Consider the following 56055-nt stretch of genomic DNA (forward strand, 5'->3'; position numbering starts at 1 on the left):
ACTATTTCGTCATCACGCTGGGCGAACGCATCGTCTCCGACCTGCGCCGCGAGGTCTTCGACCATGTGACCCGTCTATCCCCATCCTTCTTCGATATAAACCAGTCCGGCGAGATCATGTCGCGGCTGACCGCCGACACCACGCAGATCAAGTCGGCCGTCGGCGCTACCGCGTCTGTCGCCCTGCGCAACATCATCCTCTGTTTCGGCGCCATAGGCATGATGATCTTCACCAGCCCGAAACTGTCAAGCATCGTGCTGATCGCCATTCCGCTGGTGGTGTTCCCACTGGTCGCGTTCGGCCGCAACGTCCGCAAGCGCTCGCGCGCCGCCCAGGACATGCTGGCGGACGCCTCTGCCTATGCCAACGAGACAATCGGCGCTACCCGCACCATCCAGGCCTTTAACGGCGAGAACGCCGCTGCTGCCCGCTATGGCAGCGCCGTCGAGAACGCCTACGAGGCCGCTCGCTCGGCCGTCAAATCCCGCGCCCTGCTGACGGGCTTTGCCATCACCATGATTTTCGGCAGCGTGGTTGCCGTCCTCTGGGTCGGTGCCCAGAATGTTCTGTCAGGAACCATGTCGCCGGGAACGCTGAGCCAGTTCCTGCTTTACTCCGTCATATCGGCTGGATCGCTTGGCGCACTTTCGGAAGTCTGGGGCGAGCTTTCCCAGGCCGCCGGCGCCGCAGACCGCATCGGAGAACTGCTGGCGGAACGGTCGGCCATCGCAGAGCCGGAATATCCCCTCCCCCTGCCGACGCCCCACATTGGCCGCGTCGAGTTCTCGGATGTGCATTTCGCCTATCCGTCGCGCCCCGGCAAGGCAGCCCTTCACGGCCTGTCACTCGGCGTCCGGCCGGGCGAGACGGTCGCTATCGTCGGACCGTCCGGTGCCGGCAAGAGCACCATATTCTCGCTGATCCTGCGTTTCTACGACCCGCAGAGCGGCACCGTCTCTGTCGACGGTATCGATACCCGCCAGTTATCTCTCGATGCCCTGCGCTCGCAGATCGCCATCGTGCCCCAGGATGTAACGATCTTTGCGGCCTCTATCCATGACAACATCGCCTTCAGCCGCCCTGGAGCGACGCGCGAAGAGGTCCGTGCGGCCGCCATTGCGGCCCAGGCGGATGAATTCATCAGCCGTCTCGACGAAGGCTACGATACGCCCACCGGCGAACGCGGCATCACGCTCTCCGGCGGCCAGCGCCAGCGCATTGCGATTGCCCGCGCCGTGCTCAAGAACGCCCCGATCCTGCTGCTCGACGAAGCAACGTCGGCGCTCGATGCCGAGAGCGAGATGCTCGTGCAGAAAGCACTCGACGACCTCATGGAAACCCGCACCACCATCGTCATCGCCCACCGGCTGGCGACCGTGCTGAAAGCAGACCGCATCCTCGTGCTCGATCATGGCCGCATCGTCGAGGAAGGCACCCACCAGAGCCTCGTGCAGCACGGCGGGATCTACGCCAAGCTTGCCCGGCTGCAATTCGACACCGGCATCGAGCAGCGCCTGACGATGGTGAACTGACACCCCGGGCGACTGCACGGAGGCTGAACCCTCCGCCCAAGGCAGCTCTCGCCCTGCAGCTTGCATTTTGCCGCCCGCTCCATCTTGACAGACCTCCATCTTTCAGGCGGCATTGCCAAGCGCTGCAAGCAGCCGAAAGACGAACGTCCAGACAGGGAGACGAGCACCATGTACAAATTTGAAGTCTACAAGGACAAAGCCGGCGAATTTCGTTTCCGGTTCAAGGCATCGAACGGCGAAACGATGTTCTCGTCGGAAGGCTACAAGGCAAAGGCCTCGGCCATGCATGCTATCGAATCGATCAAGAAGAACACACCCGGCGCCGACATAGACGACCAGACGAGCGCCACGGTCTGAGGCCGGACTGTAGCCTTCCCAAATCAGCAAAGCCGACGCCCGCGCGCCGGCTTTGCTTGATCATCGGGTTGGTCAGGGAACCAGATCGTGCCGATTACTTCTCGGTCAACTTGAGCTCGATGCGCCGGTTGGTGGCGCGAGCCTCCGGCGTATCCCCCGGCGCAATGGGCTGGAATTCGCCAAAACCTGCCGCTACCAGCCGGTCCGCAGGAACACCTTGCGAGATCAGGTATTTGACGACCGCGATGGCGCGGGCGGACGACAGGGCCCAGTTGTCGGCATACTTGCCGGTCCCGGACAGCGGCACATTGTCGGTATGACCGTCGACACGCAGCACCCAGTTGATCTCCGGCGGGATTTCCTTGGCGACGTCGATCAGCGCCTTTGCGAGCTTGGTCATTTCGGTCAAGCCCTGCGGGTTGAGATCTGCCCCGCCTGACGGAAACAGGACTTCCGACTGGAATACGAAGCGGTCGCCGACGATGCGGATATTGTCGCGGTCGGACAGGATTTCGCGCAGGCGCCCGAAAAAGTCCGAACGGTAGCGGTTGAGCTCCTGAACCTTCTGGGCGAGAGCGACATTCAGCCGCCGGCCGAGATCGGCAATCTTTACCTGTGAAGAATCGTCTTTGGCTTCCGATGCCTGCAGGGCCGCCTCGACCGCCGCGATCTGGTTGCGCAGCGCGGCAATCTGCTGGTTCAGCAAGTCGACCTGGCTGAGGGCACGGCTGCTCGCCTGCTTCTGGTCGTCGAGCTGCTGCGTCAGGCTGCCAATCCTCGCCTGCGAGGCCTCAGTGCTGCCGGAGCCAGCAGCCAGCAACGTCTGCAGCCGGGACTTCTCGCTTTGCGCCGAGGCCAGCGACGCCTGCAGGTTGGCAACGGAATCCTCGAGATCCTGCTTGCCGCTCTTTTCCAGCGCCAGCAGTTGCGTCAGTTCGTTGATCTGGCCGTTCAGCCGGGCAAGCACCTCGTCGCGACCGCTGAGCTGCCGGCTGAGGATGAACTGGCCGATGACGAATACCGTCAGCAAGAACATGATCGCCATCAGCAGAGTCGACAGCGCGTCGACGAAGCCGGGCCAATAGTCGATCGTCCGCTGGGTCCGGCGGTTGCGCGAGAGCGCCATGGCTACTTGCTCCCGGTCTTTTCGATACTTCCGATACGATCCGACAGCCGGTCCAGCGTCCGGCGCATCGACTTCGCTTCTTCCTGCTGCGCTTCGATCCAGTCCCGCAGCATCTGCTGCTCGTTGCGCATGTTCTTGACCAGTCCCTGGATGCCGTCGGCAAGGTTGGCCATGGCCGCGACCGATCGCTGGCCGCTGCCGCCTTCTTCAGCGATCTGGCGCATCTGTTCAGACAAGGCGCGGACATCATCCGCAGAGGCTCCATTAGTAGCGTCGGGCACGGACGACATGTCGGAACCGACATCGGTGACCGATGACAGCCAGTTTTCCAGTTCCGTGTAGAAACGGCTCTGCGCCCGCCCGGCCTGCAGGTCGAGGAAACCGAGGATCAGTGAACCGGAAAGACCGAGCAGTGAAGACGAAAACGCCGTACCCATGCCGACCAGCGGCGCGGCGAGACTTTCCTTCAGCGTGCCCAGGATGTCGCCACCCTCGGCCACATCGAGCGACTGGATGACCTTGTTGATCGATCCGATCGTGCCGATCAGGCCCCAGAAGGTGCCGAGCAGGCCGAGGAAGACCAACAGTCCGATCAGATAGCGCGATATATCCCGGGATTCGTCGAGCCGCGAGGCAATCGAATCGAGGATGGAGCGCAGTGTTGCAGTCGAAAGCGACATCGACTTGCGGCTGCCGAGAAGAGCGCGCATCGGCGCCAGCAGTTTTGGATTGAGGTCGACCTTGTCGGCATCGCCAACAACGCGGAAGGAGTTGAACCAGCGGACTTCCGGCCTGAGGGAAAGCACATGGTTGAAAACAAGGATGATGCCGACGACGAGAACGCCGAGGATCAGGCCGTTCAGGCCCGGATTGTGCATGAAGGCTTCCTGCCCCTGGCGGAACAGGATGGCGGCGATAAAGCCGACAATGATGAGAAACAGGATCATCGTCCAGAAAAAGGCCATCGGGCTCGATAGCCTGTACGCGCGGCTCTGCATCGGATCGTCAGTCGACCCAAGATCCGACAATTTCACATTTTTCATGAATACCTCAGCCACCGCAGATTTTCCGCCTGCGAAGACTAGAGCATCATTGCGCCGAATTGAAGAGTATCGGCCCACAAAACATGTGCGTTGCGGTAGGCTATCCGACTGGCCTAAGCTGCGTGTTTGCTTGGCTTAACGGGTCGGGATCGGACGCTTGACGACTTCCAACAGCGCCTTCTGGATGTACTCGTTGCCGCAGATGATCGAGCCTTTCGCAAGCATCTCGGTGCCACCGTCGAAATCGGACAGGAAGCCGCCGGCTTCGCGGATCAGCAGCACGCCGGCAGCGATATCCCAAGCGTTAAGCCCGGTTTCCCACATGCCGTCGAAGCGACCGGCAGCCACATAGGCCAGATCGAGCGCCGCAGAGCCCAGCCGGCGAACACCGGAGACTTCGCCCATGACATGGCGCAACTCGACAAGGAACTTGCCGTGGCTGCCGCGACCCAGATGCGGGACGCCGCAGGTGATGACGCAATCCGACAGCACACGGCGGCCGGCAACACGCAGGCGACGATCGTTGAGGAAGGCACCGCCGCCACGCTCGGAGGTGTAGAGTTCGTCCGTCGCCGGATTGAAGATGACGCCGGCGACGATCTCGCCGTTGCGTTCCAGGCCGATCGAAACCGCAAACAGCGGAATGCCGTGCAGGAAGTTCGTCGTACCATCGAGCGGATCGACGATCCAGCGATGGGCACCGTCGGTGCCGATGATTTCCTGGCTTTCCTCGCCGAGGAAGCCGTAGGTCGGCCGCGCCTTCATCAGCTCTTCGCGGATGATTTTTTCAGCCTTGAAATCCGCCTGCGAGACGAAATCGCCGGGGCCCTTGACGGAGACCTGCAGGTTCTGCACCTCGCCGAAATCGCGGCTCAGGGACTTGCCAGCCTTGAGGGCGGCCTGGACCATGACATTGAGAAGAGCAGAGCGAGCCATATGGCAATTCCTTGAAACACGAAAGACGCCATCCGGACCCGGATCAGGGTCCCGGCGGAGCGGGATCGGCGGCGCGATAAAGATTGGCGGCCTCAAGACCACAAAATCGTGCGCATTTCAAGGGCACAGCCGCATAGCTGCGTTGCGCCGCTCAAGGATCGTTAATTTAACGAGCCCGATCCCACCGCTTGAGACGATAGCCAAATGCGGATGTCGCCGCCGCTGGAAGCAGCGCAAGGCGGCAACCAAGAGCCTGAGCCTAGAACTTCTGCTGCGCAATCAGGATTTCGCGGGCCAGCTGGTCGAGCGGCAGGATACGGTCGACGCCGCCATGGGCGATGGCTTCCTTCGGCATGCCGAAGACCACGCAACTTGCCTCGTCCTGGGCAACCGTATAGGCGCCGGCCTGCTTCATCTCCAGCATGCCGCGCGCACCGTCGTCGCCCATGCCGGTCATGATGACCCCCATGGCATTCGAGCCGGCAGCCCGTGCGGCCGACCGAAACAGCACGTCGACCGATGGACGGTGGCGGGAGACGAGCGGCCCCGGCTTTACAGACACCGAGTAGCGGGCACCGTGGCGTTCCAGAAGCATATGCCGGTCGCCGGGCGCAATCAGCACGTGGCCGCGCAGGACCGGATCGCCGTCGACAGCTTCCTTGACCTCGACCTCGCAGAGGCCATTCAGCCGCTTTGCGAAGGCTGCCGTGAATTTCTCCGGCATGTGCTGGACGATGACCATGCCCGGCGCGTTCGCAGGCAATGCCTCGAGCAGCGCACGCAGCGCCTCCGTCCCGCCCGTCGAAGCTCCGACGCAAACGACCATCTCAGTGGTCTTTGCCATCGCCCTGCCGGTTGGCGGTGGCAGCATGACGTCGGCCGTCAGCTTTGCGGCGGGAGCGCCAGCCCGTGCGGCAACTCCCTCGGCCGCCCGCTTGCTGCCCGGAATTCGAGCATGCGACGCGGCCTTGACGACCTCGCGGATCCGCATCGCTTCTTCGGCCAGATAGTCTGCAGCGCCGATCCGGGGCTTGAGGATGATATCGACGGCGCCCGCCTCAAGCGCCTGCAGCAAGGTCTCTGAGCCCGCCTCCGTCAGCGACGAGCACATGACGACCGGGATCGGCCGCTGCAGCATCAGCTTGCGCAGAAAGGTAATGCCATCCATCCGCGGCATCTCGACATCCAGGGTGATGACATCCGGGATTTCCTCCTGGATCTTCCGTGCCGCCGCAAATGGGTCCGCAGCCACTCCCATGACTTCGATTTCGGGATCGTCGGACAGGATCGCGGTCAAGGTTTGCCGGACACTGGCGGAGTCATCGATAATCAGAACTCGAATTTTCTTTGGCATACCTTTTCCATGCATTTAGAGGCGCTGAAAGACAGTGTTTGACACCTGCTTCAAGGGCAGGTCGATGCCGGCAAGCGATTCCGAGTGGCCGATAAACAGATAGCCGCCCGGAAGCAGGCAGTCGCACAGGCGGCCGATGACATCTGCCTGGGTGGGTTTGTCGAAGTAGATGAGAACGTTGCGGCAGAAGATAATGTGCATGGGACCGCCGACACCGTAGGACTTGTCCATCAGGTTCATCCGGCCAAAACCGACATGCGACCGCAAACGCGGCGCGATGCGCACCTCCCGCCGTTGCTGCTGCTTCGAGCTCATCACATATTTCCGGCGAAGATTGGCAGGCACCGGCTCAACGAGGCTGTCGGCGTAAATCCCGATACGGGCCGCCTCCAGCACGTCGGTGCTGAGATCTGTTGCAAGCACCGAATAGTCGATACCGGGCACGCGTTCGGCAAACTCTGACAGCACCATCGCCATCGTGTAGGGCTCGGCGCCTGTCGAGCAGGCAGAACTCCACGCCCGCAGCCGCCGTTCCCCGCGTTTGACGAGATCGGGCAAGGCCACAGCTTCCATGTATTCGAAGTGCTTCGGCTCACGAAAGAAATCAGTCTTGTTGGTCGTGACCGCATCGATCAGGTGCACCGTCTCGGTTTCGAGCCCGTCGCCGTTGAACAGGAAATCGCAATAGTCGTCGAAGGAAGTGATCCCCGTTGCCCGGAGGCGCCGGCGCAGGCGGCCCTCGAGCATCGTCAGTTTCGTCGTCGGCATCTTGATGCCGCTATACTCGTAGATGAACTGGGCAAGCTTTTCGAAATTGCGCTTGCTGATGTGATCGCCGAAAGCCTGGCTTTCCTGTTGGGCCACTCTCATCCGCTGCCCACTCACGCTGCTTGGCCGGTGCGCGGGGAGAGCATCGCGGTGTCCTCGCGCGACAGCAATTGCGCTAGGTCGACGATGACGACGAAGCCGTTCTCGCGGCGGACGACGCCGGCGATGTAGTCGGAACGCCAGCGAATGCCGATATCCGGAGCCGCTTCGATCTGGTCACGCAAGAACGGCGTCACCTCGAAAACCCTGTCTGCAACGAGGCCAAGCGTCAGAGTTTTCGGACCGATTGGAATGTCGAGAACCAGCACGCGGGTATGCGGTGTCGGGATGGTCTTCGATAGACCGAGCTTCAGCCTGAGATCGATGGTGGGTACCCCCTGCCCGCGCACATCGCGCAGGCCGAGCAGGTAATCCGGACCGTTGGGGATCTTGAAAGCCTCGGCATAATCGAGAATTTCGCGAACCACTTCGACCGGCACGGCGAAGACTTCCTCGCCGAGGCTGAAGGTGACGAATTGCGATTCGAGAGGTGCTGTGGCCATGATTATGCGCTTTCCTTGAAGTCCATGTCGCCATCGTCCGGGCCGCCCATGGAGAGATCGAGTGCGTAGCCCTTCAGCCGTGCCTGCTGGCCTGCGACCGTATTGCTTGCCTTCGAGCCCGGAGCTTTGCGGGCGGAAGTGACCGGTGTCCGGGCGGTGGTCCGCACGGCAGGGGCACGGGTAGTTTTCTTGGAACCCTGGTCGACCTTGAAGAAGGCGATCGACGTCTGCAGCTCTTCGGCCTGGGCAGCCAGTTCTTCCGATGTTGCCGACATCTGCTCCGAGGCACCAGCGTTCTGCTGGGTGACCTTGTCGAGCTGCTGGATCGCTTCGTTGATCTGCGAGGCACCGATATCCTGCTCGCGGCAGGCGGCACTGATTTCCGAGATCAGCTCGGCAGTCTTGCGGATATCCGGCACCAAGCGACCGAGCATCTCACCGGCTTCAGCGGCTGCCTTCACCGTATCGCTCGACATCGAGCCGATCTCGGCAGCCGCCGACTGGCTGCGTTCGGCAAGCTTGCGGACTTCGGAGGCGACGACGGCAAAGCCCTTGCCATGTTCGCCGGCACGTGCGGCTTCGACGGCTGCATTCAGGGCCAGCAAATCGGTCTGACGAGCGATTTCCTGGACGATGCCGATCTTCTCGGCGATGGTCCGCATGGCGCTGACGGCGCGGGTAACGGCTTCGCCAGAGGCTTCCGCATCCTTGGCAGACTGACGGGCGATCTTTTCCGTCTGGGCGGCGTTGTCGGCGTTCTGCTTGATGTTCGAGGCCATTTCCTCCATCGCCGCAGAGGCTTCCTCGGCGGAGGCCGCCTGCTCTGTTGCGCCCTGGGAGACCTGCTCGGAGCTGGCCGAGAGTTCCTGGCTACCGGAAGAAACGTTATCGGAAGCGGACAGGGCATCGGCAACGACGCCACGAAGGCGGTCGACCATCTGCTCCAGTGCCATGCCGAGCGTATCCTTGTCCGACAGCGGCTTCGGCGCAACCGTAAGGTCGCCGTCCGAGATCTGCGATGCGATCGTCGCTGTGTTGCGAAGGTTCGCCGTCATCCGGCTCATCGAGGTCACCAGATCGCGGATTTCGTCGTTGCTTTTGTGTTCGATCTCCTGATCGAGATCGCCAATGCTGACGGCATCGGCAAGGCTCACCGCGCGCTTCAGGCCGCGAGAGATATTGAGCAGTATCCAGAGCGCGGAAATGGACGCCACGATGATCAGTCCGATGGTCATCGAGACCAGAAGATTGCGCGAGGTGGCATACTGGTCGTTGGTGGCCGAATCCGTTTCGGCGACGTTGCCGGTGACGGTGCTGCTCAGCTTGGACAGGACCTGCAAGAGCTGGACGGTAATCTGCTGACCTTCGCCCATCGAGATGTTACCGGCCTGGCTGTTGGATTCGGTAGTATTTTCCTTTGCGAGGACGATGACGCGATCCTGCAACGGTAGCCATTTGCCATAGAGATCAGCAAACTGGGTTATGCCATTGCGGACATCAGGGTCGGGCGATGTCGAAAGACGTTGCACCAGAGTTTTGACCAGTTCGCGCTGCTGCGTGACTTCGTCGACGTAACCATTGATCTTGGATGGATCGGTGTTGATGATAGCGTCCTTCTCCGAGCGGATAGAACGCAGGACGGCATCCGAAAGCTCTCCGGAATCTCGCAGGTTGGCAACGGGGCCTGCAACCATTTCAGAAATGTCGTTGTTGAGCGAGGACAGGTTGTAGATCGACAACCCGGCCATGGCGCAGGTGAGGAGGACAATGAAACCGAACACTAGGCTCAGTTTTAATTTGATCGTGAAACGCATGTGGAGGCTCCAAGCGGGTGGTGTTGTTCGGGACAAGCCTATGACCGGCGGCCACCAAGGCACGCCGGAGGTTGATGATTGAGTGAAGAGCTTGACATCTACTCCCGCGTCGATCGGCTCGGAGCCTTTCACGCATCCAACGGCCACATCCGTTGGCTCAGGCACGTTCGGGGCCGCGTGGACCCCGTATCGGGATAGCCTCTCGGCTTAGGCGCTTTCGCGGAAGTCTTCGTCTTCTGCGTCAGGTCCGCCCATGGACATATCCAGTGCAAAACCCTTGGCACGAGCCTGCTGCGCGGCAATGCTCTGCGAGGACTTGCCGTAGGTCGGTGCGATGGACTTTCGTGCCTGAAGAGGGGCGGAGACGATTTTCGTCGAAGCCCTCACCGGTGTCTTCTTCGAGGCCGAAGCCCGCGAGTTCGACGTCTCGACCTTGAAGAAGGCGATCGACGTCTGCAGCTCTTCGGCCTGGGCCGCGAGTTCTTCTGACGTTGCCGACATCTGCTCGGAAGCACCGGCATTCTGCTGGGTCACCTTGTCGAGTTGCTGGATCGCTTCGTTGATCTGCGAGGCACCGATATCCTGCTCGCGGCAGGCGGCACTGATTTCCGAGATCAGCTCGGCGGTCTTGCGGATATCCGGAACCAGGCGGCTCAGCATGTCGCCGGCTTCAGCGGCTGCCTTCACCGTATCGCTGGACATCGAGCCGATTTCGGCGGCAGCCGACTGGCTGCGTTCGGCAAGCTTGCGGACTTCGGAGGCGACGACTGCAAAGCCCTTGCCATGTTCGCCGGCACGGGCCGCTTCGACGGCTGCGTTCAGGGCCAGCAAATCGGTCTGACGAGCGATTTCCTGGACGATGCCGATCTTCTCGGCGATGGTCCGCATGGCGCTGACGGCGCGGGTAACGGCTTCGCCGGAGGCTTCCGCATCCTTGGCCGATTGGCGGGCGATCTTTTCGGTCTGGGCGGCGTTGTCGGCGTTCTGCTTGATGTTCGAGGCCATCTCTTCCATCGCCGCAGAGGCTTCTTCGGCAGAGGCTGCCTGTTCGGTTGCGCCCTGGGAGACCTGCTCGGAGCTGGCGGACAGTTCCTGGCTACCGGCAGACACGTTGTCTGCTGCAGAGATCGCGTCGGCAACGACGCCGCGCAGGCGTTCCACCATCTGCTGCAGCGCGATACCGAGCGTATCTCTCTCCGACAGCGGCTTTGGCGAAACAGTCAGGTCGCCTTCCGCAATCTGGCCGGCGACATCAGACGTCGTCCGCAGGTTGGTGATCATGCTCTGCATGGCAAAGCCCAGAACGTCCTTGTCGGACAACGGCTGCGCCATGACCGATAGGTCACCTTCGGCAATCTTGCTTGCCATAGCCGCTGTGCCGCGCAGGTTGACAGCCATCCGGCTCATCGAATCGACGAGATCGCGGATTTCGTCGTTGCTCTTGTGCTGGATCTCCTGGTTAAGGTCGCCAAGGCTGACGGCATCGGCAAGGTTCACCGCGCGCTTCAGGCCACGGGAGATGTTGAGCAGTATCCAGAGCGCCGAAGCCAACGCGATGACGATCAATCCGGCGGTCATCGCCACGAGCAGATTGCGCGAGCTGGCATACTGTTCGTTCGTCGCTGTATCCGTTTCAGTCACGTTGCCCGTGACGGTGTCGCTGAGCTTTGCCAGCACCTGCAGAAGCTGCACGGTGATCTGCTGGCCCTCGCCCATGGAGATGGACCCGGCCTGGCTGTTGGATTCCGTGGTATTCTGCTTGGCAAGTCCGGTGACACGATCCTGCAACTGCACCCATTTGCCATAAAGATCGGTGAACTGGGTCATGCCGTTGCGGATATCCGGATCCGGCGAGGCGGAAAGACGTTGTACCAGCGACTTGATCTGATCGCGCTGCTGCGCGATCTCGTCGATGTAGCCGCCAATCCTCGTCGGATCTGTGTTGATGATGGCATCTTTTTCCGACCGGATGGAGTGCATGACCGCATCCGAGAGTTCACCCGATTCCCGCAGGTTGGCGACGGGGCCGGCCACCATTTCAGAGATATCGCCGTTGAGCGAAGACAGATTGTAAATCGATAGGCCGGCCATCGCGCAGGTGAGCAGGACGATGAAACCGAATACGAGGCTCAGCTTTAACTTGATCGTGAAACGCATGAGGAGACTCCAAGCGGGTGGCATTGATCGGGACAAGCCTGTGACCAAAAGCCACTCAGGATCGCCAATTTTAGATCGGAGGTAAGAGCTTGACATCTACTCTCGCGTCGAACGGCTCTCGGCCCTTCGCGCATCCAACGGCCACATCCGTTGGCTAAGACATTTCAGGACAAGGTAATTTCCTGAATAAAAACGAGCGCATAAATACGTTGGCTCAGTGCGCCGGCGGCCTTAGTGGCCGCCGGTAACATTCGGTCAGATCAAGCGCTTTCGCGAAAATCGTCGTCGTGTGCATCCGGTCCGCCCATCGACAGGTCGAGTGCAAAACCCTTGGCACGGGCCTGCTGGGCGGCAACGCTGTTCGGCTTGTTGGCGACAGCAGGCCGGCGGGCATTTGCTGCGGCCATTGGCGCCTTGGCGAACGCCCGTACGGCGATCTTCTTGGCGGCCGGCTTGTGAGCGATGCTGTCGACCTTGAAGAAGGCGATGGATGCCTGCAGCTCTTCGGCCTGGGCGGCGAGTTCTTCTGACGTCGCAGACATCTGTTCCGAGGCGCCGGCATTCTGCTGGGTCACCTTGTCGAGCTGCTGGATCGCTTCGTTGATCTGCGAAGCGCCGATGTCCTGCTCGCGGCAGGCGGCACTGATTTCCGAGACCAGTTCCGCAGTCTTGCGGATATCCGGCACCAGGCGACCGAGCATTTCACCGGCTTCGGCCGCTGCCTTGACGGTATCGCTCGACATTGCGCCGATCTCGGCAGCCGCCGACTGGCTGCGTTCGGCAAGCTTGCGGACTTCGGAGGCGACGACTGCAAAACCTTTGCCATGTTCACCGGCACGTGCCGCTTCGACGGCTGCGTTCAGGGCCAGCAGGTCAGTCTGGCGGGCGATTTCCTGGACGATACCGATCTTCTCGGCAATAGTCCGCATGGCGCTGACGGCGCGGGTAACGGCTTCGCCAGAGGCTTCCGCATCCTTGGCCGACTGACGGGCGATCTTTTCAGTCTGGGCAGCATTGTCGGCGTTCTGCTTGATATTGGAAGCCATTTCTTCCATCGAAGCCGAAGCCTCTTCGGCGGAGGCAGCCTGTTCGGTGGCACCCTGCGATACCTGCTCGGAACTGGCTGAAAGTTCCTGGCTACCGGAAGAGACGTTGTCGGAAGCGGACAGCGCATCGCCGACCACGCCGCGCAGGCGTTCGATCATGACGTTGACGTTTCCGAGCATCTCGCCGATTTCGTCGCGGTTGGTGATTTCAGCGGTCTTTGTGAGGTCGCCTTCTGCAACATCGCGGACCACGGCGTTGGCACGGGCAAGACCCTTGCCGATCGTGCTTGCGATCCAGTAGGCGGTGATGGCAGCAATCAGCAGCGCCGCGCCGGCGACTGCCAGCATCATCATACGGATATGGGCATACTGAACGTCCGCATCGTCGTCCGCAAACTTCATCTTGACCTTTTCGTCCTCGAGCTTGTCGTTGAGGCTGGCTCCGATGGAGTTGGCGGCCTTGCGAGCTTCGCCGACAGAAACGGCATAGGCGCCTTCCTTGTCGCCGGCATTCAGCAGGTCGCGGATCTGGTCATCGGCGCGAACGAACATTTGCGCCATCTTCTCGGTTTCGCCCCACGCTGCGCGGCTATCCGGCGACAGGATCTTGTTGAGCGACGCAAAATCGTCTGTCAGGGCCTTGCGGGCTACATCACCGGCAGCAATCGCCGCCTTGCTGTCTTCTGCTGTACGCGCTGCCAGCAGGTTCTTCTGCTGACGGATGATCTGCAGCTGATCGATATTGATCTGCTGTGTCAGCTCAAGCCGTGCGGCCGGTCCCTCGAGGACGTCGCTGATGGTGTCGTTGAAATTGCTTAGGCTCATGATGGCGTAACCGGAGGTGCCGATCAGCATGAGTATGATAAAGGCGAAGGCCCCCACCAGTTTGGCCTTGATCGTAAATCGCATAATATTGTCCCCTATATTTCGTCTCATAGCTGCCTTGGTCAGGCAGCCAGCGCGTGATCCCGTCGCGTCGCGAAAATGGCCTGCAGGTTTGGAAGGATGATGAATTCGCCGCCTCGCTTGACGAGGCAGCTGATGTAGTCCGGCCGCCAGCGCATGCCGACGCTCGGAGGCGCTTCGCTGGAGGCTTTCGCCAGCGTGGTGACTTCATTCACCTTGTCCGTTCGCAACCCGACCAGTGTCGGTTCGTCCTGGATCGTCAGGGAGATGACGACGATGCGGCTGTCGATGGTCGCTGCTGCCGCTTCCATGCCGAAGGCAAGGCGCAGATCGGCGAGCGGAATGACTTTGCCGCGAAAGTTGATGACGCTGGCAACGAAAGGCTGGCTTCCCGGCACCGCAGTTTCCGGCAAGAGATCGAGGATTTCCTGAACCATTGCCGCCTCGAGCGCAAATGTCTCGCCGTTCAGATCGAACGTCAGGACCTCGAGTTCATCGGTGTCGTTCCAGTGATTATCGTTCTGAAGGGACTGGTTCATCCTGCTGCACGCAACTGCGCCTCCTGTTGCTGACCGGCGGCGACCAGGTGGACGACGTCGAGAATAAGCGCGACATTGCCGTCGCCGAGAATGGTGGCACCAGAGAATGTCGAGACATCCTGATGCAGCTTGGACATCGACTTGATGACCGTCTGGTGGTCGCCGATGATCTGGTCGACGACGAGACCAACCCGTTCCGTGCCGGTCGAGATGACCACCACCTTCTGATGCACATCCGGCTTGGTGCCGGTGCGGAACAGCTCGCGCAACCTGAGGAAAGGCACGAGGCTGTCTCGCAGCGAGATGAAGCTACGACCGCGCGAGCGCAGATCCTCCTCCAGCGACAGTTCGAGGCATTCCTCGACTGCTGAAAGCGGAATGACATAGCGACCGGTGCCGACCCGCACGAGCAGGCCATCGATGATCGCCAGCGTCAGCGGAATGCGCAAGGACACTTCCGAGCCCTGCCCGTCATGGCTGGTAACGTCGATGGCGCCGCGCAATGCCTCGACTGTCTTCTTGACTACATCCATCCCGACGCCACGGCCGGAAAGATTGGTGATCTGCGCCGCAGTGGAAAATCCCGGCGCGAAAATAAGCTGCAGCAGGTCGCTGTCGGACAGCACCTGGCCCGGCTGGATAAGCCCCGAGCTTTCAGCCTTGGCACGGACTCGCTGGCGATTGATGCCACGGCCGTCATCCTTGATCGAGATGATAACCTCGCCACCCGATTGCCGCGCCGACAGCGTGACTGTGCCGCCCTCGGATTTGCCGGCGGACAGGCGCTCGGCCGGCGGCTCGAGGCCGTGGTCGATCGAATTGCGCACCAGATGCACCAGCGGATCGGCGAGGCGTTCGATGACCGTCTTGTCGACTTCCGTGGTTTCGCCTTCCGTGATCAGCTCGATGACCTTGCCGGTCTCGCGGGCGAGATCATGCGTCAGGCGGCGGAAGCGGCTGAACAACGTTGCGACCGGCACCATGCGCAGTACCATCATCGTGTCGCGCAACTCGCCGGACAACCGTTCGATTTCTTCCGATACGGAGCGCAGTGCGAGATCGGAGCTGGAATTGGCCAACTGGCGCAGGCGTGACTGGGCGATCACGAGTTCACCGACGCGATCCATCAGCTCGTCGAGCCGTTCGGCCGGGACACGGACGCTTTCGGATGCCTTGGCCTGACGGGCATCGGTCGGAGCCGCGGCCGATGGCGTCTCGGCCTTGGCAGGAACGGTCTCGGCAGCGGCCGGTGCAGGTGTCGCGACAGGCAACGACACCACCACGGCAGGCTCTCCGACAACCGCGACGACCGGAGCCGGCGCTGGCGCCTCGCTGAGGGTCTCGACCTCGAGCTGCATGTCGTCCATAACGAAAATAAACACGTCGTCAATGGCGGAGCGCGGCTGGTCGGAGGTCAAGAGCACCTCCCAGGAGAGGTGCAGTTCCGTCGGCACCAGCACGTCGAGTGGTGGAATTCCAGACGTATCGGCAACGATCCGGCATTCGCCGAGATCGCGCAATTCGTCCAGCAGACCGAGCGGGTTGGTGCCGTTGATCATCGCGTTATGCGGCAGGCTGAAGCGGATGCGCCAACGGTTCAATGGGTCCTTTGCAGCAGCTACGACCGGCTCTGCGGATTTGCCATCGACGGCAGCACGCAGCAGTTCCAGCAGGCGATCGCCCGCCGCCTGATGATCGCCGTTCGGCGTCTCGACCAGGGCACGCATGTGATCCTGCGCCGCCAACACCGCAGCAACCAGTTCGGCAGTTGCCGGCACTTCACCCTTGCGGACACGGTCGAAGGCCGTTTCGCAATGATGGGTGAACGCGGCCAGCGCGTCGAAGCCGAACATCGACCCGGAGCCCTTCAGCGTATGTAGTCCGCGGAACACCGCGTCGATCTGCGCCTTGTCGTCGAGCCTGTGGGTAAGGTCGAGGAGGCCGCTTTCGATCTGTTCGAAAACCTCGGCAGCTTCAATGCGGAAGACGGCAACCGGATCGAGCATGTTCATCGGCCGAGTACCTTGCGGGTTATCTTGATCAGGTTTTCAGGATCGAAAGGCTTCGTCAGCCAGCCGGTGGCACCGGCAGCCTTGGCGCGGGCCTTCAGGTCGGCATCTGATTCCGTCGTCAGGAAGATGATCGGCACGCCCATGTGCTCGGGCAGCTTGCGCAGCTCCTCGATCATCGTCAGGCCGTCCATGACAGGCATGTTGAGATCGGTAATGATGAGATCGAATGCCCCACCCTTGGCCTTTGCCAGTCCGTCCGAACCATCCACCGCTTCGGTCACGGTATAGCCGGCGTTGGAAAGGGAGATCTTGGTCGTCATTCGAATGCTGGCGGAATCGTCGACCGTTAAAATGTTCGCAGTCATACTCGTACCTCTTGATGTAACCAGAATTGCGCGTCTTCCGCCGACTGGGCGTCGGTGAAACCACCGCGCTTCAATACCTTAAGCACCGACCCTGTCGCAGGAGCGGCCAGCCGCATCGTCTTGCCGGCGGCACGGGCATCCATGCGGGCAGATTCAACCAGCTGGACAAAGCTCAGATCAGCCTCGGCATCCTCGGGGATCTCAAGCGTAATTTCCGGGCTTTCCGTCAGGCGCATATGAATAATGCCATGCACTTCCGCGATATTCTTTATAACCAAAGAATTTGGAAGCTGCACAACGTCCTTATACTTACGATCCGCTGTCAAAATTGCCTCCTGAGTGGACAGATGCATAACCTCTGATAGAGGAATCTCATGACAGCCTTAACAGGCAGTAAACCCGGGTTGCACCGAAGCACAATTACAGCGAGTCCCCATGGTGCGATTTATTACCTGAAATAAATTGGGATTTAGTTTAAGGATTTCAGTAAAATTGAACAATTTCCGTTACTTATGGGATATTGCAATAAAGCTTAGTATAACTGATGAGTGATTGTTAACGATGCTTCGAGATCGATGCCGATACAACGTCTGCGAGTCACCGCAATTTACCGGAACTTTCCATCCTTGAGTCTAGTATTGAGCCAGAGAAGACGAGATTCAAGTAAAGGAAGAACAATGACAAGTGGAACAGCTCTGGCGCATCGCCCTTTACAGATGCCGGTCGCCGACGTCCGCGACACATTGGAGTCGGCCCGCAATCAGGTCGAGAAGCGCTTCCTGGACGGCGGCGCAGTGCTGGTTTCGGTGATGGAGGTCATCAACGAGCTGCTTGCATCCCTGGATCGTCTGACGAAATCACTGGACAGCGATGGCACGAGCGACACGGCGGCGGATCTGCTGCAGACCGTGACGACGCTGGTCGACCTGCCCGACCTCGAAGCCAGGCGCCAGGAGAATTTTGCAGTCCTGTCGGCGGCCGGCGCCGTGCTGAGCACCCATGTCATGGATATGCAGGAAACGATGCGCTACCTGCGGACCTTTGCCATTACCGTGAAGATTACCGGCGCCGGTATTGCCGAATTCGGCGGCTTCGCGCAGGAGATACTCGAGCGGATCCAGTCCGGCACCAACGAGGTCAACAGTTTCGCCGACCAGCTGACCACGCTGGAGCGGGACCTCAAGGTTGCGATGAATGTCGGGGCAACAACGACCAAGGACTATGGCCACACCATTCCGAAAGTCGTCGATGCTCTTGAGAAAGACGTAAAAACCATCGCCAGCCACCGCAAGGATCTTGCAGCGATTGCCGGCCAGGTCGGCGCCATCGCTCGCGGGGTCCAGGGCAAGGTCGCCTCCACCCTGTCTGCGCTGCAGATCGGCGACATCACCCGCCAGCGTATCGAACACGTACAGAGCGCCTTCACCTTTCTCGAGGAATTCCTCGAAACCGAGGAAGGCCGCGCACTCGACAACGATGCACGCTACCGCCTCGAAAATCTCATTCACCACCTGACGGCGGCGCAAATGCGCGACATGGTTGAAGACTTCCAGCGAGAATCCCGCAATGTCGTCCAGACGATCACCAGCTTCAGCCACGATACCCAGGAAATCCTGAAACTGCGCGATGACATGAAGGGCAGCGGCGAGGAAACCGGCGGCAATTTCATGCGCACGCTGGAAGACAGCGTCTCCACCGCCCTTGGCATCGTCAAGCAAGTGGAGACGGCGCGCACCCAGACAAACCGGATCAGCCAGTCCACCCTCGACACGACATCCAACCTTTTGAAAAGCATCGCCAATATCCGCGCGGTCAAGACCGACATCCATTATATGGCGTTGAATACCAACCTGCGCTGCAGCCGCATGGGCGAAGAAGGCCGCTCGATCAACGTCATCACTGCCGAACTGCGCATCTTTGCAGCCAAGCTCGATGATTCAGCAGACTCGCTCGTTACCGGCCTTTGCGATCTCGAGACTGCCGGCAATGGCGTCGCCTCGACCCATGAGGCCAACGCCCGCCGCCTCGACGAACGGCTTGGCGGCGCTGTCGGCAATATCCGCGCCGGCGCAGACGTCATGGAAAAGGAACTGGCGATCCTGTCCGAGCGTGGGCGCGAAGTGGCCACCAAGATCAGCCTGTCGCTCAGCAAGCTCGATTTTCAGAACGATCTCGGCGAGATCCTCGCCACTTGCGCCGATACGTTGAGCGATATGGCGGGCCCGCAGCAGCCCGACGTCAGCGACCTTGCCGACAGCCTCGGGCCGCTCGCAGCCCGGATCCTGAAGGTCTACACCATGGCGCAGGAACGCAATGTCCACCACGACATCGTCCCTGCTCAAAGCGGCGCCATCCTGCATGTCGTCGAAACTGCGGCCGCCGCGAACGACGAGGACTTGTTCGAAGACGCGCTTTTCTAGAGCAAGGCCCAGCTGCAAATGACGACGACGTGGGGTATCAAACGCGCGTCTCACACTGCGAGACGCCTTGAGCGCACTTAGCGCGCGCTGCGGAATTTGTTGGCCGCGTTGATCGCGGCCTTTTGCTGGTCGTCCTCGATACCGAGATAGAAATCCTCGAGTTCGGGATCCTTCAGTCCGGCACGGCGCGAAATGACGTACCATTTTGCTGCCTCGACCGCATCCTGCGGCGTTCCGAGGCCATTGATATAGAGGTGCGCCAGCTTGTTCTGCGCCACCACATTGCCGCGATAAGCCGCGACCTTCATCCACTTGAAGCCTTCTTCGAGCTCGGTCTTGCCACCGACGCCGTTGATCAGCCAGACCCCCATGTCCAGCTGCGCCGTGTCGAAGCCGGCATTCGCCGCCCGCGCCAGCCACATGCGCGCCTGTGCCTTCTTCTCCGGCGGCACGCTTTCAAGCGACATATAGAGTTGCGAAACGGCGTATTGTGCATCCGCGATGCCTTGGGCGGCAGACTTTTCGTAATAGGGCAATGCCAGCTCGAGGCCCTTTATACCAGCGTTGTCGGCAGTCAGGCTCTGTGCCCAGTTGAACTGCGCCGTCGGCTCTCCGGCATCGGCTGCTTTCTTCATCCATTGATCGGCCGACTTGCGGTCACGCGGGACATCGCGGCCTTCCATCTGCGCCAGGGCAAATTTGAACATCGCGGTAGGATTTCCGCCTTCCGCTGCCTTGCCATACCAGAAGGCGGCGTTCTTGCTGTCGCGCCGGACGCCCAGTCCCTGCGACAGCAGTTCGGCGATCAGCGTCTGTGCCGCCGGATCACCGAGTTGGGCGCGCGGCAGGGCTTTCTGGAATGCCGTGAGATAGTAGCCACGCTGAAAGGCACCATAGGCCTCGTCGACCACGCCCGTATAAGGCTTTTCCGGCGGAAGCGCCGGCAGGCCTACGCCCATGCGATCGAGAACGCCGATGCCACCCGAAGGCTTGGTTGCCTTGGGATCGGTAGGCACAGGTGCTGCCTCGCCGCCTTTCTTGAAAGGCTGCGGCTTCGGCTCGTTCGATGGTAAAATGTGCTCGGTCGGAAAAGCCCCGACATTAGGGGAATTCGAGACCCCGTCCGCAGCAGACTGCGCTCTTGCCATAGGGGGAAGAACAGCAAACCCGGTGAGGAGCGCCAGAAACAGCAAGGGCGGATGATAGCGGTGCGAGATCGACATGAACTGCTATCAATCTTCAAACCGTGGCGCTTTTTCGTCCAGCAAGGCATTCACGGCAGAAACAACAGACGATGCCTGTGCGGCGTCGGCAAACACAGCGGATCTCAACGCCACGAACTCCACTCCGGCGAGCGCCACATCGAGCGCGGAGTTCGGGTCGGTGCCGCCCATGACGATGCAGGGGATCTCGATCATCGATGCCCACCATTCGCCGAGATCGACGTTTTTCGGATGTGCCTCGGGCTTGAAGTCGCCGTCGAACTTGCCGAAGAAGATATAGTCCGGCCTCAGTTCACCGATTTCCAGCGCGGTATGCCGATCCTTGGCCGTTCCGCCGCCGACCATGAAGCTTGCCGTCTGCTTTTCCATCGCCTCGGTGAACTCGGCAATATCGGCAGCGATATGCAGCCCATCCGCCTTGGCGCGCGCCGCGACGCGGCTGTCGCCGGCAATGAGGGCTGCGGCACCGGCGGCCTGAACGATCGGAACCAGCTTTTCCGCCGATTTCTGGAAATCGAATTCGTTAAGCCCGTATTGCGGAATGATGACAGAGGCGACGTCGCCGCCCTCCAGCGCCTTTGCCACGAGTGCATGCTGTTCTGCGATGTCGGTCATCTCGGGCACGATGAGAACCAGACGGCAGCGGCTTGGGGGCAAGGTCATGCAGGCTTCCTATTCGGCGCATCCGGCCGGAACACGAAGTCCGGCATTCCGGTCTGTGAGTAAATCCGTTGGGACCTGCTGACAAGGGGAGCGTCGCGGAAAACCGCAAGGTCCCTATTGCCCGGGAACGCGGGCGAAGCTGCGAGGAGCCCCGTGCCCGCCGCTCTGTCCGTACCGCTGGCCGCAAGGCACGGAAGCTTTCAGCAACCTCACACAAACAGTTGCGCCAACCCCTGCGTTAAAGGAAGTTGGCGCAAAATTTCGTCAATTCAGTGCAAAGTCCGCATTTCAGCCGCGACGGAGCAGACTGCCCGATCCGGCCGCAACGCGGCTACGGCATCAGTGTACCGATGTGGCAATACGCTGGATCTGGTCTTTGATTTTCAGCTTCATTCGCTTGATGTCCGCGATTTCACGGTCATCCACTGAGGGGGAGGTCATCGCGGAGTGCAATTTCTCTTCGAGGGCGACATGCTTTTTCTGGAGCGATTCAAGATGAGCCTGAACTGTCATTTGACCTTCCTTCTGCTTGCCTTCCCCAGCCATCCATCGCTGGAGTTCTAGGCTTTAACGACAATAGTGTGACATACTAATTCTTCAATGTCGAAGGCCAAAAAGTGACTTGAACAGGGCAAATTCATGATCACGGATAACTTCCCGTTACCGTTATTTGGTGATAGGAGCTTGCGAAATTAAACCGCTGGATCCAAAGGGTTCCGCGTGACGACGACTGGGGACGAACACCATGCCCGATCAGGATCAAGCCGACGTGAGACTCATCATGGCGCGCCTGCGCCAGGAACATGAGGATTTCGACGTCGCTATCAATGCGATGATCGAAACCGGCTGCGATCAACTCCGTGTTCAGCGCATGAAAAAGAAGAAGCTGGTCATCAAGGACAAGCTGACCAAGCTCGAAGACCAGATCATTCCGGACATCACCGCTTGAGGGGACGCGTCGCCATGACCGAAAGACCGCCTGTCGCCATTATCATGGGCAGTCAGTCCGACTGGGAAACCATGAAGAATGCGGCCGATACCTTGGAAGCCCTTGATATCACGTATGACGCCCGCATTATCTCGGCACACCGCACGCCCGATCGGCTGGTACGCTTTGCCAAGGGCGCGCGCGACGAGGGCTTCAAGATCATCATCGCCGGCGCCGGCGGCGCAGCCCACCTCCCCGGCATGGCTGCATCGATGACATCGCTGCCGGTGTTCGGCGTGCCAGTGCAGTCGAAAGCCATGTCAGGCCAGGACAGCCTTCTCTCCATCGTCCAGATGCCGGCCGGCATTCCTGTCGGCACGCTTGCCATCGGCCGGGCCGGCGCTATCAATGCCGCGCTGCTCGCTGCCGCCGTCCTCGCGCTCAACGACGAGGATATCGCCGACCGGCTGGATGCATGGCGGGCTGCCCAGAGTGCTGCAGTCGCTGAATACCCGATGGATGACCTATGACGACACAGACGATCGGCATCATCGGCGGCGGCCAGCTTGGCCGCATGCTAGCCATGGCCGCAGCCCGACTGAACTTCCGCACCATCATCCTCGAGCCGCAGGCCGATTGTCCGGCGGCCCAGGTCGCCAACCGCCAGATCGTCGCTGCCTATGACGACCCCGCAGCACTGGCGGAACTCGCAGCGGTCTCGGACGTGGTGACCTATGAATTTGAAAACGTGCCCGTCTCTGCCGCACAATCTCTATCCCTGAGCGTGCCCGTCTATCCCCCGCCGAAGGCACTGGCCATGGCGCAGGACCGTCTGACGGAAAAGCAGTTCCTCAATGGTTGCGGCGTCGCAACGGCGCGCTTTCATGCCGTCGACAGCCAGTCTGACCTTGAGGCGGCACTTGCCGACTTCGGCGGACAGGGCGTGCTGAAGACGCGCCGGCTGGGCTACGACGGCAAGGGGCAGCGCGTCTATCGCTCGCTCGCCGACAGTTCGGAAGGCGGCTATGCAGCGCTCGGCAACGTCCCCCTGATTCTCGAAAGCTTCATCGCCTTCGAGCGCGAGGTCTCCATTATCGCGGCCCGCAACCCGGAAGGCACGATCGAAAGCTACGATCCGGCCGAAAATGTTCACCGCGACGGCATTCTGCACACCTCGACGCTGCCAGCCCGGCTCTCGCCGGAAACCGCGGCAGCCGCTGCAGCCGCCGCCAAAACTATCCTCACGGCGCTCGATTACGTCGGCGTCATCGGCATCGAGTTCTTCGTATTGGCCGATGGGCAATTGATTGCCAATGAAATGGCGCCACGCGTGCACAATTCCGGTCACTGGACGGAAGCTGCCTGTGTCGTCTCGCAGTTCGAGCAGCACATCCGCGCTGTTGCCGGCCTCCCGCTCGGCAATCCTGTGCGACACGCCGATTGCGTCATGCAGAACCTGATCGGCGACGACATCCTCGCTGTTCCGGACTGGCTGGCGCGCGACAACACGCTCGTGCATCTCTACGGCAAGACCGAAGCCCGGCCCGGCCGCAAGATGGGGCATGTCACGACACTTCTTTAGTCTGTGCATGACCTGTAGCATCGGGAAAAAGCCCGGATAGTCGGTTGACAGGGCGAAAGCGACACGGTATCTGCTCCCCACCCTAAAAGAGCGCGCCAAGAGCGCGCTTTTGATTGTTTAAAGATACGGGCGAATGTGACATTCCCCCTAAAACCTCGCGGATCGAAAAAATGAAGATCAAGAATTCGCTCAAGTCGCTCAAGGCTCGTCACCGCGACAACCGCCTCGTTCGTCGCAAGGGCCGCGTTTACATCATCAACAAGCTGAACCCGCGCTTCAAGGCTCGTCAGGGCTGATTTGCGGATGCCGTTTGGTTGTCGGTCGTCCCGCGCCGCGTGTGCGGGCACATCGACGGCCAGGTTTCTGACGGCATGACGTTCAATCGAATTTGTTTTGATCTTCTGCGGTGGCGGGCTAACATGCCCGCCATGTTTGTTCGTGCCCTGTTGCTCCCCACCCTGCTCCTGCCGGTCTTGCTTGCTGCTTCTGCCCCGCAGATGGCAGTCGCAGATGACGCGCGGATCGTGGAGCAGCAAACCGAGAGCGTCTCTCCGAAACAGCGCCTCGACGATCTCTTCACGGCACTTAGACGCCAGCACGATCCGGATCAGGCCGCAGGCATTGCCAACCAGATCAAAGTGGAATGGTCGCAATCCGGCAGTGCCACCGTCGATTTGCTGATGCAGTGGGCGGCCAAGGCCATTGCCGAAAAGCGCAACGCCGCCGCTTTCGACTTTCTCGATCAGGTCATCGCCCTGAAGCCACGCTATGTCGAAGGCTGGAACCAGCGCGCGACGCTGAACTACGCGCTTGGCGACTACAACAAATCCATGGCTGATATCGAACAGGTTCTGCGGCTGGAGCCACGCCATTTCGGTGCGCTCGCCGGCATGGCAGCGATCCTCACCGAAAATGGCAAAGACCAGCAGACGCTGGAAATCTGGCAGCGGTTCCTTGCTATCTATCCCGCAAACCGCGCGGCCCAGCAGCAGGCCGACCAACTCAGCGAAAAACTTGCGGGCAGCCGTACCTGACTGTGCAACCGGATGCCGCGCCCGACCGTATAGAATCACGAGGTCCGGCGACCGAGTTCCGGGCATGTTTGCGAGTTGCCTGTCGATGCTGAGTTTTCTGGTTCTGGTTGCCCTGGTGCTCGCAGCCGCGTTTGCCTACACCGCTGTCAAGGCCCGGGCCATCACCGAGGCCAATCCGAACATCGGCAACCTCATCGACATCGGCGGCTACAGTATCAATGCTCTCCACCTGAAGCGCCCTGACGGCGCGGACCTGCCGCCTCTCGTCTTCATTCATGGCGCCAGCGGCAATCTGCGCGACCAGATGCAGGCCTTCGCCAGCCCTCTCGAAGGCCGCGCCGAAATGCTCTTCGTTGACCGCCCGGGCCACGGCTATTCCGAACGCGGCGGGCCAGACAATGCCTTTCCGTCCGGACAGGCCGATGCCATCGCAAAGTTGATGGATAAACTGCAAATCGGCCCCGCCATAATAGTAGGCCACTCCTTCGGCGGCGCAATTGCCGCAGCCTTTGCGGTTCGCCATCCCCGAATGACCGCTGGCCTGCTGTTTCTGGCACCGGCCACCCATCCCTGGCCCGGCGGTGTCGACTGGTACTACCGGCTGGCGTCTGCGCCCGTCCTCGGCTGGATCTTCGCGCACACGCTGGTCATCCCGGCCGGCCTCCGGAAGCTCGACCAGGGCACCATCGGCGTCTTCAGCCCCAACCCGCGGCCGCGCGACTACATCGAAAAGACTGCGCCGGCTCTGGTCTTGCGGCCAGATGTCTTCCGCAACAACGCCCGGGACGTCGTCAACCTGCTTGGCTATGTGACGCGCGAATCGCAGCGATACCGGGAGATCAAGGCGCCCACCGTCATCATCACCGGCGATTCGGACGACGTGGTGCTTGCCGAACTCCATTCCATCGGCCTCGAGCGCGACATCGTCGGCGCCGAACTGATCACCATCCGCAACCTCGGCCACAAGCCCGATTACATCGCCAACGACGTCGCCATTGCCGCCATCGAACATCTCGCCGGTACGCCCCGCGACCTGAAGCAGGTGGCCCGCCTCGCGGAAATACGAATTGCCGCCGAGATCAGTTCGGACCCGTCTCCAGCTACCCGTGCCTGAATGCTGCAAGTGACGGACGCAACGCTTCCAGAATAATGGCAGCGAGGCGCTGGGTGGCGGGACTTTGATCCGCCGCAGCACGGTGCAGCACGAGGTCTAGCTTCGGCAACGACGGCAGCCCGAGCTCTCCGTCAAACAGCGGCCGCACCGTACCGGGCAAACCGAGCGGCGTGCGCACCGTTATCCCGAGACCGGCCGCTGTCGCTGCCCACAGGCCACCGAGACTGGGGCTGACGAAAGCAACCCGCCAGCCGAGCCCAACACTATCCATCGCCTTTGTCGCGGCGGTCCTGAGCAGGCAAGGCGCCTCGAGCGTGGCGAGCGGCATCGGTTCGCCGCTATCAGCCATCCAGTCGATCCGGCCGTCCATCGGCCCCACCCAGCACATAGGCACCTCGCCGACAAGTTCGCAATGGGCGGTCCGCTCGCCATTGCTCCACGCCAGTGCCAGATCGAGCCGGCCGGACCGGACCCGCTCCATCAGCTCGACGTTGCGTACCACCCGAGCCTCGATGCGCACTTTCGGATGAGCGCGGGCAAAGCGACCGAGAACTTCGGGAAGCAGCGCTTCGCCAAAATCCTCCTGCAGGCCGAGCCGGACCCAGCCTTCGAGTTCCATCCCCTGCACCGCCGTAACCGCTTCATCGTTGAGGTCGAGCAGCCGGTGTGCATAGGCGAGCAGCGTTTCGCCGGCTTCGGTCAGCGCCAGCCCACGCCCGGCCTTGCGAAAAATCGGCCTCCCCGCCTGCTCCTCGAGTTTCTTGATCTGCGCACTGACGGCCGACGTCGAACGCCCGACACGCTCCGCCGCTTTGGCAAAGGTACCGAGCTCGATGCCCGCGACGAAGCTTCTCAGAATATCGAGATCGAAGACAGGGTAGCTCACATCATTGTCCAGTTTATCGGGATCATAAATCCATTTATATCTGATTATCCGGACGGATAAAGGGTGCAATAGAAGTTGCGTCAACTTGTTTCACCCGAGAGAACCCCCATGCCCATTACCCGAATTTCCCTGATGCGTGGCAAATCGCCAGAATACCTCGCGACGCTGTGCGACACGTTTCACCGCGCAATGGTCGAGACTTTCGATGTCCCTTCCGCCGACCGGTTTCACGTCATCCACCAGTGCTCGCCCGGCGAACTGGTCTTTGACCGCGACTACCTCGCCGGACCGCGCTCGGACGATTACCTGTTTTTCGACATCACCATCGGCAAGCCACGCACCGCCGAGGTCAAGCAGGCATTCTATCGACGGGTGACGGAGCTGCTCGGCGACACCCTAGATATCCGTGCGGCGGACGTTATGATCGTCATCACCACCACCGGGCGCGAGGACTGGTCGTTCGGCAACGGCCGCGCCCAGATGATAGAGGTGGCATAACGTCATGCCGCAAAGCAAATTGGACCGCGTCCATAGAGCCGGCGAGGCTCGGCAGCAGGCACCCGAGGGGATATCCAGCCAGCCATTTTTGCTGGAGACGCTCATCCCGGCGTCTGAGAATGGGCTCGGCGCCATGATCGCCATGCTCAAGCCTGGAACGCTGACCCACTGGCACAGCCATCCGCACGGCCAGATCCTCTACGTGCTCTCCGGCATCGCCTTGGTGCAGTGTGACGGCGGAGCGGTCGAGCAGCTGCATGCCGGCGACTGCATCCGTTTCGAGCCAGGCGAGCACCACTGGCATGGATCCGGCGTGACGACGAGCTTGACCTATCTCAGCGTCCAGGCCGCACATGAAGGCACTGCCGTCACCTGGTTCGAGCCCGTCACCGAAGGAGACCGACAGTGATCGCCATGCAATACAGTTTCATGCTCCCCGCCGACTACGACATGGACATCGTCGACCGGAGAATCCGCGATAAAGGTCCGCTGCTGGACAACTTTCCAGACCTCGTCTTCAAGGCCTATCTCACAGCCCGCAAAGGCGACGCGATCACTGGGTCGAGAGACAATCTCTATGCGCCGCTCTATGTCTGGAACGGTGTCGAAGGACTGAACGATTTTCTCTGCGGCCCCGGCTTCGCGGGCGTCAGCGCCGCGTTTGGCCGGCCGCAGGTAAACACCTGGATCCTCTGGAATACCGCGATTGCAGCAGACATCCGCAAGGCTCGCTTCGCCACCCGGGAGATTTCCGATATCGGACCGGATGCCCATCTCGGCACGATGCGTGCGGCAGGCAGCGCGGATGCGCTAGCCGACATCGAAACGGGTGCAACACTCGCCTCGGTTTCGGCCTTCGATCCCCATGGCTGGAAACGCCTTCGCTTCCGGCTTTGGCGGGAGATGCCGAAGGGACCGTTGCCGACCGACACGCTCGCCTATCGCCTCGGCCATCTGTCGTTACCCGAGCGCGCCTGAACCCTCGACGCCGACCAAAATGCTGTCACCGGGACAATGTCCCTGTTCCATCGGGGATGACGAGATCCTATGCAGGGATGCCACTACCCTTTCGACATGGAGCTTTTCTTGGTCGATATTGCAATGATCGAAGCCGCCCGGGTGCGCCTTTCCGGCAAGGCGCGGCGGACGCCGCTGCTGTCCTCGCCCTTTCTCGACGAAATCGCCGGGCGGCGCCTGTTTGTCAAGGCTGAGTGCCTGCAGCACACCGGCTCCTTCAAATTCCGTGGCGGATGGTCGGCGATCTCGGCGCTGTCACCCGACATTCGCGCGCGCGGCGTCATCGCCTTTTCTTCCGGCAACCATGCTCAAGGCGTGGCACTGGCAGCCCGCATGCATGGTATTCCCTCGGTCATCATCATGCCGTCGAATGCACCGAAGATGAAGATCGACAATACCCGCGCCTTCGGCGCAGAAGTGGTGCTCTACGACCGGGCCACTGAAGATCGCGACGAGATCGGCGCCCGGCTGTCGAGAGAACGCGGCCTAACGCTGATCCGGCCCTATGACGAACCGATGGTCATAGCCGGGCAGGCAACGACGGGGCTCGAGATCGCCGAGCAGGCGCTTGAAAACGATATCGGCGCGGCCGAAGTGCTGGTGCCATGCGGCGGCGGCGGTCTGACTTCGGGGATCGCACTGGCGCTTGAGGCCCGCGCGCCAGCCATGAAGGTGCGTCCCTGCGAGCCAGAGGGCTTCGACGACGCAACACGGTCGCTGGCGTCTGGCCGGATCGAACGCAACTCCTCGCTTTCGGGCTCGATCTGCGACGCCATCATCACGCCGCAGCCGGGCGAGATTACCTTCCCAATCATGCGGCGGCTCTGTGGCACCGGCCTCGTCGTGATGGACGCCGAAGCCCTTGCCGCCATGGCGCTGGCATTTACCCGACTGAAACTGGTGGTCGAACCCGGCGGCGCCGTCGCCTTGGCCGCCGCCCTCTTCCACGGCAACGAACTCGCCGGCGACACGGTGATTGCCGTCACTTCAGGCGGCAACGTCGACAACGACGTCTTCCTGAAATCCCTCGGCCACTAACGGGGAGACTACCTCTCTGGAACAGATGAGCCTTCAGACGAAAAAGCCCGGCGCTGAGACATCAGCGCCGGGCTTTGTTTTACAAGTAGTGCGGCCGCGCCTACTTGGCGGAGACGCGCCAGACTGTGTTGCCGGCGTCGTCGGCAATCAGCAGGCCACCGGTTTTATCAACGGCAAGGCCGACTGGCCGGCCACGGGTCTTGTTGTCCGCACCCATGAAGCCGGTAACGATATCCTGCGGCTTGCCATTCGGGCGACCATCGGCAAACGGGACGAAGACGACCTTATAACCGTTGAAGGTCTTGCGGTTCCAGCTACCGTGCTCGCCGACAAACGCACCGCCCTGATAGGCCGCCGGCAGGTTTGTGCCCGTATAGAACGCCATGCCGAGCGGCGCGACGTGCGAGCTGAGCGCATAGTCCGGAACGACAGCCTTCTCGACCAGATCAGGCCGCTGCGGCATGACACGCGGATCGACGTGCTGGCCGTAATAGCTGTAAGGCCAGCCGTAGAACGCGCCATCCTTCACCGACGTCATGTAATCCGGCACCAGATTGGGGCCGAGTTCATCGCGCTCGTTGATGACAGCCCAGAGCGCATGGCTCTTTGGCTCGAAGCTCAGCCCATTCGGGTTGCGCAGGCCGGTTGCAAACAGCCGCGAGCGACCCGTTTCCCTGTCGACTTCCCAGATCGCTGCACGGTCCTTCTCGGCACCGATGCCATTTTCGGTGATGTTGCTGTTCGACCCGACGCCGACATACAACAGCTTGCCGTCATCGCTGGCAACCAGGCTCTTCGTCCAGTGATGGTCGATAGGGCCGCCCGGCAGGTCGACAAGCTTGACACCCGGCTCGGTTATCTTGGTAGCGCCCGGTGTATAGGGAAACCGCATGATCGCATCGGTGTTGGCAACATAAAGATCGTTGCCAACAAGCGTTACTCCGAACGGCGAATTCAGGTGATCGAGAAAGACGTCGTGAACTTCGGCAACCCCGTCCCCATCGGCATCGCGCAGCAGCGTGATGCGATTGCTTGCCTGCTGTGGCGGGCTTCCGGTCGCAAAAGATTGAACCCAGCCCATGATCAGGTCCTTGGGACGTGTGATAGCGGCTGCAGGCGGCGCGACGGATTCGACCACCAGAACGTCGCCGTTCGGCAACGCGTAAAGCGAGCGAGGGTGAACAAGCCCGGAGGCCAGCGCCTTGATCTGCATGCCCTCGGGCGCGGTCGGCGTCTCGTCCTTCTGCCAGCCGACCACGGGGGCGACATGCATTGGCGGTACCAGATATTGCGATTGTTCCGGTAGCGTCGGATTTGCACCGATTTCGCTCGTCGGATCCGGATCGCTGCCACCGCAGCCGGCAAGAGCGAACATCGAGGTGCAAGCGAGCGCCACAGCGAGCGAGCGGCGGATGGTTCTCGGGGAAATCACTGTGCGCATCACTCGACTACTCCTAGGTCTTGGCGATAGACCGGCGTGCGGCCGAGCAAACCACCGAGGATCAATACGATCAGCGTGGCTGCGGAGAGGACCAGGCCCATCGGGACAACCGAGGTCCAGGCATCGCGGCTATGGATAAGGGCATTGAAAATGGCGAGCACCAGGGCGACACCGTTGCCAAGCACATAGATGGCCGAGAGACGGTTGACGCCGACAAGGCGGCCAACGAAGAAATCAACGAGGCAGACCAGCGCTGCCACAGCGCCGACCATCAGGCCAGCCGTCAGCAACCACGCCGAAAAATTGGCCCACATCATTTCGGCAGTTCGCCAATAGGTGATGTCGGTAATCATCGTGCCGATGAAACAGGCAAGGGCGAAATGCCACAGAATCGGAAATAGCGGAGGTTTAACGATCCTTACGGGGTAGATAATGGGATTTGTCATGGGGTTTTCTTCCAATGCCGCCAAATTGCGTCGTTGGCAAACCAGTTAGCCAGCCTTTCGTTCCTTTATTCCCGGTACGACGCTGAATCCCATCAAAACGAAAAAAGCTCCCGCGAGGGGAGCTTTTGAATGTTTGGCCGGAAAACCTCAGCCGCGACGCGCGAGCGAGAACTGGGCGCCGCTGTCGGACGTGCAGTTCAGCTGGTTCGAGTTGACCAGCGCGCAATTGACCTTGGACTGTGTCTTGCGGACCAGCGACGTCATGTTGATCTCGACCAGGCCGGGGGCGGTGTTGACGTATGTGCCGGAAGCAAGAAGCTGGTTGCTGTCGGTCGTCCGGGTGGAGAATCCGCCGCCCTGGAATGTCGAGATGATGCCGTTCGGATCGGCCCAGGTGCCGTCCACCGTTTGCGGCGCCTGGCGGGTCGCGACCTGCATAGGCATCTGCCGCGGACCCTGATCCATACAGGAGGCGAGCGACAAGGCCGAGACAAGGAGGGCAAGGCTTGCTTTGATCTTCATGGTTCTTCCCCGAAATTCAGAATCGGCATCCGCCGCACACTTTGCGAAAAGATGGAGCGGCACCCCCGTGAAAGCAAGGCTCGGGCCGCCGATCCGCAGATTTATCATTGAGGCGTAACAAAAATGCCCGCACCAACGATGCGGGCATTCCAGGTTCTAATCAGCCAGTCTTATCAACGAACGAGCACGTTCTTGAACTGCCACGGATCCTTCGTGTCGATATCTTCCGGGAACAAGCCGGGACGACCTGTCAGCGGAGTCCAGTCCGTGTAGTGGCCTTCGACAGGACCGAGATACGGCATCTGCACTTCGAGGCAGCGCTTGTAATCGATCTCGTCGGCCTCGACGATCCCAGCTTTCGGGTTCTCGAGAGCCCAGACCATGCCGGCGAGAACGGCCGAGGTGACCTGCAGGCCGGTGGCGTTCTGGTACGGCGCAATACGGCGCGTTTCTTCGAGCGACAGGCGCGAGCCGAACCAGTAGGCGTTCTTGTCGTGGCCATAGAGCAGCACGCCGAGTTCGTCGACACCCTCGACCAGTTCGTTCTCGTCGAGAACATGCATGACCGGCTGGGCGTTGCCACCATTGCCGAACATTTCATGCAGCGACAGGACGGCATCGTTGGCAGGATGGTAGGCGTAGTGGCAGGTCGGACGGTAGGAGACTTCGCCGTCCTTGTCGGTCACCGTGAAGTAGTCGGCGATCGAGATCGACTCGTTGTGAGTGACGAGGTAGCCGTACTGCGCGCCGGGCGTCGGGCACCAGGTGCGCACGCGGGTGTTGGCGCCGGGCTGCTCGAGGTAGATTGCCGCCTGGCAACCCTTCTTGTGCTTCTTGGCATTCTTCGGCATCCATTCTTCATGGGTGCCCCAGCCGAGTTCGGCAGGCTGCAGGCCTTCCGAAATAAAGCCTTCGACCGACCATGTGTTCCAGAACACGTTGAGCGGCTTCGGGGTCTTGGTCAACTGCGTGTCGCGCTCGGCAATGTGGATGCCCTTGACGCCGACCTTCTTCATCAGCTTGGCCCAGCCTTCGCGATCATGCTGGTCCGGCTCGTCGAATTTGATGTCGAGATCGCGGGCAAGATTGACGAGGCCCTGCTTGACGAACCATGAGACCATGCCCGGGTTCGCGCCGCAGGTGGAAACGGCCGTCGTACCGCCCGGGTTCTTCTTCTTTTCGTGGCGAACGGTTTCGCGCAGCGCATAGTTGGTGCGGTCGGCGTTCTTCATGGTCTTGTCGAAATAGAAACCGAGCCATGGCTCGATGACGGTATCGATGTAGAGAACGTCGAGCTTACGGCAAAGCTTCATCAGGTCGAGCGAGCCGGTGTCGACAGAAAGATTGACGCAGAAGCCCTGGCCTTCGCCTTCGGTCAGAAGCGGCTTTAGCAGCTCCTTATAGTTATCCTTGGTGACATATTCCTTGATATGGCGGATGCCATGCTCGGCAAGAATAGCCATGTCGCCTTCGTTTTCACGCGGGTCGATGACAACCATCCGGCTCTTGTCGAATTTGAAATGGCGCTCGATCAGGGGCAGCGTGCCGCGGCCGATGGAGCCAAAGCCGATCATCACGATCGGGCCGGTTATTTCGGCATATACCGGGTAGTTTTCCTGCTTCATACTTTTCTCCTTCAAAGAGCAGAGGCTCTTTGGTGTCTGTCGATTCATCAGCAAACGCTTGACGATGGGTGAAGGGCTCTAATCACAAAATCCTGTCACAATAAAGGGTGGATGACCACCTCGCCGAGCGTAACTATAGCCTATCCGTCAAAGTCCCCTGGTGGAAAACCATAAGCCAGCGCCCGTCTTCTTCCTGCCGCCAGATCGAACTGCGCAGGGAGTGGACCGCATCCCCCTCTATGGTCTTTCTGGTCGATCCGTAAGTCACCAGTGCAATATGCTCCGACAGCATGACTAGCCTCGGATTGTGCAAGGCACGTGACATGACCGGCTCTTCCGTCAGCAAGGCCGAAATGATGTCCGCAAAGCCGAACATGCGGCCGGAACTGCCAATCTCCCGGAATTCCGGCGACAGATGACCCACAAGCGCCGCTCTCGACGAACGCACAGCCGGATCGAACAGCCTTTCCTCAAGCTGGCGAAGATGTTCGAGCAATCCATCCATGGTTTTATCCCCCTCAACAAATCCAGCCCATCCACCTTTGTACGACAAATGCATAAGCGAGCCATGGACGACTATCTGCAGGGCAATTCCGCCGACATTTTCGACCGTAGCGTTTCGCACTGAAGGCGGGAGACCCAGAAAAGCCCCGCCTTGTTGCCGGATGATCCAAGCTTTGTTAGACTTAGGACATCGAAGGTGTGGAAAGCGTAACATGGCTGACAATAAGCTTTTCGTGGATCTGTCCGATGACACGAAGCAGCGGCTGGATCGCCTTTCCAAGGCAATAGATCGCTCCGCAACATCCATCACCGCTGAGGCCCTCGAGCTTTATCTGGCTCAACAGGAATGGCAGATCGCTGCCGTAGACGAGGCCGTTCGCCGTGCAGATCGTGGAGGCTTCGTGTCCCACGAGGCAATAATGTCTTGGCTTGGCTCCTGGGGGACACCGGGAGAACTTCCTGCACCGAACCCGCTCGGCCGTAAGACGGCGCAGTGAACATCATTTGGGCTGAGGCCGCTGTTGCCGATCTGGTGGCCATTCGCGCATTCATAGCCGACCACAATCCTCAGGCGGCAAATAAAGTAGCGGCTAAAATCCTGCACGCGGCCAATCTCCTCAGAGATAAGCCACGCCTCGGACTTAGCACACATGTCGCACATGTTCGGAGGTTGATTGTGCACCAGTCGCCGTATTCCATCATCTATCGGGTAGTTGGACCGGACCTGCAGATCCTGGAGATCTTCGACGGACGGCAATTGGCACCTCGCACCGATGTGAGAGGCTGATCTTTATCCCCTCAACAACTCCAGCCCCTCCACCATCCTCGTCAACGCCACCTCGGTGATCTCGTAGCTGGCGATGCCATGCAGCGTGAACGGGTCGGCGGCGACATAGGCTTCCAGATCGGCGCGCTCACCCTTTGCAAAAATCACGCCGCCGGTGCGCGGTACCTTACGGCCGGACGCGAGAAACCAGCCCCGACTGTAGCCTTCCGCTACCCACTCTATATGTGGCTCCATGAACAGATCGGCATCTTCGTTGCTTTTCAGATAGGTAAGCGAGAGAATGAACATGGGCGACCCCCGGGATTGCGTGCCGCGATGTGACACAGATCGAATAGGTTAAGAACCCCGGCCGTTCACATTCTTTTTAGACGTCAACATGATATCAGCGTCCTATTGGAAACAGGAAGACCGGAATGGACCTCATGTCTGAACGGTTTGCTGCGCTTCTGTCGACGAGCGCGGCACTGATTGCCGTCTGACGAAGCCGATCGGCTACGCTTTGCCAACGATGCCTTTCGGTCGGCATTCGCGCTCACTGCGGAGGAAACGTCGCTCTGGTCGGAGTTGATGCGCCGCAATACGTTGGCCGGCCTCGGCACAGTGATCCGCTCTCCCGATTTCGAATCATGGCTGGTCTCAGCACAGTCGCGCCGCGGCAAGATCCCGTTCCGCAGCTTCGAAACGGATCTCGTCGACGGTCGCTGGCTGTGGATGAACGAGACTGTCGAGGAAAACGGCTGGATGCTCTGCGTCGCCACCGACATCACCCACATCAGAACGAGCGAGCGCAACCTGCGCCAGGACCGTGATTTCGCCCTGCGTGCGTCGCAGACGGACGAACTGACGAGCATTTCCAACCGGCGCTTCATGATGGCGGCCCTGGACGAACTTGTCCGCCGCCAGGCAGGCGCCCGGCCGATGATGAGTTGCGCCTGCATCATCGATCTCGATTTCTTCAAATGCATCAACGACCGTTTCGGCCACCAGACCGGCGACGACGTCCTCATCGATTTCGCACGCCGCGTCCACGTGCTGGTGCGAAGGCACGATAGTTTTGGCCGCATCGGCGGCGAGGAATTCATGCTGTTGATGCCCGATACCGATCTTGCCGAAGGCGAGGCGATTATCGGTCGTGTCTTGCAAACCGTGCGGCAGGCCCGACCGATCGTCTCCGACCCGTCCTTTTCCTACACCTGCTCGGCGGGCCTTGTGCAACTTCGTGCGGGTGAAACGACACGCGAAATCTATTCAAAGGCAGATGCGGCACTTTACGTCGCCAAGCGGGCCGGCCGCGACCAGCTGAAAAGCGTCGCCTAGCTAGTCCGACACCAGCACAGCAGGGATAAGCCCGCGCAAAGAATTGCCAACGAAGAGTTTGCCTCTGTCGACATCGGCGAGGGTGAGCCGAGAGGTCCGGGCTTTGCGCGTGCAGATCAATTCGCTGCGCAACACGCCGGCCAGCAGGCCGCAGGCAATCGGCGGCGTCAGCAGCATGCCGGAGCCGTCGTCGACGAAAATCGAGGTAATGGTGCCTTCGCAAACGTCGCCCTTCTCGTTGAGCAACAGAACTTCATCGGCCTCGTCAGGGCTGAATTCGGCACGGGCGCGGTCATAGACCCCGCGTCGCGTAGTTTTCGCACGAAGCAGCTTGTTGCCGGAATCGAGACGTGTGGCGGCGATGCGGATCCGCCACGTCACATCGGCAGCCAAAGGCACAAAACCGGCCGTGGTAACCGCAACACTGCCGGTACGATTCATCGTCAGGCGGACACGCTGCGGGCCGGATGCGTCGCAAACGGCCGCGTCAAGCGCCGCTTCCACCTGCCCCGGTGCCGCAAAACCAAGGCGTCGGGCAGAACGCTGCAGCCGCGCCAGATGCAGCTTCAACCTGACGAAGCCGAGGCCCGGCTCGTAGCGCAGGGTTTCGATCAGCGAGAAATCATCTACCGGGCGATCCACGCGTCCCCCACGGCAAACCGCGCCTTCAGCAGGCATTCCGCGTACTCCGCCTCGGCAGTCGAATCGAAGACGATACCGCCGCCGACGTTGAAGACGCCCCTGAAATCGTCGAACAGCGTGATCGTCCGGATGGCTACGGAAAAGCGCATGGCACCATCAGGTGCAATCATGCCGATAGCACCGCAATAGGCGTTGCGCGGCCCGACCTCCAGCCCATGGAGGATTTCCATCGCCCACATTTTTGGCGCGCCGGTGACCGAGCCGCACGGAAAAAGCGCGGCAAAGATATCCCGGATCGACAGGTCAGGAAGGAGCTTTGCCTGGACGGAACTGACCATCTGATGGACGGTCGGATAGCTCTCGATATCGAAAAGCCTCGGCACCTCGACGCTGCCTGTCTCTGCGATCAGCGAAATGTCGTTGCGCAGGAGATCGACGATCATCCGGTTTTCAGCCTGGGTCTTGCCGTCCTGGCGCATCGCCTCGACGATGGCGGAGTCTTCGTCCGGCGTCAGTCCGCGCGGCGCCGTCCCCTTCATTGGACGGGTTTCGATCCAGCCGTCGGCGTCGACACGGAAAAACAGTTCCGGCGAGCGCGACAGGATGACCGGGCCGGCGAGATCGACAAGTGCTCCATACTTGACCGGCTGTCGTTCGATCAGCGACCAGAAGGCGGCGCGTGGATCGCCATTCCAGCGCGCCTCGATCGGCATCGTCAGGTTACCTTGGTAGCAGTCACCGTTCCGGATGTGGCGGTGAAGCTGGTCGAAGCTCTTCCGATAGGCGGCAAAATCCCATGCGGCCTTCGGATCCGTCAGAAAGGCTTCGTTTTCAAGGCGACGCTGCGGCTGCGAGAGCGGATGGTCCGCAGCTGCCGGTCCGTCGAAGATCCCGAAAACCATCAGCGGCGTCCGGCGTCCCTCGGCGATCAGCGGCGCGAGCCTATCCTCGAAGACGAAGCCCGCCTCATAGGCCATGTAGCCGGCCAGCCAACGACCGGCCGCCTTCTCCCGCTGCATCCGCGCCAGACCGGCCAGCACCTCGGCGCCCGTATGCGCGACGATCACATCCAGGGGTTCGGCAAACAGCATCACCCGGCCGGTGGTATCGTCTCGGAAAAGGACTGATGCGGTGCTGGCCATGTGTGCGGCGTGGTTTGTCCTGCGTTTACGCTTCGTTGTTTTATGACTCGTCCAGTGCCTCGAGTTCGTCGATAAGCCCCTCGATCATCGAAAGCCCCCTCGCCCAGAACGACGGATCGGTGGCATCGAGGCCGAACGGCTTCAGCAGTTCGGAATGATGTTTGGTGCCGCCAGCCTTCAGAAGCTCGAAATACTTGTCCTGGAACCCCGGTTCTGCCTTCTGGTAGACGGCATAGAGCGAATTGACCAGGCAATCGCCGAAGGCATAGGCATAGACGTAGAAGGGCGAATGGATGAAGTGCGGGATATACGTCCAGTAGGTCTCGTAGCCCTCGGAGATGCGGATCGCCGGCCCGAGGCTTTCCTCCTGCACGGACAGCCAGAGCGCCCCGATATCCTCCGACGTCAGCTCGCCGGCCTTGCGCGCAGTGTGCAGCTTACGTTCGAATTCGTAGAAAGCGATCTGGCGCACGACCGTGTTGATCATGTCCTCGACCTTCTGGGCGAGCATCGCCTTGCGCTCGCGCTTGTCAGTGGTCTTTTCCAGAAGAGCCCGGAAGGTCAGCATCTCGCCGAAGACCGAGGCGGTTTCGGCCAGCGTCAGCGGCGTCTGGCACATCAATGCGCCCTGCCCGCCGGCCAGCACCTGATGCACGCCGTGGCCGAGCTCATGGGCAAGGGTCATCACGTCGCGCGGCTTGCCGAGGTAGTTGACCAGCACATAAGGATGGGCGGAAGGCACTGTCGGATGGGCAAACGCGCCCGGCGCCTTGCCGGGCCGCACCGGCGCATCGATCCACTGCTCGTCGAAGAAGCGGCGGGCGATTGCGGCCATCTCAGGTGCAAAGTCATTGTAGGCCGACAGCACCGTCTCCTTGGCGTCGCCCCAGGGAATCAGGACATTCGAGGTCTCCGGCAACGGCGCGTTGCGGTCCCAGAAATCCATCTGCTCCATGCCGAGCCACTTGGCCTTCATCTTGTAATAGCGGTGCGACAGGCGCGGATAGGCATCACGAACCGCAGCGGCCAGCGCATCGACGACCTCGCGCTCGACCCGGTTGGCAAGATGCCGGCTGTCGGCGATGTCCTTGAAACCACGCCAGCGGTCGGAAATGTCCTTGTCCTTGGCGAGCGTGTTTGTAATCAGTGTGAAGACCCGCAGATTAGCCTTGAAGGTGGCGGCCAGCGCCATGGCGGCTTTCTTGCGGACTGCCGTGTCGGGATCCTGCAGCAGGTTGAGCGTCATCTCCAGCGGCAACATCTCGCCGTCGATCTCGAAGCGCAGCTCGGCCATGGTCTCGTCGAACAGACGATTCAAGGCGGCTGCCGACGTCATCGACTTTTCGAGGAACAGTTGCTCGATCTTGTCCTCGAGCTGGTACGGCTTGTCCTGGCGCAGATCGACCAGCCACGGGCGATAGTGGCCGGCTTCAGGATCGTTCTGCATACAGGCATCGATCAGCACGTCGTCGAGCCGGTTGAGCTCCAGCGCGAAGAACAGCAGGTGCGAACTGGCTTCGGTGATCTTCGCCTGCACATCGCCGTAGAGCTTGCCGTTGGCCGGATTGCTGGTGTCGGAAAAATAAGTCAGGCCGGCGAAGGAGGCGATCCGGCCCATGAGGTCGTCGAGCGCCTCGTATTCGCGCAGCGCCGCACCGATACCTGCATCGCCCGTGCTCATCGCCGCAGTGCCGAGCTTCCCCTTCCACTTTTCCGCGAACGCAACCGACGCGGTGGCAGCCTTTTCCATGTCGGCGAGAAACGCCGAAGACGTTGCCGAGGGATAGAGATCCGCAAGCTTCCAGACGGGCAGATCGCCAAGTGCTGCATCCGCAGGTGCTTTGACGGAAATGTCGGCCGAAAGGTTAAGAAAGGCGTGGAGCGAATGGCGGCTCATGGGCAGTTATCCTCTGCTTTCCTGGTCTGGCACGGTCACCTGTCGTGTCTAATTGGCCCTAACGATGGCGGCAAGCCGATTTTCTCGGCGAAATCACTGCCTCGGACCAAAGTTGTGCTGATCGTGCATTGATTAAAATGCCGTTATTTCTCAGAACTGGATGTTCAATCCTGTCTGCCAAAATCACCTCAAGTTTCGCATGAGGTGAGGCACCAATGACCATACATAATGACGCCAAGGTCGGCGCGCAAATTCTCATCGTTGAGGATGATCCGGTCCAGCGCCGGCTTCTGAAGAATGCTGTCGAGCGGCATGGCTATGCCACGCTGCTGGCCGAGAACGGTCGGCTCGGGCTACAGGTCCTCAAAGAGAACAGTGGCCGCGTCAATGTCATCGTGCTCGATCTGATGATGCCGGAGATGGGCGGGCTGGAATTTCTGGCAGCCCTTCACGAGATGGGCACCGACATACCGGTCATAGTCCAGACGGGCCAGGGCGGCATTGAAACCGTGGTGCAGGCGATGCGCGCCGGCGCTTTCGATTTCGTCGTCAAGCCGGTTTCGCCCGAACGCATCGCAAGCGCCATTCACGGCGCCCTGAAGCTCGACCAGCGCGAAGCCAAAGCGCGGGCCGGCCGCAAGACGCGCTCCGGCAGTATCAGCTTCGACGACATCATCTCCGCCAGTCCGGCGATGATCCGCATCACCGACCTCGCCCAGCGGGCGGCGCTTTCGAACATCCCCGTGGTGCTCGAGGGCGAATCCGGCGTCGGCAAGGAATTGGTGGCACGCGCCATCCAGTCGGCCAGCGACCGCGCCAACAAGCCTTTCATCACCGTCAACTGTGGCGCCATACCCCACAACCTCGTCGAAAGCATCCTCTTCGGCCACGAAAAGGGTGCGTTCACCGGCGCCACAGAGCGCCATGTCGGCAAGTTCATGGAAGCCGATGGCGGCACGCTGTTCCTCGACGAAGTCGGCGACCTGCCGATCGAGGTGCAAGTGAAGCTGCTGCGCGCCGTACAGCAGGGCGAAATCGAAACGATCGGCGCCCGCACGACGCAAAAAGTCAATGTCAGGCTGATCTCCGCCACCAACAAGGACCTTATCGAGGAAGTGAAGGCAGGGCGTTTCCGCGAGGATCTCTATTATCGCCTCAACGTCTTCCCGATCACAATGCCGGCGCTGCGCCGGCGCAAGGAAGATATCCCGCATCTGGTGCGCGTCTTCGTCGAGCGCTTTTCCGCCGAGCAGAAGATCGGTCACACGCTCGGTATCAGCGCCGGCGCCATGGCGCTGCTGACTGCCTACGACTGGCCCGGCAATATCCGCCAGCTCGAAAACGCCATCTTCCGCGCCGTCGTCCTGGCGCAGGGCTCCGATCTGGTCGAAGCGGATTTTCCGCAGATCGCCGCTCAACTGCCCGGCTACCTAACCTCGGAACAGATGGCTGCCGGCGGCATCTCCAGGCGTGCCATGGGCGAAGGCGGTCTTTCGCTCGTGGGCGGGCGCGAATCGGACCACGTCGAGAGCGTCACAAACGAATCACCGGCGCCCCAACCGGCTGAAACAGCCGACGTTTCAGTTCCCGACAATCAGATCGCCAGCACCGGCCCGTCCGGCGAAGTGCGGAAACTGGCCGACGTAGAGGAGGAATTGATTCGTTTTGCACTGAAATTTTACCGCGGCCAGATGAGCCAGGTAGCCCGAAAACTAGGCATTGGCCGCTCTACCCTCTACCGCAAATTGAAGGATTACGGTATAGATCCGGACGACCCGCAGAAAAACGCTGCCTGATCGCTTTCTTAACGTTCGGGCAAGCATATTCCGTTACTGGTCGTAAAGCTCTTGTTAGTGGATCGTTCACTATGTAAGAAGTGGTTGAACATGTGTGGCATTTTTGCCATCGTGTGACCGCAATTGACAGACATTTGGAACGTTATGCGGCATTTGCTGTCGGACGGGGATCGACTTGCAGAAACTGAATGGGAATTCCAAGCGTAATGGCTTGAACTGGCGCACCGTATGTTCGGATATTTGCGTGAAGACGGCCAAGGCGCTTGCCATTGGTGCGGTCGCCATCGCAGTTTCGACGCCGGTCTTCGTGGGTTCACCTTCACAGGCGGAAGGCGAAACGCGCAGCCTTAAGATCTATTACGTCCATACGGGCGAAAAGGCAGTCATCACCTACAAGCGCAATGGCAAGTTTGACCCGCGTGGTCTTGAACAGCTCAACCGCATCCTGCGCGACTGGCGCAAGAACCAGCCGACAAAGATGAACCCCCGGCTTTTCGACCTGATCTGGGAAGTTTATCGCGAGAGCGGTTCGCATGAATTCATCAACGTAGTCTGCGGCTTCCGCTCGCCCGATACAAACGAGATGCTGCGCACCCGCAATGCCCACACCGGCGTCGCGAAGAAGAGCCAGCACATGCTCGGCAACGCGATGGATTTCTACATTCCCGACGTTAAGCTCGCCAAGCTGCGCGAACTCGGCATGAAATTGCAGACCGGCGGCGTCGGCTACTATCCGACATCGGGCTCGCCTTTCGTTCACATGGACGTCGGCGGCGTTCGCGCCTGGCCGCGCATGGACCGCCAGGACCTTGTCCGCCTGTTCCCGAACGGCAAGACGATGCACATCCCGGCCGACGGCAAGCCGCTTCCGGGCTACGACCAGGCAGTCGCCGACTACAAGCGCCGCATGTCTTCAGACGATATCCAGGTTGCCAGCGTTTCGCCCACCAAGCATCGCGGCTTCTTCGCGACGCTGTTTGGCGGCGGCGGGGCTGACGAGGCCGAAGACAATTCCGATGCCGAATCCACGCCGACCAAGGCAGTGGCGACGACAACGTCCACGCCGCGCCAGCAGGCACCGGCAGTCGTCCAGCCAACGGATGACGAAGAAGCACCTCGGACCGCCGTGGCGAGCCTCAATGCGCCGATCCCGGCCGTCCGGCCTTCGTTCGGTAACCTGGCCGGTGGCAGCGATGTCGCTTCTGCGCTGGTCTCGCCAAACCATAGCGCCGCCCAGGATGCGCTCTCCGCAGCCCTGCCGGCAAACGGCTCCTCCTCCCTGCCGCAGTATACGGACCTGAGTTCGTTCAGCGTGCCCGTGCCATCGCTGCTTGGCCAGAGACGCGCACCCGGCGATGCCGAAACGCAGACGGCGTCGGCCGATCCGCTTAATTCCGAGGCCGGTTCGCAACTGTCGTCCGTCCCGGTTCCGGTGGAGCGTCCTGCCGTGGCTGAAAACCTTCTGGCTTCGGCGCAATCGGATACCGATGCCGAGGAAGACAATGCGGATGAAAATGCGCTTTCGCCTTCGGTCGTTGCCGCGCTCGAGCAGCATCGCAAGGACGAGGAAGTGCTGAATGCGCTTGCCGCAACGCCGATGCCGCCGGCAGCCCAGGCAATCGCCTCGGTGACACCGCAGGTGGTTCCGACACAGCGGCCGGCCCAGCAGCGCCCGACGACGTCGGTACCGATGCAGATGGCGGCACTGGCTCCACAGATGAAGATCGCCCCGTCGGCCAATAATGTCCGCTTCTACGATGCCTTCGATGCGCCGACCGCCGATGACAGCAATATCGCCGCAGGTATCCCGACAAAAGGCGGACGCCCCAGCAAGAAGGACGCAGTTGTCGCAACAGCAGGCCGCGCCACCCTTCGCACTGAACCGAAGCTGACCGAGAAGATGGTCGAGCATTGGGCTCTCAGCAACGCCCGCCTCGAAACCGCGAGCCGCCCGGTAAAGGCTCCGCGTTTCGTCAGCCAGCAGCTGCGCGCCCAGCCAACCACCGTCTACACCGAAGGCTTCAAGCAGCAGACCGCCGCCATCGATCCTGAGCGCTTCAACGGCTCCGCCGTCAACTTCCTGCCGGTCAAGAAGTTCGATACGCTGCAGTAGAGACCATCAAAAAATCCCATAAAGAAAACCCGCCGGATCGCTCCGGCGGGTTTTCTGTTTGAACGCTAAAGTGCTTTCTGGAGAAAGCCCCGACCGGGCTATTCCATGCCCAGTGCGGCCATGTAGGTCTGCAGGATGGTTTCTTCTTCCATGCGCTCGTTGGCGTCTTTCTTGCGCAGACGAATGATGGTGCGGATGGCCTTGGTGTCGTAACCGCGGCCCTTGGCTTCGCCCATGACATCCTTGATATCGCCGCTGATCGCTGCTTTTTCTTCTTCCAGACGCTCGATGCGTTCGATGAACTGCTTCAGTTCGGCGGCCGCGACCGGCTCTGCGCCCATTACTTCACTCATGGATTTCTTTCCTCGCTAGACAGATGATGCGGGCCGTTAAACGCAAGCAGCTGGCTGACAGCCGTGTCGACGGCAGGCGCCGCTTGTGGGACGGACGGGTGGTTTGATCGCGGGATGACGTGCCGCGAACGGCGCTGGAGGTCAAGCCGATTTGCTAAAGGTTGACCTATTCTTTTGGCTTGCTGGTTTCAAACGCAGCCTTTTGCACAGGCGTCGCCTCGATTTGGTGGAGGCTCTGCCACTCTTCGTAGGGCATGCCGTAGATGATCTCGCGCGACTGCTCCTTGCTGAGCGGCACGCCGTGCTCATTGGCCGCCTCGCCATACCAGCGCGACAGACAGTTGCGGCAGAAACCGGCAAGGTTCATCAGGTCGATGTTCTGCACGTCGCTGCGCTCGGCGAGATGAGCGACCAGCCTTCGAAAGGCGGCAGCTTCGAACTCGGTCTGCTGTTCCTTGCTGAGTTCGGTCATTGTTGTCTCCTTAAGCCGTTGGATAGGGGCCGGTGCGTGACGGAAACACCTTGTACTCGTGCAACGCAGGATCGGCATTCATGGCCGCGAAGATCGGTGCCAGCCGGTCGGCCCAGGCCGCAATGCCTTCGGCATCGCCAATCAGGTCCTGGCGCACTTCCAGAAGCGTGTGCGGAATGCCGGTCACCATGCAATGCCGATAGAGCGTATCGCCGCGCAGCGCACCGTCATAGGGTTCGTTGTCGCCGACAACCAGGCCTTCGGCCCGCAGCATGGAGAGCAGCGGCAGGACGGCGCGATCGTCGGTGTCCCAGAGGACCGCCGCATGCCAAGGCCGCGGCACACCCTTCCAGGCGGGCGTATAGGAATGCAGCGACAACACCAGCGGCGCCTTCCCGCTTTCAGCCGCTACACTGGCGATCACCTCCGCCACGGCATCGTGATAGGGACGGTGATAGGTGGCAATGCGGTTCATCCATTCGGCGTCCGAAATCGGGTGATTGCCGGGAATGATCGCGCCATCGGAGATTTTCATGATCAGCGTCGGATCGTCTTCACCGCGATTGGGATCGATCAGCAGGCGCGAAAAACCACTGAGCACGGCGGGCACGCCCAGCATGTGCGACAGCCTCCGGCACAGATCCTCGACGCCTATGTCATAGGCGATATGCCGCTCGAAAGCAGCGGCTGGCAAACCGAGCTGATTGTAATGTGGCGGCAGCCGGTTCATGGCGTGATCGCCGAGGATCACCATGCCCCTGTCACGATTGCCGTCTAGGATTTCGAAAGCGTCGAAGTCATGCATGCGCGGGTGCTGCCAGCCTCATTTCGGTCCGCTGCTTGATCGCATGCAGGACGTCGAGGTGCAAGGTTTGCATGATATCGTGGCGGGTTTGGGGTTGCCGATGACAATGGCGTGAACGAATATAATCGATTAGCATTGCGTTGACATTCCGGGGATGGCAGCGCAAGAAGACGGGAGAACGAATAATCATGGAGCCCATTGGAAGCAGTGTCCAGCCAAGTCGCGCCCAGTTTCGTTAAGCGGTCAAATCCGCTCGTCAAGCTCGCCCTTTTTGCCCTGGCCGCAGCCTCGCCGTTTATCCTGCCGAATGTTGCCCTTGCGGATTTCCGCGTGTGCAACGGCACGCAAAACCTGGTCGGCGTAGCCATCGGCTACCGTGCAAAGCAGGGTTGGGTGACGGAAGGATGGTGGCAGGTCCCAGCCACCACATGTGCCACTCTGATCGAAGGTCCGTTGCAGTCACGTTATTATTATCTCTACGCTGAGGACGCTGCCCGTGGTGGCCGCTGGACTGGCGACGTGGAAATGTGCGTGGCTGAAAACGAGTTCAAGATCGAGGGCGTCAAGGACTGCTACGCACGCGGTCACCAGAAAATGGGATTCAAGGAATACGACACGGGGAGGCAGGCGAGCTGGATGGTTCAGTTGTCCGACACCCCGGGAAGCCAAGAAAGCCAGAATTGATGAAACGCAATAGAAACGTCAAAATCCTCGCCACACTCGGTCCCGCTTCTTCTGACGAAGCGATGATCCAGAAGCTTCATGAAGCAGGCGCCGATCTGTTCCGCATCAACATGAGCCATTCCAGCCATGAGATGATGCGCACGCTGGTGTCTCGAATCCGCGCTGTCGAAGCCCGCTGCGGCCGGCCGATCGGCATTCTCGCCGACTTGCAGGGACCAAAGCTGCGCGTCGGCAAGTTCGCCGACACCAAGGTCACGCTCGTCCCCGGCCAGACCTTCACGCTCGACGGCAACGATACGCCCGGCGACAACAAGCGCGTCTTCCTGCCGCATCCGGAAATTCTGGAATCGGTGAAGGCCGGCGACCGCCTGCTGATCGACGATGGCAAGTTGCACCTGCGCGCGGAAACATGCGACGGCAAGACGATTGTCACCAAGGTCATTTCCGGAACCACGATTTCCGACCGCAAGGGCGTCAGCCTTCCCGACACCCTGCTGACCGCAGGCGTGCTCACCGACAAGGACCGCGCCGACCTCGACGCCGTTCTCGCAGTCAACGATGTCGACTGGGTTGCCCTGTCGTTCATCCAGCGCCCGGAAGACCTCACGGAAGTCCGCGAGATCGCCCAGGGCCGCGTTGGCCTGATGTCGAAGATCGAAAAGCCGCAGGCCATGGAGCGGATCGACGAGATCATCGAACTCTCCGACGCCCTGATGGTTGCCCGTGGCGACCTTGGCGTTGAAATGCCGCTCGAAGCCGTTCCCGGCATCCAGAAGCAGCTCATCCGCGCCTGCCGCAAGGCCGGCAAGCCGGTCGTCGTCGCCACGCAGATGCTGGAATCGATGATTTCGGCTCCGGTACCGACCCGCGCCGAAGTCTCGGACGTTGCTACCGCCGTCTTCGAAGGCGCCGATGCTGTCATGCTGTCGGCAGAATCTGCCTCCGGCGATTATCCGATCGAAGCCGTCGCCACCATGGCGTCGATTGCCCGCACCATCGAGCGCGAGCCGCATTATCCGGGCATCATCTACGCCCAGCGCCCGCAGCCTGAAGCAACCGGCGCCGACGCTATTTCGCTGGCCGCCCGCCAGATTGCCGAAACGCTGAAGCTGACAGCTATCGTCTGCTACACATCGTCCGGCGGCACCGGCCTGCGTACCTCGCGCGAGCGTCCGAACGTGCCGATCCTGGCGCTTTCGCCGAGCGTACAGACAGCCCGCCGCCTCTCCGTCGTCTGGGGCCTGCACTGCGTCGTCACCCACGATGCGACCGACCTCGACGACATGGTCAACCGCGCCTGCCGCATCGTCGTTGCGGAAGATTTCGGCAAGCCCGGCGACCGCGTGATCATCTCGGCCGGCGTTCCGCTCGGAACACCGGGCGCCACCAACATGCTGCGTCTGGCCTACATCGGCTCGGACGGACAGGGCGGCATCTGATCGATAGCCTCCGATAAAAACGAGCCCGCTGCCTTGAAAAAAAGGCGGCGGGCTTTTTTCATGCCTGCGACCCGCCGACTTTCGAGGCGGCAGTGTCGCCTTCACGGGTTGCACCGGAGCCAGAACATCATCATTGTACGGCTGCCATAAAGAGGCTCTAGGAGAGACGGCGGGGGGCTGCGCCGCAGCGCGACTTTGCCAAACAGGAGAGAGAGATGAGGAAAACCGCCAGGTTCGGTCTTTTGACCATTGCGGTGGTGGCGCTCAGCGCCGGCACGGCCTTTGCCGACTATCAGCTCAATATTCTGCACATCAACGACTTCCACTCCCGCGACGAGTCGATCAACAAATTCGACGCCACCTGCTCGGCAGACGAAGAGAGCAAGAACGAATGCTTCGGCGGCGCAGCCCGGCTGAAGACGGAAATCGACCTGCGCCGCAAGGCGCTCGAAGGCCAGAACGTCATCCTTCTCGACGCCGGCGACAATTTCCAGGGCTCGCTTTTTTACACGACCTACAAGGGCCAGGCAGAGGTGGAACTGCTGAATGCCATGAAGTTCGACGCGATGACCGTCGGCAACCATGAATTCGACGATGGCGAAAGCGCACTGGCGCCGTTCCTCGACAAGGTCCAGTTCCCGGTACTCGGCGCCAACGTGCTGACCGATTCGGAATCGAAACTCGGCGAGCGCATCAAGAAATCAATCGTGCTGGATGTCGGCGGACAAAAGATCGGCATCGTCGGCGTCGTCACCACGGATACGCCTGCCCTTGCCTCGCCCGGGCCGCACGTCAAGATCACCGATGACGCCCAGGCGATCAACGCCGAAGTCGACCTGCTGAAGTCGCAGGGCGTCAACAAGATCGTCGCGCTCACCCATGTCGGCTACCACAGGGACCTGGACGCGATTGCCAAGATCCCCGGCGTCGACGTCGTCGTCGGTGGCCATTCGCACACGCTGCTGTCGAACACCGACCCGAAGGCGGAAGGCCCCTACCCGACCATGGTCGACAATCCCGGCGGCTACAAGGTCCCGGTCGTCACAGCCGCATCATACAGCCGATATCTCGGCGACATCGTCATCACCTTCGACGACAACGGCGTCGTCAAGGAAGCCAAGGGCGACCCCATCCTGCTCGATTCCTCGGTGACCCCTGATCCGGCCATGCTTGCCCGGGTCCAGGAGTTGGCAAAGCCGATTGCCGAGGTGCGCAAGAAGGTCATTGGCAAGTCCGAAGGCCCGATCGAGGGCGCTCGCGAAGTCTGCCGGGCGCAGGAATGCTCGATGGGCAATCTCGTCGCCGATGCGATGCTCGACCGCACCAAGGCGCAAGGAATCAGCATCGCCATCCAGAACGCCGGTGGCCTGCGGGCCTCCATGCCTTCGGGCAATCTGACCATGGGCGATGTCCTCACCGTGCTGCCCTTCCAGAACACTGTCGCCACATTCCAGCTGACAGGCGCCGACGTGGTCGCAGCACTGGAAAACGGCCTTAGCCAGATCGCCGACGGGGCCGGCCGCTTTCCGCAGGTGTCGGGCATCAAATACACCTTCGACAAGACCAAGCCCGCCGGCAGCCGCGTCGTTTCGGTCGAAGTCATGGAGGGCGACCGCTACGTGCTGCTAGATCCGAAGAAGACCTACGGCGTCGTTTCCAACAACTACATGCGCTCCGGCGGAGACGGCTATACGGTGTTCTCGACCAAGGGCCAGAATGCCTACGACTTCGGTCCCGATCTCGAGCAGGTCGTTGCCGACTACCTGGCTGCCCACAATCCGTACAAGCCCTACCTCGACGGCCGCGTGACGCAGGTGGCCGCCGCCTCGCCCAGCGCCCAGCCGGACGTGGTCAAGCCGACAGACACTCAGATCGCTCCCTCTGGCGAGAAGCCGGCTGAAAAGCCGACGGTAGCAACCACGCCGACACCCGCGCCGATCACTCCGCCGCCTGCAGCGTCGACCACCACAGCGGCTTCACCGACACCGCCAGCTCCGGCACCGGCACCGCCGCCCGCCGCGAACCCGCCGGTTGCTGCAGAGCCAAGCGCCAAACCGAAGCTTCCGACGACCCACGTGATTGCCGCCGGCGATACGCTCTGGGATCTGGCCCAGACGTTTTACGGCGATGGCGCCGACTGGAAAAAGCTCGCCGCCGCAAACCGCCATGCGAGCCCGCGTCGCCTCTTGGTCGGCCGCGAACTGCAGGTTCCGGCCAAATAACGCATCAGGCCATCGCCAACTACCGGTCCGGACTTTCCGGACCGGTTTGTTTCTACGACGTTTGAACCGATCCGCCGGCACTGCGTAGAACGGGTAACAATTTTTGAAATGAACGGACATTTGCCATGACGATAGACGTTTCCGCCCTCCCGCCAGGCCACCCGCCAGTATCGATCGGCAAAGTCGGCGTCCTGATTGTCAACCTCGGCACACCCGATGGCACCGATTACAAATCGATGCGCCGTTATCTGCGCGAGTTCCTGAGCGACAAGCGCGTCATCGAATGGTCGCGCTTCCTCTGGTATCCGATCCTCTACGGCATCGTTCTCAACACCCGCCCCGGCAAGGTCGGCAAGGCCTACGAGCAGATCTGGAACAAGGATCTGAACGAAAGTTACCTGCGCACATACACGCGCAACCAGGCAACCCGCCTCAGCGAAGCGCTGAAGGACCTGCCCAACGTCACCGTCGACTGGGGAATGCGCTACGGCCAGCCATCGATCGCATCCCGCATCGACGCGCTGAAAGCTGCCGGCTGCGACCGCATCCTGCTTTTCCCGCTCTATCCTCAATATGCCGCCGCAACGACGGCGACCGTCAACGACAAGGCTTTCGAGACGCTGCTGAAGATGCGCTGGCAGCCGGCACTTCGCACCGTGCCGCCCTACCACGACGACCCGGCCTACATCGAGGCGCTGGCGAACTCGGTGACCAACCATCTGGCAACGCTCGACTGGGAGCCGGAGATTATCATCACGTCGTTCCACGGCATCCCGATGTCCTACTTCAAGAAGGGCGATCCCTACCACTGCGCCTGCATGAAGACCGCCCGGTTGCTGCGCGAACGGCTCGGTTTCTCCAAGGAAAAGCTGATGATCACCTTCCAGTCGCGCTTCGGTCCGGAGGAATGGCTGCAGCCCTATACCGACAAGACTGTCGAGCGGCTGGCCAAGGAGGGCGTCAAGCGCATTGCCGTCATGAACCCGGGCTTCGTCTCGGATTGTCTGGAGACACTGGAAGAAATTGCCGGAGAGGCAATGGAGATCTTCCATCACGCCGGCGGCGAAAAATTCTCCCACATTCCATGCCTGAACGACAGCCCAGGCGGCGTCGCCGTGCTGGAAAAGGTCATCCGTCGTGAACTGCAGGGCTGGGCCTGAGGCTTGCAAGAGGCCGAGTCCATGCTCAGGAGACGCCCTGTCGGTCGATCTTATTCCCGTGGATCGACAGGCGTCGGCTTGATGACTAGCTGCACCGCCTGAAATCTTCGACCAACTCGTTGAGCAACCATTTCGCCGCATTGCCGAGCGGTCGGTTTCGATTGCGGACAGCATAGATCGGGATTGAAACGGGAAGAACGCTGGAATCCTTGACATCGAGCCGGACGAGAGAGCCGTCCTGCAAATGATGTTCGACCAGATGCAGCGGCATCGAGCACCAGCCAAAGCCTGCCAAAAGAAACTCCAGTCGGCGAAGCATGTCCACGAACCGCCAGAAACGGGCGCTGACGACGCCATGGCTCGGCCCATCCGGCGCGTGCGGATCGGTCAGGATGAGTTGTACGTAGTCGGCCAGGGTCTCACGCGTGATCTCCCTGCTTTCCGTTGCAAGCGGGTGCGATGGAGCGACGACGGGAACGAGGGTGATCTTCGTCAGGACGTGCGCTTCGAGATCCTGTCCGGCGGTCGGAAAAAGCCCACACAGCGAAATCATCGCCGACCCGTCCCGCACGCGCCGTTCTGCCGCCCAGATACTTTCGGTGAAGAGCGTCACGGGAAGATCGGGAAATGTCGACTGCAGCTTCGACAGGGTCCGCAGCACAGGGCCGGTAGGCGTCATGCTGTCGAGGGCGATCGTCAGTTCCGGCTCGAGCCCCCCGGCGATGGCGCCTGCCGTTCTTTCGAACAGCTCCGCCTGTCGCAGAACCTGCCGCGCCTGTGCAACCAACACACGCCCCGCTTCCGTCAACCGGGGCGAACGGCCGGATCGGTCGAACAGGAGCACCTGCTGCGTGGTTTCCAGCGTCCGGACCGTATTGCTGATCGCAGACTGGACACGTCGCAGCTTCCTTCCAGCCGAGGAAAAGCTCCCCGTATCCGCGATCGTCACAAGCACAGTCAACTGGTCGAGCGTCAGGGACCCAATCATCATCTATCTCCATTAGAGATAGTTCGTATCATCAATCCATCGCTTCTCATACAGTCAGAAGCGTTTACGGTGGGCGCCAATCTCATCTGGAGCAGATAATATGAGCACCACCACTCTAAACTCACCTCGAATCCTGACGATCTCAATCTGGGTCTTGCGCGTCCTCGTCGCGTTGATGTTCCTCGCAGCAGCAACGATGAAGCTGACATCGCAGCCGATGATGGTTGCGGAATTCGAACAGGTCGGCCTCGGCCAGTGGTTTCGCTTCCTGACAGGCGGCCTCGAACTGATCGGCGCCATCGCCGTGCTCGTTCCCCGCACATCCATCCTGGGCGCCCTGCTGCTGCTGCTCGTCGATGCCGGCGCTTTCGTCGCGCAGATTGCGGTCCTGCACATGGACTGGGTCCACACGATCGTCATCGGCGCAGTCATCGCCCTGCTGATCTACCTGCAGCGCCGGGCCGCCGCCTGAGCGTTTCCCGCGCGGCGCTAGACGCCGCGCCGGTTTCCCCAGAGGATGACGTGCAGCTGCGGCAAGACGCGGGCGGCAAACCAGCCGTCCTCGGTCACCCGGTCGATAAGCCACAGCATCCTGTCGGTAATGCCGTCGAGATCGATGACGGCATTTTCCTCGGTTCCCTTCGGAGGCGTATGATTGCCGGGCTGAAGGTAGACCGGCAGATGTGGATGGCGCGCTGCCGCATCGCGGGCATAGGCATAGTCCGCATCGTCGAACACAACGAATTTCAGCACCGTCTCAGGCCGACCGCCGGCTGCATCCAGACAGTGCCGCAAGGCATCCAAATCCGTATCCATGCCGCTCGACGGTGGCTTTGGGCTGAGCACCAGAACGTCGAGATCGCTGAACCAGGTTTTGGCGATCGATCCCTGGGTCTCCAGTGCGAAGCGATAGCCTTCGCCATGTCCCCGGGCGATCAGCGGCGCCAGCGGCTGGATGGCTGGATTGCCGCCCGACAGCGACACGGTGAGCGGGCGATGTCCGGACAGTCGCGTCACCTCCTGCCAGATATCATCCACCGACATCGGCGCCCATGTGTCGCGAAAAGCGCTGTCAACCGCATGCAGGCTGTCGCACCACGAACAGCGATAATCGCACCCGCCGGTGCGCACGAAGACGGTCGGCAAGCCGATCAGCACGCCCTCCCCCTGGATCGTCGGCCCGAAGATCTCGCTGATGCGGATGGGTGTCGCGGTTTCCGGTCTCATGGCCGGTATTCCGCCCAGGTCTTCGGCGTCTCACTCACCCTGACTGCCGATGTTTCCGGCAAGACCGCCCGGCACCAGTCAAAGAAGTGCTTCGCCAGATATTCAGACGTGACCGCGTCATGGCCCAGCACATCGTTGAGATGCCGATGGTCAAAGGTCTCGTCGATGTAGCGCTTGAGCGGGGCCAGTTCATGATAATCGCGCACGAAACCGTCTTCGTTGAGATCGGGCGACGAGAGCTCGACGACGACGATATAGTTGTGGCCATGCAGGCGCGCACATTGGTGATCGGCAGGCAGCCGCGTCAGTTGATGCGATGCCGAGAAATGAAATTCCTTGGTAATGCGAAACACGGCTACACCTCCGTCGCCCGGAAGGAGCCCGTGGCGGCAACCCAGAAGTCTGCATCCTCGTAATCGGTTGGATCGACGACGCCGGCGATGGAAAAGGCTTCGCGCCGCTCGACGCAGGTGCCGCAACGACCGCAATGGCGCTCACCGCCCTTGTAGCAGGACCATGTTTCGACGAACGGCGTGCCATGCTTCACGCCATCTATGACGATATCGGCCTTGGACACAGTGACGTAGGGCGCCAGCAGCGTCACGTCTGCATAGCCGTCGAGCGCTTCCGTCTGCATCCGCTGGAAGCTGTCGATGAAGCCCGGTCGGCAATCCGGATAGATGAAGTGATCGCCGCCATGCACGGCGACTGCGACAGCATCGGCCTTGCGGGCTGCGGCGACGCCGAAGGCAATCGCCAGCATGATGGCATTGCGATTGGGAACGATGGTGGATTTCATCGTTTCCTCGGCATAGTGGCCGTCCGGCACCGCGATATTGTCGGTGAGAGCCGAACCAGTGAGGTGGCGGCCTATGCCGCTGATGTCGATGATTTCATGCCATACGCCGAGGCGCTGGGCGCAGGCGGCGGCAAAATCGAGTTCCTTGCGGTGTCTTTGACCGTAGTCGAAGGATAGCAGTCCGAGGAGAGATCCCTCTGCGGCTGTTCTGTAGGCAAGCGAAACGGAATCCAGTCCGCCGGAGCAGACGACGATGGTTTTCATAACAGGTGTCCTTGTTTTTACCGGGTAGGCTGCGACCGGTTAGTTCAATGGGCGTTCTCTAGGGCAAACATCCGCAGCTGGAAACGGCTTTTTTACGACCTGCGACAAATCGTTTGTCGCAACTTCATCGGCAACGGGTGTGCTTCCACCATCGGCTGGGCTATGCTGCCGTGGAACAGGGATGGGAAAAATAATGCTGGGTGGATTTGATATCGTTGTAATTGCGATCGTGGTGCTTGTCGTGCTGGTTCTGTTTGCCGGCATCAAGACGGTGCCGCAGGGCTATCGCTACACTATCGAGCGGTTCGGCCGCTACACGCGCACACTGGAGCCGGGCCTGAACCTGATCCTGCCGTTCATCGAGCGTATCGGCACCCGGATGAATGTCATGGAGCAGGTGCTGGCCGTACCGACGCAGGAAGTCATCACCAAGGACAATGCCAGCGTCTCAGCCGATGCCGTGTGCTTCTACCAGGTGTTGAATGCCGCCCAGGCCGCCTACCAGGTGTCCAACCTCGAAAACGCCATTCTCAACCTGACAATGACCAACATCCGCTCTGTCATGGGCTCGATGGACCTCGACGAACTGCTGTCCAATCGCGAGATCATCAACGACAAGCTGCTGCGCGTCGTCGACGAGGCCGTCGGCCCCTGGGGCATCAAGGTAACCCGCGTCGAGATCAAGGATATCCAGCCGCCGCGCGATCTCGTCGACGCCATGGGCCGGCAGATGAAGGCCGAGCGCGAAAAGCGTGCCCAGGTACTCGAGGCCGAAGGCTCGCGAAACGCCCAGATCCTGCGCGCCGAAGGTGCCAAGCAGGCGGCGATCCTGCAGGCAGAAGGCCAGCGTGAGGCCGCCTATCGCAATGCCGAAGCCCGGGAACGCCTGGCAGAAGCCGAGGCCAAGGCGACGCTCGTCGTCTCCCAGGCGATCGCTGCCGGCGACGTGCAGGCGATCAATTACTTCGTCGCCCAGAAATACACCGAGGCCCTGACCGCAATCGGTTCTGCCTCGAATTCGAAGATCGTGCTGATGCCGATGGAGGCATCCTCCATTCTGGGCTCGCTCGGCGGTATCGGCGCTATCGCCCGCGAAGTGTTCGGCGGCGAAGCGCCAAGCAGCCGACCCGCTGTCGAGCAAGCGCCTCGACCGCGCTCCACGCCGGCACGCACCACGCCGCTGGTCAATCCGCTGAACCCGCCGCGGGAGACCTGACGCATGCTGAGCGATCTGGTCGTCCAGCTCGGACCTTGGAGCTGGTGGGTGCTCGGGCTGGCACTGCTGGCGGCAGAACTTCTCGTTCCCGGCGTGTTTCTCGTCTGGATCGGACTTGCCGCAATCATCGTCGGCGCCCTGTCGCTTGGCCTCTGGGAGGAGCGCATCTGGAGCTGGCAGCTGCAGATGCTGCTGTTTGCCGCTCTCGCCGTCGGCGCAGCGCTCCTCGGACGACGGTATGTCTATCGCAACAGGCATGAAACCGATGAGCCGTTTCTCAACCAGCGCAGCGCCGGTCTTGTCGGCCGCACCACGGTCCTCAACGAACCCATCGTCGAAGGGCGCGGACGCGTCAATCTCGACGATACCTACTGGAAGGTCATCGGCCCCGACCTGCCCGCAGGAACCCGCGTCAAGGTCATCGGCAGCGACGGCCGGCAGTTGACGGTGGAGCCTGCCTGATCAGGCAACCCCGATCCGCAACAGATCGTGGAAATGCACCAGCCCGATAGGCCGGCGGTCTTCGTCGACGACCAGCAATGCCGAGATATTGTTGTTGTTGAGAACTGCCATCGCGCCTGTCGCGAGCGTCGTTGCCCGCACCGTCTTCGGGTCGATGGTCATGATATCATCGACATTGAGCTCGGCGAGGCTCCGGCCCAGATTGCGCGCGATGTCGCCGTCTGTGACGATACCGCAGAGCCGTCCGTCAGCATCGAGAACGCCTACGCAACCGAAGCGCATCTTTGACAGCGTGCTGATCGCCTGCGGCAGCGGCGTGCCTTGGGGGACAAGCGGTACACGCTCGCCGGTGTGCATGATATCGGCGACGTGGGTCAGGCTGGCGCCCAGCTTGCCGCCGGGATGAAAGACGTGGAAGTCGCTGGCGGTAAAGCCCCGCGCTTCCATCAGCGCCACCGCCAACGCATCGCCTATGGCCAGTTGAAGCAACGTCGATGTCGTCGGCGCCAGGCCATGCGGGCAGGCCTCCTGCTCCTTCGGTAGCAGCAGGACCACATCGGCTTCACGGCCGAGCGAGGACGCCGCGCCGGAGGTGATGGCGATCAGCGGCACCGAAAAGCGACGGCAATAGTTGAGGATGCCCTTGAGCTCGGCGGTCTCGCCGCCCCACGACATGGCAATGATCACATCGTCATGGGCAATCATGCCGAGATCGCCGTGATTGGCTTCGGCGGAATGCACAAAAAAGGCCGGCGTTCCCGTCGAGGCCAGC

General features: G+C 60.9%; 57 protein-coding genes and 3 pseudogenes (2 of these 60 cut by a window edge). 25 read left to right on the forward strand and 35 right to left on the reverse strand.

The genetic code is table 11. The features are described from left to right. Together J5274_RS17660 and J5274_RS17665 are read left to right on the forward strand one after the other, a co-directional pair. On the forward strand, nucleotides 1–1532 hold the 3' portion of the coding sequence (locus tag J5274_RS17660; protein ID WP_142830674.1) for an ABC transporter transmembrane domain-containing protein. The gene continues 355 nt to the left of window position 1, outside the view; 1532 of the gene's 1887 nt are visible here — the last part of the coding sequence; its start codon lies beyond the left edge, outside the window; it ends in the stop codon at nucleotides 1530–1532. 168 nt (nucleotides 1533–1700) lie between these two features. Continuing rightward, nucleotides 1701–1889, forward strand: a complete 189-nt coding sequence (locus J5274_RS17665; protein ID WP_142830673.1) for a YegP family protein — start codon at nucleotides 1701–1703, stop codon at nucleotides 1887–1889. A 94-nt stretch (nucleotides 1890–1983) separates the two neighbouring features. Here J5274_RS17665 and J5274_RS17670 read toward each other — a convergent pair whose 3' ends face one another. From J5274_RS17670 to J5274_RS17730, 14 genes and pseudogenes are all read right to left on the reverse strand, one after another. Beyond that, entirely contained in the window at nucleotides 1984–3015 is a 1032-nt protein-coding gene (locus tag J5274_RS17670) for a peptidoglycan -binding protein (RefSeq protein ID WP_142830672.1), read from the reverse strand. Between the two features lie 2 nt (nucleotides 3016–3017). After that, entirely contained in the window at nucleotides 3018–4058 is a 1041-nt protein-coding gene (locus tag J5274_RS17675) for a MotA/TolQ/ExbB proton channel family protein (RefSeq protein ID WP_142830671.1), read from the reverse strand. Between the two features lie 135 nt (nucleotides 4059–4193). Next, entirely contained in the window at nucleotides 4194–4994 is an 801-nt protein-coding gene (locus tag J5274_RS17680; protein ID WP_142830669.1) for an inositol monophosphatase family protein, read from the reverse strand. Between the two features lie 259 nt (nucleotides 4995–5253). Then, nucleotides 5254–6348, reverse strand: a complete 1095-nt coding sequence (locus J5274_RS17685; RefSeq protein ID WP_142830667.1) for a chemotaxis response regulator protein-glutamate methylesterase — start codon at nucleotides 6346–6348, stop codon at nucleotides 5254–5256. 15 nt (nucleotides 6349–6363) lie between these two features. Continuing rightward, on the reverse strand, nucleotides 6364–7218 hold the full coding sequence (locus J5274_RS17690; RefSeq protein WP_142830665.1) for a protein-glutamate O-methyltransferase CheR: 855 nt from the start codon (nucleotides 7216–7218) through the stop codon (nucleotides 6364–6366). 11 nt (nucleotides 7219–7229) lie between these two features. Next, entirely contained in the window at nucleotides 7230–7718 is a 489-nt protein-coding gene (locus J5274_RS17695) for a chemotaxis protein CheW (protein ID WP_142830663.1), read from the reverse strand. Between the two features lie 2 nt (nucleotides 7719–7720). Then, nucleotides 7721–9532 carry a methyl-accepting chemotaxis protein gene (locus tag J5274_RS17700; protein WP_142830662.1) on the reverse strand — a complete coding sequence of 604 codons (1812 nt, stop codon included), beginning with the start codon at nucleotides 9530–9532 and terminating at the stop codon, nucleotides 7721–7723. A 207-nt stretch (nucleotides 9533–9739) separates the two neighbouring features. Continuing rightward, a pseudogene (locus tag J5274_RS17705) lies at nucleotides 9740–11086 on the reverse strand (methyl-accepting chemotaxis protein); the annotation flags it as partial. A gap of 117 nt (nucleotides 11087–11203) precedes the next feature. Further along, a pseudogene (locus tag J5274_RS29355) lies at nucleotides 11204–11785 on the reverse strand (MCP four helix bundle domain-containing protein); the annotation flags it as partial. 164 nt (nucleotides 11786–11949) lie between these two features. After that, a complete protein-coding gene (locus tag J5274_RS17710) occupies nucleotides 11950–13644 on the reverse strand; it encodes a methyl-accepting chemotaxis protein (protein WP_142830658.1) in 1695 nt (564 codons plus the stop codon). A 38-nt stretch (nucleotides 13645–13682) separates the two neighbouring features. Beyond that, nucleotides 13683–14180: a chemotaxis protein CheW gene (locus J5274_RS17715; RefSeq protein ID WP_142830656.1), complete on the reverse strand. Its 498-nt coding sequence runs from the start codon at nucleotides 14178–14180 to the stop codon at nucleotides 13683–13685. Next, nucleotides 14177–16192, reverse strand: coding sequence for a chemotaxis protein CheA (locus tag J5274_RS17720; protein ID WP_143123197.1), 2016 nt, complete (start codon nucleotides 16190–16192; stop codon nucleotides 14177–14179). Before J5274_RS17720 ends, J5274_RS17715 begins: the two co-directional genes overlap by 4 nt. Further along, nucleotides 16189–16557, reverse strand: coding sequence for a response regulator (locus tag J5274_RS17725; protein ID WP_111222370.1), 369 nt, complete (start codon nucleotides 16555–16557; stop codon nucleotides 16189–16191). The genes J5274_RS17720 and J5274_RS17725 overlap by 4 nt, the downstream gene beginning before the upstream one ends. After that, entirely contained in the window at nucleotides 16554–16883 is a 330-nt protein-coding gene (locus J5274_RS17730; protein WP_224127953.1) for a hypothetical protein, read from the reverse strand. The genes J5274_RS17725 and J5274_RS17730 overlap by 4 nt, the downstream gene beginning before the upstream one ends. Nucleotides 16884–17234: 351 nt before the next feature. Between J5274_RS17730 and J5274_RS17735 the strand changes: the two genes are divergently transcribed. Then, entirely contained in the window at nucleotides 17235–18977 is a 1743-nt protein-coding gene (locus J5274_RS17735) for a chemotaxis protein (protein ID WP_142830652.1), read from the forward strand. Between the two features lie 77 nt (nucleotides 18978–19054). Here J5274_RS17735 and J5274_RS17740 read toward each other — a convergent pair whose 3' ends face one another. From J5274_RS17740 to J5274_RS17750, 3 genes are all read right to left on the reverse strand, one after another. After that, nucleotides 19055–20200 carry an SEL1-like repeat protein gene (locus tag J5274_RS17740; RefSeq protein WP_142830651.1) on the reverse strand — a complete coding sequence of 382 codons (1146 nt, stop codon included), beginning with the start codon at nucleotides 20198–20200 and terminating at the stop codon, nucleotides 19055–19057. A 9-nt stretch (nucleotides 20201–20209) separates the two neighbouring features. Beyond that, nucleotides 20210–20863 (reverse strand): thiamine phosphate synthase, encoded by a 654-nt coding sequence (locus tag J5274_RS17745; RefSeq protein WP_142830650.1) that lies wholly within the window; start codon nucleotides 20861–20863, stop codon nucleotides 20210–20212. Between the two features lie 339 nt (nucleotides 20864–21202). Beyond that, the gene (locus J5274_RS17750; protein ID WP_142830648.1) at nucleotides 21203–21376 is read right to left on the reverse strand and encodes a YdcH family protein; all 174 of its coding nucleotides are present in this window, start codon (nucleotides 21374–21376) and stop codon (nucleotides 21203–21205) included. 232 nt (nucleotides 21377–21608) lie between these two features. On the opposite strand from J5274_RS17750, the gene J5274_RS17755 reads away from it, so the two are divergent. From J5274_RS17755 to J5274_RS17780, 6 genes are all read left to right on the forward strand, one after another. Then, nucleotides 21609–21812, forward strand: coding sequence for a YdcH family protein (locus J5274_RS17755; protein ID WP_111222365.1), 204 nt, complete (start codon nucleotides 21609–21611; stop codon nucleotides 21810–21812). 14 nt (nucleotides 21813–21826) lie between these two features. Next, nucleotides 21827–22321, forward strand: a complete 495-nt coding sequence (purE, locus tag J5274_RS17760; RefSeq protein WP_142830644.1) for a 5-(carboxyamino)imidazole ribonucleotide mutase — start codon at nucleotides 21827–21829, stop codon at nucleotides 22319–22321. After that, nucleotides 22318–23373 (forward strand): 5-(carboxyamino)imidazole ribonucleotide synthase, encoded by a 1056-nt coding sequence (locus J5274_RS17765; protein ID WP_142830642.1) that lies wholly within the window; start codon nucleotides 22318–22320, stop codon nucleotides 23371–23373. The genes purE and J5274_RS17765 overlap by 4 nt, the downstream gene beginning before the upstream one ends. Before the next feature lie 170 nt (nucleotides 23374–23543). Continuing rightward, entirely contained in the window at nucleotides 23544–23669 is a 126-nt protein-coding gene (gene ykgO / locus J5274_RS17770) for a type B 50S ribosomal protein L36 (RefSeq protein WP_037069952.1), read from the forward strand. Between the two features lie 123 nt (nucleotides 23670–23792). Then, on the forward strand, nucleotides 23793–24407 hold the full coding sequence (locus tag J5274_RS17775) for a hypothetical protein (RefSeq protein ID WP_142830641.1): 615 nt from the start codon (nucleotides 23793–23795) through the stop codon (nucleotides 24405–24407). 85 nt (nucleotides 24408–24492) lie between these two features. Next, complete coding sequence (locus J5274_RS17780; RefSeq protein WP_142830803.1) at nucleotides 24493–25521, forward strand: alpha/beta fold hydrolase; 1029 nt, start codon at nucleotides 24493–24495, stop codon at nucleotides 25519–25521. On the opposite strand, the gene J5274_RS17785 is transcribed toward J5274_RS17780, so the two are convergent. Then, complete coding sequence (locus J5274_RS17785) at nucleotides 25508–26407, reverse strand: LysR substrate-binding domain-containing protein (protein ID WP_142830640.1); 900 nt, start codon at nucleotides 26405–26407, stop codon at nucleotides 25508–25510. The two genes, J5274_RS17780 and J5274_RS17785, sit on opposite strands and share 14 nt — an antisense overlap. A 108-nt stretch (nucleotides 26408–26515) precedes the next feature. On the opposite strand from J5274_RS17785, the gene J5274_RS17790 reads away from it, so the two are divergent. The 4 genes from J5274_RS17790 (at nucleotide 26516) to J5274_RS17805 (ending at nucleotide 28960) form a co-directional block, all read left to right on the forward strand. Next, nucleotides 26516–26905, forward strand: coding sequence for a tautomerase family protein (locus J5274_RS17790; protein WP_142830639.1), 390 nt, complete (start codon nucleotides 26516–26518; stop codon nucleotides 26903–26905). Nucleotides 26906–26909: 4 nt separating this feature from the next. Then, complete coding sequence (locus tag J5274_RS17795) at nucleotides 26910–27314, forward strand: cupin domain-containing protein (RefSeq protein WP_142830638.1); 405 nt, start codon at nucleotides 26910–26912, stop codon at nucleotides 27312–27314. Further along, nucleotides 27311–27883, forward strand: coding sequence for a DUF4865 family protein (locus J5274_RS17800; protein ID WP_142830637.1), 573 nt, complete (start codon nucleotides 27311–27313; stop codon nucleotides 27881–27883). The genes J5274_RS17795 and J5274_RS17800 overlap by 4 nt, the downstream gene beginning before the upstream one ends. A 108-nt stretch (nucleotides 27884–27991) precedes the next feature. After that, a complete protein-coding gene (locus J5274_RS17805; RefSeq protein WP_142830636.1) occupies nucleotides 27992–28960 on the forward strand; it encodes a threonine/serine dehydratase in 969 nt (322 codons plus the stop codon). Between the two features lie 100 nt (nucleotides 28961–29060). Here J5274_RS17805 and J5274_RS17810 read toward each other — a convergent pair whose 3' ends face one another. The 5 genes from J5274_RS17810 to J5274_RS17830 all read right to left on the reverse strand — a co-directional run bounded on the left by J5274_RS17810 (nucleotide 29061) and on the right by J5274_RS17830 (nucleotide 33499). Continuing rightward, the gene (locus J5274_RS17810; RefSeq protein ID WP_257625669.1) at nucleotides 29061–30335 is read right to left on the reverse strand and encodes a sorbosone dehydrogenase family protein; all 1275 of its coding nucleotides are present in this window, start codon (nucleotides 30333–30335) and stop codon (nucleotides 29061–29063) included. A 65-nt stretch (nucleotides 30336–30400) separates the two neighbouring features. Further along, nucleotides 30401–30847, reverse strand: a complete 447-nt coding sequence (locus J5274_RS17815; protein WP_142830632.1) for a DUF2231 domain-containing protein — start codon at nucleotides 30845–30847, stop codon at nucleotides 30401–30403. Nucleotides 30848–30994: 147 nt separating this feature from the next. Then, nucleotides 30995–31369 carry an outer membrane lipoprotein Omp10 gene (omp10, locus tag J5274_RS17820; protein WP_142830630.1) on the reverse strand — a complete coding sequence of 125 codons (375 nt, stop codon included), beginning with the start codon at nucleotides 31367–31369 and terminating at the stop codon, nucleotides 30995–30997. Nucleotides 31370–31542: 173 nt separating this feature from the next. Further along, nucleotides 31543–32994, reverse strand: a complete 1452-nt coding sequence (locus J5274_RS17825) for a homospermidine synthase (RefSeq protein WP_142830629.1) — start codon at nucleotides 32992–32994, stop codon at nucleotides 31543–31545. 133 nt (nucleotides 32995–33127) lie between these two features. Next, entirely contained in the window at nucleotides 33128–33499 is a 372-nt protein-coding gene (locus tag J5274_RS17830; protein WP_142830627.1) for a DUF4440 domain-containing protein, read from the reverse strand. A gap of 211 nt (nucleotides 33500–33710) precedes the next feature. Here J5274_RS17830 and J5274_RS17835 point away from each other — a divergent pair, with 211 nt between their 5' ends. Further along, nucleotides 33711–33995, forward strand: coding sequence for a CopG family ribbon-helix-helix protein (locus J5274_RS17835; RefSeq protein ID WP_142830625.1), 285 nt, complete (start codon nucleotides 33711–33713; stop codon nucleotides 33993–33995). Continuing rightward, a complete protein-coding gene (locus tag J5274_RS17840; RefSeq protein WP_142830624.1) occupies nucleotides 33992–34285 on the forward strand; it encodes a type II toxin-antitoxin system RelE/ParE family toxin in 294 nt (97 codons plus the stop codon). The genes J5274_RS17835 and J5274_RS17840 overlap by 4 nt, the downstream gene beginning before the upstream one ends. Nucleotides 34286–34288: 3 nt before the next feature. Here J5274_RS17840 and J5274_RS17845 read toward each other — a convergent pair whose 3' ends face one another. Further along, nucleotides 34289–34573 carry a YciI family protein gene (locus J5274_RS17845; protein WP_142830622.1) on the reverse strand — a complete coding sequence of 95 codons (285 nt, stop codon included), beginning with the start codon at nucleotides 34571–34573 and terminating at the stop codon, nucleotides 34289–34291. Nucleotides 34574–34698: 125 nt separating this feature from the next. Between J5274_RS17845 and J5274_RS17850 the strand changes: the two are divergent. After that, nucleotides 34699–35602, forward strand: a pseudogene (locus J5274_RS17850) (diguanylate cyclase). Here J5274_RS17850 and J5274_RS17855 read toward each other — a convergent pair. The 3 genes from J5274_RS17855 to J5274_RS17865 are packed head-to-tail and all read right to left on the reverse strand — an operon-like array spanning nucleotide 35603 to nucleotide 39283. Then, nucleotides 35603–36280 carry an aminotransferase class IV family protein gene (locus J5274_RS17855; protein ID WP_142830620.1) on the reverse strand — a complete coding sequence of 226 codons (678 nt, stop codon included), beginning with the start codon at nucleotides 36278–36280 and terminating at the stop codon, nucleotides 35603–35605. Further along, on the reverse strand, nucleotides 36229–37386 hold the full coding sequence (locus J5274_RS17860) for an aminodeoxychorismate synthase component I (protein WP_219274704.1): 1158 nt from the start codon (nucleotides 37384–37386) through the stop codon (nucleotides 36229–36231). Before J5274_RS17860 ends, J5274_RS17855 begins: the two co-directional genes overlap by 52 nt. A 40-nt stretch (nucleotides 37387–37426) precedes the next feature. Beyond that, nucleotides 37427–39283 carry a M3 family oligoendopeptidase gene (locus J5274_RS17865; RefSeq protein ID WP_142830616.1) on the reverse strand — a complete coding sequence of 619 codons (1857 nt, stop codon included), beginning with the start codon at nucleotides 39281–39283 and terminating at the stop codon, nucleotides 37427–37429. Between the two features lie 215 nt (nucleotides 39284–39498). Between J5274_RS17865 and J5274_RS17870 the strand changes: the two genes are divergently transcribed. After that, a complete protein-coding gene (locus J5274_RS17870; RefSeq protein ID WP_142830614.1) occupies nucleotides 39499–41079 on the forward strand; it encodes a sigma-54 dependent transcriptional regulator in 1581 nt (526 codons plus the stop codon). 175 nt (nucleotides 41080–41254) lie between these two features. Further along, nucleotides 41255–43192 (forward strand): DUF882 domain-containing protein, encoded by a 1938-nt coding sequence (locus J5274_RS17875; protein WP_142830612.1) that lies wholly within the window; start codon nucleotides 41255–41257, stop codon nucleotides 43190–43192. Nucleotides 43193–43290: 98 nt separating this feature from the next. Here J5274_RS17875 and J5274_RS17880 read toward each other — a convergent pair whose 3' ends face one another. The 3 genes from J5274_RS17880 to J5274_RS17890 form a co-directional block, all read right to left on the reverse strand. Further along, the gene (locus J5274_RS17880; RefSeq protein WP_111222345.1) at nucleotides 43291–43545 is read right to left on the reverse strand and encodes a DUF2312 domain-containing protein; all 255 of its coding nucleotides are present in this window, start codon (nucleotides 43543–43545) and stop codon (nucleotides 43291–43293) included. Between the two features lie 166 nt (nucleotides 43546–43711). Then, nucleotides 43712–44017 (reverse strand): DUF1244 domain-containing protein, encoded by a 306-nt coding sequence (locus J5274_RS17885; protein ID WP_142830610.1) that lies wholly within the window; start codon nucleotides 44015–44017, stop codon nucleotides 43712–43714. Between the two features lie 10 nt (nucleotides 44018–44027). Beyond that, on the reverse strand, nucleotides 44028–44822 hold the full coding sequence (locus J5274_RS17890; RefSeq protein WP_142830608.1) for an N-formylglutamate amidohydrolase: 795 nt from the start codon (nucleotides 44820–44822) through the stop codon (nucleotides 44028–44030). A gap of 198 nt (nucleotides 44823–45020) precedes the next feature. On the opposite strand from J5274_RS17890, the gene J5274_RS17895 reads away from it, so the two are divergent. The 4 genes from J5274_RS17895 (at nucleotide 45021) to hemH (ending at nucleotide 50327) form a co-directional block, all read left to right on the forward strand. After that, on the forward strand, nucleotides 45021–45506 hold the full coding sequence (locus tag J5274_RS17895; RefSeq protein WP_111222342.1) for a DUF1036 domain-containing protein: 486 nt from the start codon (nucleotides 45021–45023) through the stop codon (nucleotides 45504–45506). Continuing rightward, nucleotides 45506–46945 carry a pyruvate kinase gene (gene pyk / locus J5274_RS17900; protein ID WP_111222341.1) on the forward strand — a complete coding sequence of 480 codons (1440 nt, stop codon included), beginning with the start codon at nucleotides 45506–45508 and terminating at the stop codon, nucleotides 46943–46945. The genes J5274_RS17895 and pyk overlap by 1 nt, the downstream gene beginning before the upstream one ends. A 215-nt stretch (nucleotides 46946–47160) precedes the next feature. Further along, the gene (locus tag J5274_RS17905; RefSeq protein ID WP_219274705.1) at nucleotides 47161–49167 is read left to right on the forward strand and encodes a 5'-nucleotidase C-terminal domain-containing protein; all 2007 of its coding nucleotides are present in this window, start codon (nucleotides 47161–47163) and stop codon (nucleotides 49165–49167) included. A 125-nt stretch (nucleotides 49168–49292) separates the two neighbouring features. Further along, on the forward strand, nucleotides 49293–50327 hold the full coding sequence (hemH, locus tag J5274_RS17910; protein WP_142830604.1) for a ferrochelatase: 1035 nt from the start codon (nucleotides 49293–49295) through the stop codon (nucleotides 50325–50327). Between the two features lie 85 nt (nucleotides 50328–50412). On the opposite strand, the gene J5274_RS17915 is transcribed toward hemH, so the two are convergent. Further along, complete coding sequence (locus tag J5274_RS17915) at nucleotides 50413–51315, reverse strand: LysR family transcriptional regulator (protein ID WP_142830801.1); 903 nt, start codon at nucleotides 51313–51315, stop codon at nucleotides 50413–50415. A 100-nt stretch (nucleotides 51316–51415) separates the two neighbouring features. On the opposite strand from J5274_RS17915, the gene J5274_RS17920 reads away from it, so the two are divergent. Beyond that, a complete protein-coding gene (locus J5274_RS17920; protein WP_142830602.1) occupies nucleotides 51416–51787 on the forward strand; it encodes a DoxX family protein in 372 nt (123 codons plus the stop codon). A gap of 17 nt (nucleotides 51788–51804) precedes the next feature. Here J5274_RS17920 and queE read toward each other — a convergent pair whose 3' ends face one another. The 3 genes from queE to queC are packed head-to-tail and all read right to left on the reverse strand — an operon-like array spanning nucleotide 51805 to nucleotide 53605. Further along, nucleotides 51805–52542 carry a 7-carboxy-7-deazaguanine synthase QueE gene (gene queE, locus J5274_RS17925; RefSeq protein ID WP_142830600.1) on the reverse strand — a complete coding sequence of 246 codons (738 nt, stop codon included), beginning with the start codon at nucleotides 52540–52542 and terminating at the stop codon, nucleotides 51805–51807. Then, entirely contained in the window at nucleotides 52539–52895 is a 357-nt protein-coding gene (queD, locus tag J5274_RS17930; protein ID WP_142830598.1) for a 6-carboxytetrahydropterin synthase QueD, read from the reverse strand. Before queD ends, queE begins: the two co-directional genes overlap by 4 nt. Nucleotides 52896–52897: 2 nt before the next feature. Then, nucleotides 52898–53605, reverse strand: a complete 708-nt coding sequence (gene queC, locus J5274_RS17935) for a 7-cyano-7-deazaguanine synthase QueC (protein ID WP_142830596.1) — start codon at nucleotides 53603–53605, stop codon at nucleotides 52898–52900. A 190-nt stretch (nucleotides 53606–53795) separates the two neighbouring features. On the opposite strand from queC, the gene J5274_RS17940 reads away from it, so the two are divergent. Next, nucleotides 53796–54821 (forward strand): SPFH domain-containing protein, encoded by a 1026-nt coding sequence (locus J5274_RS17940; RefSeq protein ID WP_142830799.1) that lies wholly within the window; start codon nucleotides 53796–53798, stop codon nucleotides 54819–54821. Between the two features lie 3 nt (nucleotides 54822–54824). Continuing rightward, entirely contained in the window at nucleotides 54825–55283 is a 459-nt protein-coding gene (locus J5274_RS17945; RefSeq protein WP_142830594.1) for an NfeD family protein, read from the forward strand. Here the strand turns inward: J5274_RS17945 and J5274_RS17950 are convergent, their stop codons facing one another. After that, a protein-coding gene (locus tag J5274_RS17950; protein WP_142830592.1) for an SIS domain-containing protein crosses the window boundary here: on the reverse strand, nucleotides 55284–56055 show its 3' portion. It continues 224 nt past the right edge of the window; the window shows 772 of its 996 coding nt (coding positions 225–996); the start codon falls outside the window, past its right edge; it ends in the stop codon at nucleotides 55284–55286. It lies immediately after the preceding gene.

Origin of the sequence: Rhizobium sp. L51/94, assembly GCF_019355555.1 — a bacterium.
Lineage (GTDB): Bacteria > Pseudomonadota > Alphaproteobacteria > Rhizobiales > Rhizobiaceae > Rhizobium > Rhizobium rhododendri.

Bases quoted from the DNA above. Each gene is read 5' to 3' on its own strand.
- J5274_RS17665 (WP_142830673.1), top strand. From the start codon at position 1,701: ATGTACAAATTTGAAGTCTACAAGGACAAAGCCGGCGAATTTCGTTTC.
- J5274_RS17670 (WP_142830672.1), bottom strand. From the start codon at position 3,015: ATGGCGCTCTCGCGCAACCGCCGGACCCAGCGGACGATCGACTATTGG.
- J5274_RS17675 (WP_142830671.1), bottom strand. From the start codon at position 4,058: ATGAAAAATGTGAAATTGTCGGATCTTGGGTCGACTGACGATCCGATG.
- J5274_RS17680 (WP_142830669.1), bottom strand. From the start codon at position 4,994: ATGGCTCGCTCTGCTCTTCTCAATGTCATGGTCCAGGCCGCCCTCAAG.
- J5274_RS17685 (WP_142830667.1), bottom strand. From the start codon at position 6,348: ATGCCAAAGAAAATTCGAGTTCTGATTATCGATGACTCCGCCAGTGTC.
- J5274_RS17690 (WP_142830665.1), bottom strand. From the start codon at position 7,218: ATGAGAGTGGCCCAACAGGAAAGCCAGGCTTTCGGCGATCACATCAGC.
- J5274_RS17695 (WP_142830663.1), bottom strand. From the start codon at position 7,718: ATGGCCACAGCACCTCTCGAATCGCAATTCGTCACCTTCAGCCTCGGC.
- J5274_RS17700 (WP_142830662.1), bottom strand. From the start codon at position 9,532: ATGCGTTTCACGATCAAATTAAAACTGAGCCTAGTGTTCGGTTTCATT.
- J5274_RS17710 (WP_142830658.1), bottom strand. From the start codon at position 13,644: ATGCGATTTACGATCAAGGCCAAACTGGTGGGGGCCTTCGCCTTTATC.
- J5274_RS17715 (WP_142830656.1), bottom strand. From the start codon at position 14,180: ATGAACCAGTCCCTTCAGAACGATAATCACTGGAACGACACCGATGAA.
- J5274_RS17720 (WP_143123197.1), bottom strand. From the start codon at position 16,192: ATGAACATGCTCGATCCGGTTGCCGTCTTCCGCATTGAAGCTGCCGAG.
- J5274_RS17725 (WP_111222370.1), bottom strand. From the start codon at position 16,557: ATGACTGCGAACATTTTAACGGTCGACGATTCCGCCAGCATTCGAATG.
- J5274_RS17735 (WP_142830652.1), top strand. From the start codon at position 17,235: ATGACAAGTGGAACAGCTCTGGCGCATCGCCCTTTACAGATGCCGGTC.
- J5274_RS17740 (WP_142830651.1), bottom strand. From the start codon at position 20,200: ATGTCGATCTCGCACCGCTATCATCCGCCCTTGCTGTTTCTGGCGCTC.
- J5274_RS17745 (WP_142830650.1), bottom strand. From the start codon at position 20,863: ATGACCTTGCCCCCAAGCCGCTGCCGTCTGGTTCTCATCGTGCCCGAG.
- J5274_RS17750 (WP_142830648.1), bottom strand. From the start codon at position 21,376: ATGACAGTTCAGGCTCATCTTGAATCGCTCCAGAAAAAGCATGTCGCC.
- J5274_RS17755 (WP_111222365.1), top strand. From the start codon at position 21,609: ATGCCCGATCAGGATCAAGCCGACGTGAGACTCATCATGGCGCGCCTG.
- purE (WP_142830644.1), top strand. From the start codon at position 21,827: ATGACCGAAAGACCGCCTGTCGCCATTATCATGGGCAGTCAGTCCGAC.
- J5274_RS17765 (WP_142830642.1), top strand. From the start codon at position 22,318: ATGACGACACAGACGATCGGCATCATCGGCGGCGGCCAGCTTGGCCGC.
- ykgO (WP_037069952.1), top strand. From the start codon at position 23,544: ATGAAGATCAAGAATTCGCTCAAGTCGCTCAAGGCTCGTCACCGCGAC.
- J5274_RS17775 (WP_142830641.1), top strand. From the start codon at position 23,793: ATGCCCGCCATGTTTGTTCGTGCCCTGTTGCTCCCCACCCTGCTCCTG.
- J5274_RS17780 (WP_142830803.1), top strand. From the start codon at position 24,493: ATGCTGAGTTTTCTGGTTCTGGTTGCCCTGGTGCTCGCAGCCGCGTTT.
- J5274_RS17790 (WP_142830639.1), top strand. From the start codon at position 26,516: ATGCCCATTACCCGAATTTCCCTGATGCGTGGCAAATCGCCAGAATAC.
- J5274_RS17795 (WP_142830638.1), top strand. From the start codon at position 26,910: ATGCCGCAAAGCAAATTGGACCGCGTCCATAGAGCCGGCGAGGCTCGG.
- J5274_RS17810 (WP_257625669.1), bottom strand. From the start codon at position 30,335: ATGTTCGCTCTTGCCGGCTGCGGTGGCAGCGATCCGGATCCGACGAGC.
- J5274_RS17815 (WP_142830632.1), bottom strand. From the start codon at position 30,847: ATGACAAATCCCATTATCTACCCCGTAAGGATCGTTAAACCTCCGCTA.
- omp10 (WP_142830630.1), bottom strand. From the start codon at position 31,369: ATGAAGATCAAAGCAAGCCTTGCCCTCCTTGTCTCGGCCTTGTCGCTC.
- J5274_RS17825 (WP_142830629.1), bottom strand. From the start codon at position 32,994: ATGAAGCAGGAAAACTACCCGGTATATGCCGAAATAACCGGCCCGATC.
- J5274_RS17830 (WP_142830627.1), bottom strand. From the start codon at position 33,499: ATGGATGGATTGCTCGAACATCTTCGCCAGCTTGAGGAAAGGCTGTTC.
- J5274_RS17835 (WP_142830625.1), top strand. From the start codon at position 33,711: ATGGCTGACAATAAGCTTTTCGTGGATCTGTCCGATGACACGAAGCAG.
- J5274_RS17845 (WP_142830622.1), bottom strand. From the start codon at position 34,573: ATGTTCATTCTCTCGCTTACCTATCTGAAAAGCAACGAAGATGCCGAT.
- J5274_RS17855 (WP_142830620.1), bottom strand. From the start codon at position 36,280: ATGCCTGCTGAAGGCGCGGTTTGCCGTGGGGGACGCGTGGATCGCCCG.
- J5274_RS17860 (WP_219274704.1), bottom strand. From the start codon at position 37,386: ATGGCCAGCACCGCATCAGTCCTTTTCCGAGACGATACCACCGGCCGG.
- J5274_RS17865 (WP_142830616.1), bottom strand. From the start codon at position 39,283: ATGAGCCGCCATTCGCTCCACGCCTTTCTTAACCTTTCGGCCGACATT.
- J5274_RS17870 (WP_142830614.1), top strand. From the start codon at position 39,499: ATGACCATACATAATGACGCCAAGGTCGGCGCGCAAATTCTCATCGTT.
- J5274_RS17880 (WP_111222345.1), bottom strand. From the start codon at position 43,545: ATGAGTGAAGTAATGGGCGCAGAGCCGGTCGCGGCCGCCGAACTGAAG.
- J5274_RS17885 (WP_142830610.1), bottom strand. From the start codon at position 44,017: ATGACCGAACTCAGCAAGGAACAGCAGACCGAGTTCGAAGCTGCCGCC.
- J5274_RS17890 (WP_142830608.1), bottom strand. From the start codon at position 44,822: ATGCATGACTTCGACGCTTTCGAAATCCTAGACGGCAATCGTGACAGG.
- pyk (WP_111222341.1), top strand. From the start codon at position 45,506: ATGAAACGCAATAGAAACGTCAAAATCCTCGCCACACTCGGTCCCGCT.
- J5274_RS17905 (WP_219274705.1), top strand. From the start codon at position 47,161: ATGAGGAAAACCGCCAGGTTCGGTCTTTTGACCATTGCGGTGGTGGCG.
- hemH (WP_142830604.1), top strand. From the start codon at position 49,293: ATGACGATAGACGTTTCCGCCCTCCCGCCAGGCCACCCGCCAGTATCG.
- J5274_RS17915 (WP_142830801.1), bottom strand. From the start codon at position 51,315: ATGATTGGGTCCCTGACGCTCGACCAGTTGACTGTGCTTGTGACGATC.
- J5274_RS17920 (WP_142830602.1), top strand. From the start codon at position 51,416: ATGAGCACCACCACTCTAAACTCACCTCGAATCCTGACGATCTCAATC.
- queE (WP_142830600.1), bottom strand. From the start codon at position 52,542: ATGAGACCGGAAACCGCGACACCCATCCGCATCAGCGAGATCTTCGGG.
- queC (WP_142830596.1), bottom strand. From the start codon at position 53,605: ATGAAAACCATCGTCGTCTGCTCCGGCGGACTGGATTCCGTTTCGCTT.
- J5274_RS17945 (WP_142830594.1), top strand. From the start codon at position 54,825: ATGCTGAGCGATCTGGTCGTCCAGCTCGGACCTTGGAGCTGGTGGGTG.